Source organism: Blastococcus sp. TF02A-30 (assembly GCF_003319185.1).
Classification (GTDB): Bacteria; Actinomycetota; Actinomycetes; order Mycobacteriales; family Geodermatophilaceae; genus Blastococcus.
Genome location: NZ_QOHJ01000001.1, coordinates 452,678 through 509,841, shown reverse-complemented (window position 1 = coordinate 509,841; position 57,164 = coordinate 452,678). Strand labels below are relative to the sequence as shown.

Below are 57,164 nucleotides of genomic sequence, written 5' to 3'. Positions count from 1 at the left end.
CAGCGCGAGCGTGGCCTCGGTGATGACGCCGAGCGTGCCCTCCGAGCCGACGAACAGCCGGGCCAGGTCGTACCCGGCGACGCCCTTCACGGTGCGGCGCCCGGTGCGGAGCACGCGCCCGTCGGCCAGCACCACCTCGAGGCCGAGCACGTAGTCGGTGGTGACGCCGTACTTGACGCAGCACAGCCCGCCGGAGTTCGTGGACAGGTTGCCGCCGACCGTGCACCAGTCGTAGCTGGAGGGGTCCGGTGGGTAGAACAGGCCGTCGGTGGCCACCGCGTCGCGCAGCGCCTTGTTGACCACGCCGGGCTGGACGACGGCGAGGCGGTCGGCCGGGGAGACCTCGAGGACGGCGTCCATCCGGGTCATCACCAGCGTGATCGCGCCGTCGACGGCGTTGCTCGACCCGGCCAGCCCGGAACCGGCACCGCGCGGGACGACCGGGATGCCGTGCCGGGCGGCCACCCGCATCACGGCGACGACGTCGGCGGTGCTGCGCGGCAGCACCACCGCGGCGGGCATGCCGGCGGGGGCGAGCATCGCCTGGTCGCGGGCGTAGGACGCGGTGACGTCCGGATCGGTGAGCACCTCGGCGTCCCCGAGCGCGGACTGCAGCTCGGCCACCCACGTCGTCGTGGTCGCGGTCACACCCCCACCGTAGGGGGCGCGTCGGTGATCAGGAGACCTGATCCAAACGGGTCCTGGCTCAGGTCCGGACGTGAGCCAGGACCCCCGGTGATCAGGAGACCTGATCACCGGGGAACGTCAGGAGAGGCCGAGGTCCTCGAGGGTGAACGCGGCGCGGTACTCGAACCCGGCCTGCTCGACGGCCTGCCGGCCACCGCGGTCGACGATCACCGCGACCGCGACCACCTCGGCGCCGGTCTCCTGCAGCGCCTCGGCCGCCGCCAGCGGGCTCGAGCCGGTGGTGGACACGTCCTCGACGACGAGCACCGCGCGGCCCGCCACGTCGGGCCCCTCGATCCGCCGCTGCAGACCGTGCGCCTTGCCCGCCTTGCGCACCACGCACGCGTCGAGGAAGCCCTCCCCGGACGCGGCCGCGTGCAGCATCGCCGTCGCCACCGGATCGGCACCGAGGGTCAGCCCGCCGACGACGTCGTAGCGGAGGTCGCCGGTGAGCTGGCGCATCACCCGGCCGACCAGCGGCGCGCCCTCGTGGTGCAGGGTCAGCCGGCGCATGTCGATGTACCAGTCGGCCTCCTGCCCGGAGGACAGCGTCACCTTCCCGTGCACCACGGCCAGCTCGACGATCAGCTCGAGCAGCCGGTCGCGGTCGGGGGTGCTCGACGCCAGGCGGTTCTCCATGCGCCCGACCCTAGTGAGCCGGGCGGACCCGGGCCTCAGCCGGCGGCGACGGGGGCGAGCACCTGGTCGACGAGGTAGACGGTCGCGTTCGCCGTCTGCAGGAACCCGCACACCACGGTGGCGGGGGCCGCGGCGGCCAGCGTCCCGGCGGCCGGCACGCTGAAGCCGGTGCCGGAGCCCTCGATCGTCACCTGGTCGTTGTTCAGCGTGGTGTGCGTCCCGGCCAGCGCCTCCGGGGCCAGCCGGCCCGGGATGACGTGGTGCAGGACGACCGCCGTCGTGCGCGCGGTGTCCAGCGGGTCCAGGCCGCCCGGCGGCACCGCGGCGAAGGCGGCGTCCACGGGGGCGAGCACGGTGACCTCGGGCTGCCCGTTCAGCGGCTCCAGCAGGCTGGCGGTCTGGACCGCGGCGGTCAGCTGGGTGAGCAGGGGGTTGTTGACGACGGCGGTGCCCACCGGGTCGTCGGCCATCCCGACGATGCTGCCCTCGCCCTCGGCCGGCATCTCGGTGCACGCCGGGCCGAACGGCTCCTCCACGGGAGCCGCCCCGGCCTCCGCGGGGGCCGGCGCGGCCGAGGACGGGCTCGCCGACGCCCCGTCCCCGCCGTCGTCGTCGGAGCAGGCGCTCAGGCCCACGAGCAGCGCGGCGGCCACCACGGCGCGGGTGAGCGGGTTCGGAGTCACGGCGTCCCCTCGTCCGGATGTCATCCGGGGCATTGTCGCCCGACCGGGCACGAAGACCCGTGGCACCCCGGCACCGCCGCGCGCGTCTGCCACGCTGGGGGCGTGTCGAAGCCCTCCCCGGACGCGCAGCCCGACCAGCGTCCCGTCATGCCGACCTCGGTGCGGGTCGCGGTCATCGCCATGGCCGTGCTCGCTGGCTTGAACCTGCTGAACGCGGGGCTCACTGCCTTCATCTTCGACGCGTGGGTCGAGGACCTGGCAGACCGCGATGGGTGGACCCGCGACCAGGCGACGCGGACCGTGGTCACGAACCTCGTCGTCTCCGTGACCTTCGGCGTGCTGCTCGCACTGCCGGCCGCGTTCTTGCCCCGCCGGCAGCCGTGGGCCCGCTGGATGGGGCTGGCAGCCAGCGCGGCGCTCGGCCTGCTCACGCTCTTCACGGTTCTGGCTGCGGGTGGCATCACGATCTACTCGCTGTTGACTGTCGTGCTCACCATCGCCGCCGTCACCAGCCTGTCGTCGAGGACGACCAAGGAGTGGGTGCCCTCGCTGCGCGCGGGGGCCTGACCGACGTCAGCGGCGCCGGTTCGCCCGGAGCCAGCCCACCTGGCGGTACCACTCGTTGCTCGGCTGCAGCGCCAGCAGCACGATGCCGACCAGCAGCGCCAGCGTCTGGAAGACCCCGAGCGAGGTGAGGAAGCCGGTCTCGGCCGTCGTCCCGCCCATCGAGGCGAGGCCGGCCACGACGGACAGCCCGCCCAGCACCCACAGGACGATGCGCGCCCAGTTGCGGCCCATCCAGGCCCACCAGATGAACAGCGCGTGCAGCACGACCAGCACCAGCCCGATGACCGCGCCGACCAGGATTGCGGTGCGCAGCACGTCCTCGGTGATCGCGGGGTCGTCGGTCGCCCGGGCCGCCTCCCGCACCAGGTCGTCGATGTCGGCGAACGCGACGATCGAGCCGATCACGCCCAGCACGAAGTTGACGACGAACGCCCCGATGCCGGCTCGCACGGTGACCGGTCGCTCCACCGGCCCGGACGGGGGCGGCGCCGCGTAGGGGTTCTGCCCGCCCCACTGCTGCTCCGGGTGCCACCCGGGAGGTGGCGGCGCGTTCCAGCCCTGCGGGGGCGGTGGCGCGTTCCAGCCCTGGGCAGGCGGCGGGGCGTTCCACCCCTGCGCCGGTGGGGGGTTCCACCCCTGCGGGGGCGGCGGCGGGGCGTTCCCGCCCGGCTGCTGCTGCCCGCCCTGACCGCCCTCCGGCTGCCCCGTCGGCTCGCCGTGCCGGCCGCCCTGGTCGGACGTCATCGCTGCCTCCCCGCGTCGGTGTGCCCACGATCATGACCGACGACGGATGCGGCCTTCCACCGGGCACGCGCAGCGGACGCGGCAGGGGCCCGCCGGACCGGTGCGGTCCGACGGGCCCCGGAGCCGTCGCGCTCAGCCGCGGCTGACGACCAGGCCGCTCCCGGCGTCGGCGTCCTCGGCCGGCCAGTCGACGACGACGTCGTCGCCGTCGCGGATCTCGCCGGCCAGCAGCGCCTTGGCCAGCTGGTCGCCGATCGCCGACTGCACCAGCCGGCGCAGCGGGCGGGCGCCGTAGACCGGGTCGAACCCGTTGAGCGCCAGCCACTCCCGCGCCGCGTCGGTGACCCGCAGCGTGAGCCGCCGGGCCGCGAGCCGCCGGGCCAGGACGCCGATCTGGATGTCGACGATCCCGCTCAGCTCCTCGGTGCCCAGCGCCCGGAACACCACGACGTCGTCCAGGCGGTTGAGGAACTCCGGCTTGAAGTGCGTCCGGACAACCTCCAGCACGGCCGCGCGGCGCCGCTCCTCCGGCACCGACTGGTCGGCGATGATCTGCGACCCCAGGTTCGAGGTCAGGATCAGGATGGTGTTGCGGAAGTCGACCGTCCGGCCCTGGCCGTCGGTGAGCCGGCCGTCGTCGAGGACCTGGAGCAGCACGTCGAAGACGTCGGGGTGGGCCTTCTCCACCTCGTCCAGCAGGACGACCGTGTAGGGCCGCCGCCGCACCGCCTCGGTGAGCTGGCCGCCGGCCTCGTAGCCGACGTAGCCGGGGGGCGCCCCGACCAGGCGGGCCACCGAGTGCTTCTCGGAGTACTCGCTCATGTCGACGCGGACCATCGCCCGCTCGTCGTCGAACAGGAACTCCGCCAGGGCCTTCGCCAGCTCGGTCTTGCCCACGCCGGTCGGGCCCAGGAACAGGAAGGAGCCGGTGGGCCGGTCCGGGTCGGCGACCCCCGAGCGGGCCCGGCGCACCGCGTCGGAGACGGCCCGGACGGCGTCGGGCTGGCCGACGACCCGCCGGCCCAGCTCGTCCTCCATCCGCAGCAGCTTCTGCGTCTCGCCCTCGAGCAGCCGGCCGGCCGGGATGCCGGTCCAGGCCTGCACGACCTCGGCGATGTCGTCGGGGCCGACCTCCTCCTTGAGCATGGAGTTCTGCTCCTCGACCGACGCCTCGGCCTCGGCGAGCGCCTTCTCCAGCTGCGGCAGCCGGCCGTAGCGGAGCTCGGCCACCCGGGCGAGGTCGCCGTCGCGCTCGGCGCGCTCGGCCGCGGTCCGGAGCCGCTCGAACTCCTCCTTGATCTGCTGGATCCGCACGATGGCGTTCTTGTCCTGCTGCCAGCGGGCGGTCAGCTCGGCCAGCTCCTGCCGCTTGTCGGCGAGGTCCTCGCGGAGCGCGGCCAGGCGCTGGAGGGACGACGGGTCGTCCTCCTTGCCCAGGGCCATCTCCTCGATCTCCAGCCGGCGGACGGCGCGCTCGACCTCGTCGACCTCCACCGGGCGGCTGTCGATCTCCATGCGCAGCCGGCTGGCGGCCTCGTCGACCAGGTCGATGGCCTTGTCCGGCAGGAAGCGGGCCGTGACGTACCGGTCCGACAGCGTGGCGGCGGCGACGATCGCGGCGTCGGTGATCCGGACGCCGTGGTGCACCTCGTAGCGCTCCTTGAGGCCGCGCAGGATGCCGATCGTGTCCTCGACGCTCGGTTCGCCCACGAGGACCTGCTGGAAGCGGCGCTCCAGCGCGGGGTCCTTCTCGATGTGCTCGCGGTACTCGTCCAGCGTCGTGGCGCCCACCATGCGCAGCTCGCCGCGGGCCAGCATCGGCTTGATCATGTTGCCGGCGTCCATGGCACCCTCGCCGGTCGCGCCGGCACCGACGATCGTGTGCAGCTCGTCGATGAAGGTGACGATCTCGCCCTCGGCATCGGTGATCTCCTGCAGGACGGCCTTGAGCCGCTCCTCGAACTCACCGCGGTACTTGGCGCCGGCCACCATGGCCCCCAGGTCCAGCGCCATGAGGCGCTTGCCCTTGAGGCTCTCCGGGACGTCGCCGGCGACGATCCGCTGGGCCAGGCCCTCGACGATCGCGGTCTTGCCGACGCCGGGCTCGCCGATCAGCACCGGGTTGTTCTTCGTGCGCCGGGAGAGCACCTGGACGACGCGGCGGATCTCGGTGTCGCGGCCGATGACCGGGTCGATCTTGCCCTCGCGGGCGCGCTCGGTGAGGTCGACCGCGTACTTCTCCAGCGCCTGGAAGGTGCCCTCCGGGTCCGGCGTGGTGACCTTGCGGGTGCCGCGGACCGTGCGGAAGGCGGCGAGCAGGGCGTCACGGGTGGCGCCGACGCTGGTCAGCACCCCGCCCGCGTCGCCCTCGGAGCCGGCCAGGCCGACCAGCAGGTGCTCGGTGGAGATGTACTCGTCGCCGAGGGCCGAGGCCTGCTCCCCGGCGTCGTTGATGACCCGTAGGAACTCCCGGGACGGCGAGGGCGCGGGCACGGTGGCGCCGCTGACGCTGGGCAGCCGGCGCAGCGCGGCGTCGGCCTTGCTGCGCACGTCGGCCGGATCGGCCCCGACTGCCTTGAGCAGCGGGACGGCGACGCCGTCGGTCTGCTCCACCAGGGCGGCCAGCAGGTGCAGGGGCTCCAGCGCGGCCTGCCCACGGCCGACGGCCAGCCGCTGCGCGGCGGCGATGGCCTCCTGGGAACGGGTGGTGAGCTTGCTCTCCATGGTCGTGGGCGCGTCCTCTCGTCTTCTCGCGGGTCAGCGGCCGCGGGCGGGGATCCGCGGCGTCGACCGGTCCAACGACGGCGGAGTTGAGTCTGTTCCGCTCAACCTCGTTGAGTCCAGCAGCCGCACCACCGCGCTCCCCCTCCCGAGCGGGATCCGCCGCGATCCTGGGCCCGTGGTAGTGCGGGTCATAGACTCGGCTGCATGACCGCACTGCCGGCTCCCAGCGTGGCGCTCGACGACCAGCTGTGCTTCGCGCTGTACGCCGCCTCCCGGGCGGTGACGGCGCGCTACCGGCCGATGCTCGACGCCATCGGGCTGACCTATCCGCAGTACCTGGTCATGATGCTGCTCTGGGAGGAGGACCACCAGACGGTGGGCCAGCTCGGCGCCCGCCTCTCCCTCGACAGCGGCACCCTGTCCCCGCTGCTCAAGCGGCTCACCGCCGCCGGTCTCGTCACCCGCCACCGCCGGGTCGAGGACGAGCGCTCCGTCGCCATCGCGCTGACCGACGCCGGCCGGGCGCTGCAGGAGAAGGCGTTCGCGATCTCCGAGGAGATGATCGGCGCGATCGGCTTCGACAACGACGAGTTCGCCGAGCTCAAGGCCCGCCTCCAGCTGCTCATCGACCGGGTCAACAGCGGCGAAGTGGTCTGCTGACGGCGGTTGCGCGCACCCGGGCCGGGTAGGGCCGCCAGCGGCCTGTCATCCGCGGGGCGGCGAGCACAACCGCTCCGCCGTCCCGAGGAGTACCGATGCCCACTCGCACCGCCCGCACCGCCTGGAACGGCACCCTCCAGGAGGGCTCCGGCCAGGTCGAGCTGAGCAGCTCGAAGGTCGGCACGTTCGACGTCTCGTTCCCGAAGCGCACCGCCGAGGAGGCCGGGGGCACCACCAGCCCCGAGGAGCTCATCGCCGCCGCGCACTCCGCGTGCTTCTCGATGGCACTGTCCAGCGAGGTCGCCAAGGCGGGGGGCACCCCTCAGGCCTTCGAGGTCAGCGCCGACGTGACGCTCGACGCCGGCTCGATCACCAGGATCCACCTCACCGTGCGCGGCGAGGTCGAGGGCCTGGACGCCGCCGGCTTCGAGAAGGCCGCCCAGGCGGCGAAGGCCGGCTGCCCGGTGAGCAAGGCGCTGGCCGCCGTCCCGGAGATCACCCTGGACGCCGCGCTGGAGTCCTGACCCCGCACGCACGACGGCGGCCCGCCTCCCCTCGGGGAAGCGGGCCGCCGTCGTCCTGCCGGCTCAGGCGGTCTGGTCCACCCGCTCGCTCTGGAGCCGCTCCTCGCCGCTCTCCGTGCTGAGCGCGATCTCCCGGATCAGCACGATGGCCACCACGGCGACCACCGCGAGGACCGCGGAGATGAGGAAGATCCGGCCGGTGGCGTCACCGTAGGAGGCGGCGATCAGGGTGCGGATGGGCGCCGGCGCCTCGGCGAAGGTGGCCAGGCCGACGTCGCCACCCCCGGCGGCTGCGGCCTCCGCGGCCCCCGGGACCTGCGCCAGGCCCTCGCGGATCAGGTCACCGACCCGGGTCGCCAGCACCGCACCCAGAACCGAGACGCCGATCGTGCCGCCCAGGCTGCGGAAGAACGCGACCGCGGAGCTCGCGGCACCGAGGTCGGTGGCGGCCACGGTGTTCTGCACCGCCAGGACGAGGTTCTGCATGGTCATGCCGATGCCCACGCCGAGGACGAACAGGAAGGCGCTGAGCAGCACCATGTTCGTCTCGTGGTCGATCGTGCCCAGCAGACCGAAGCCGATGACGACCAGGATCGAGCCGGCCACCAGGAAGCGCTTCCACCTGCCGTGCTTGGTGATCAGGATCCCGGAGACGGTCGAGGAGAGCAGCAGGCCGGCGACCATGGGGATGGTCAGCAGGCCGGCCGCGGTCGGCGAGTAGCCGCGCGAGATCTGCAGGTACTGGCCGAGGAAGACCGACGACCCGAACATCGCCACACCGATCGCGATGCTGGCGATGATGGCCAGCGTCGTCGTCCGGTCGCGGAACAGCCGCAGCGGGACGATCGGCTCGCGGGCCTTCAGCTCGGTGACGACGAACGCGACGATCGCCAGGACACCGCCGGTGAGGAAGAGCGCGGTCTCGGGAGAGGCCCAGGCGAAGCTGTCGCCGGCGAGGGTGACCCAGATGAGCAGCGCGGAGACGCCGGCGGTCAGGAAGGCCGCACCGAGGTAGTCGATGCGCACGTCGCGCTTGGTCACCGGCAGGTGCAGCGTCTTCTGCAGCAGCAACAGGGCGACGGCGGCGAACGGGACGCCGACGTAGAAGCACCAGCGCCAGCCCAGCCAGCTGGTGTCCACCAGCAGACCGCCCAGCAGCGGGCCGCCGACGGTGGCCACGGCCATGACGCTGCCGAGCAGACCGGAGTACCGGCCGCGCTCCCGCGGGCTGATCATCGCGGCCATCGCGATCTGCACCAGCGCCTGCAGGCCGCCCAGGCCCAGGCCCTGCAGCACGCGCCAGGCGATGAGCGTGTCCACGGACTGCGAGAGCCCGGCCAGCATCGAGCCGACGATGAAGATGGTGATCGAGAGCTGGATCAGCAGCTTCTTGCTGAACAGGTCGGCGAGCTTGCCCCAGATCGGGGTGGACGCGGTCGAGGCCAGCAGGGTGGCGGTGACCACCCAGGTGTACTGGCTCTGGGTGCCGTGCAGGTCGGTGATGATCGTCGGGAGGGCGTTCGAGACGACGGTCGACGACAGGAACGCCACGAACATCGCCAGCAACATGCCCGACAGCGCCGAGAGCACCTCCCTGTGCGTCATGCGGCCCTGCTGCTCGACGGGTGCGGTCCCGTCGGTGAGGGGTTCGGCGGTGGTGGTCACGGTTCTCCTGGGTGGTGCGGACGGTGGCGGGGAGGTGGGGCGGGGTCAGCCGGGGAGCGCGGCCGCGGACCGGCTCGAGGCCGGCGGCGGGGCGGCGCTGGTCAGGTCGACGACCAGCCGGTCGACCAGATCGGTGAGGAGCTTGGCGTCGGCCTCGTCCCAGGAGGAGAGGGCCGAGAGCGCCCAGTCCGCGCGCAGCGCGCGGGCGGCGCTCAGCGCGTCGGCACCCTGACCGGTGAGGTTGAAGAGGCTGGCGCGGCCGTCCCGGGGGTCGGGGCGGCGGTCCACGAAGCCGGCGCGCGCCAGGGCGCCGAGCTGGCGGCTGGCGACGGAGACGTCGATGCCGGCCCGGGCGGCGAGCTCGCTGCAGCGCTGGTCGCCCTCGCGCTGGAGCGGGACCAGGAGGGCCCACCCGAAGGACGGCAGCTCGCCGTAGAGCTGCGAGGCGGCACGGGCGCCGACGTGGCGACCGGTGCGGATCAGCCGCTCCAGGCTGGTGAGGAGCTGGTCCCGGGTCGCGGGGGTGAGGGGCATGGGGGTCCTGACGTGCGGGAGAACTTGCAGACCGCAACCATACAGACGTTTGGTTGTCGTCTGCAACATTCCGCGCGTCACACCGCCCGGCAACGGCGAACGGCGCCGTCCCGGGCGGGACGGCGCCGTTCGTCAGCGGCCGGGCTCAGTCGCGGGGTGGACCCCCGCGCTCCTCGGCCTCGCGGGCCTCGCCGATCCGGTTGAGCCGGTCGAGCAGTCGGGCCAGCGTGGCGACGTCCTCGGCCGGCCAGTCCTCCAGGTCCCGCTCCCACCGGGCGCGCCGGACGTCGCGGATCGCCGCGAGCCGCTCCGCCCCCTCGGGCGACGGGGTGAGCACCTGGGCGCGGCCGTCGTCGGGGTCCGCGGTCCGCTCGACCAGGCCGAGGGCGACCAGCTGCGACAGCTGCCGGCTCACGGTGCTCTTGTCCAGCGCCAGCCGGGCGACGACGTCGCTGGCGCGCAGAGGGCCGGTGTCCTGGAGCAGCGCCAGCAGGCCGTAGGCGGCGCCGTCGAGGTCCGGGTGCAGCTCGGCGGCCAGCCGGGTCGAGATGGCCCGGCCGCGCCGCAGCAGGAGCCCGATCTCCCGCTCGAGGGCGACGAACGCGTCGTGCGGGTCCACCGGCGCGCTCACCGCTGGCCGCCGGGGCGCCAGACGACGAGCGCCGAGCTCGGCCGCCGCTGCGGCACCAGGTCGGCGCGGTAGGCCGCCGAGACCGCCGCCTCGGCGGCCATCCTCCGGTGCTCGGAGTGCTCCAGCTCGTCGAGCAGCTCGTGCACCCGCGCCTGCAGCGCCTCGACCTGCGACTCGAGCTCGATGATCCGCTTGATCCCGGCCAGGTTGACGCCGTCCTCCTGCGAGAGCCGCTGCACCTCGCGGAGCAGCGCGACGTCGCGCGGGCTGTACCGCCGCCCGCCGCCGGGCGTCCGGCCCGGGCTCACCAGCCCGAGGCGGTCGTACTGGCGCAGGGTCTGCGCGTGCATGCCGGCCAGCTCGGCGGCGACGGAGATGACGAAGACGGGGGCGTCCTCGGCGACGGCGCGCCCGGCCTCCCGGGCGGGGTCGAGCGGGGTGCTCACCGCTCACCTCCCGGCGCCTTCACCGCCGCGGTGATCTGCGGTCGCGGGTCCTCGTCCATCTCCTCCGCCAGGGTCTCGATGACCTTGCGCTGCGCCGCGGTCAGCCGCACCGGGACGGCGACCTCGAGGGTGACCAGCAGGTCGCCGGTGCGGCCCTTGCCGGGCACGCCGCGTCCGCGGACGCGCAGCGTGCGACCGCTCGCCGTCCCGGCCGGCACCTTGAGGGACACCGTGCCGTCCAGGGTGGGCACGGTCAGCGTGGTGCCCAGCGCGGCCTCGGCGAACGTCACCGGCACGGTCAGCGTCAGGTCGTCGTCCTTGCGGCCGAACAGCGGGTGCTCGGCCACGTGCACGACGACGAACAGGTCGCCGGCCGGGCCGCCGCGCCGTCCCGGTGCGCCCTTGCCGGCCAGCCGGATGCGCTGGCCGTCCTTGACGCCGGCCGGGATGCGGACGGTGATCGTGCGGGTCTGGCTGGTGATGCCGCTGCCCGAGCAGGTCGGGCAGGGGTCGTCGACCACCTGGCCGCTGCCACGGCAGTTGCGGCACGGCTCGGAGAACGCGAACGCCCCCTGGCTGCGGCTGGTGACACCCGCGCCCTGGCACACCGGGCAGGTGTGCGGGCTGGTGCCGGGCTTGGCCCCGCTGCCCGAGCAGGTGGGGCAGGTGCCGGGGCTCTGCATGCGCAGCGGCACCGTCACGCCGAGGACGGCCTCCTCGAAGGAGAGCGTCGCCTCGGTCTCGACGTCCTGGCCCCGGGCCGGCCCGGACGCCGCCTGGCTGCGGGCCCGCGCGCCACCGGCGCCCCCGAAGAGGCCGCCGAGGATGTCGCCGATCCCGCCGGCGCCGCGGGGACCGGCTCCGGTCCCGGCCCCCGCGGCGCCGCCGAACAGGTCGCCGAAGTCGAAGGTCTGCCCGCCGCCGGGGCCGGGGAAGCCGCCGGGGAACCCGGCCCGGGCACCGGCACCGCCGGCGCCGAACAACCGCCGGGCCTCGTCGTACTCCCCGCGCCGCTTGGGGTCGGAGAGGACGTCGTAGGCCTCGGAGACGTCCTTGAACCGGGCCTCGGCCGTGGCGTTGCCCGGGTTCTTGTCCGGGTGCAGCTCCTGGGCCAGCTTGCGGTAGGCCTTCTTGATCGCGTTCGCGTCGGCGTCCTGCGGGACGCCCAGCGCGGCGTAGTAGTCCTTCTCGATGAAGTCCCGGGTGCTCATCGGGCGCCCCCTCTCTGGATCAGTCGGACGTGGGGACGCCGGCCTCGTCGGCCGCCGGCTCGGCGGGCGCGGGGTGCTCGGGATCGGTCACGGCGACCATCGCCGTCCGCAGCACCCGCTCGCCACGCCGGAACCCCTGCCGCAGGACCGTGCTGGCCGTCGGCACCTGCACGTCGGCGGAGGTGTCGTGCATGACCGCCTCGTGCAGCGCGGGGTCGAACGCGTCACCGGCCGTGCCGAACGCCTCGACGCCCAGACCGTCCAGCAGGCCCAGGATGCGGTCGGCGACCAGCTTGAACGCGCCGGTGAGGTCACCGTGGTCGCGCGCCCGCTCGATGTCGTCGACGATCGGGAACAGCTGGGCGGCGAACCGCTCGGCGGCCTGGTCGACCACCAGCGACCGGTCGCGGTCGACCCGCCGCCGGTAGTTGGCGTACTCGGCCGTGACCCGCTGCAGGTCCTCGGTGCGCTCGGCCAGCTGCTGGGCCAGGTCTCCCCCGCCCGGCTGCGCCGCGGCCTCCTGCGGCGCCGCGTCCTGCTGCGCGGCCGCCGCGTCGGCCGCCGTCGTCTCCTGCTCGCTCATCTGCTCCCCTGTCGTGGCCGGCGGGGCGCCGGCCGGCTGCTCGCCGGCCGGCGCCCGCACGTCACCGGTGGTCGGGTCGATGCGCCGCTTGTCGCGGATGACGACCCGCGGCTGCTCCTCCCCTGGATTCATCGGCGGTCGGTGTCCTCGTCCACGATCTCGGCGTCGACGACGTCGTCGTCACCGGCGGTGGACCCGGTCGCGCCCTCGGCACCCGGGGTCTCGGCGCCGGGGGCGCCGGCCGCCTCGGCCTGCTGGGCGTACAGCGCCCCGCCGACCTCCTGGGACACGCGGGCCACCTTCTCCTGCGCGGCCTTGATCGCGGCGATGTCGGAGCCGCCCAGGGCGCTGCGCAGCTCGGTCAGCGCCTCGCCGAGCTCGTCCTTCTTCTCGGCCGGGATCTTGTCGCCGTTCTCGGCCAGGAACTTCTCGGTCTGGTACTGCAGCGACTCGGCGAGGTTGCGGGTCTCGGCCTCCTCGCGGCGGCGCTTGTCCTCCTCGGCGTGCGCCTCGGCGTCCTTCATCATCCGCTCGATGTCCTCCTTGGGGAGGGCCGAGCCGCCGGTGATGGTCATCGACTGCTCCTTGCCCGTGCCCAGGTCCTTGGCGGACACGTGCACGATGCCGTTGGCGTCGATGTCGAAGGCGACCTCGATCTGCGGGACGCCGCGCGGCGCCGGGGGCAGACCGGTCAGCTCGAACATGCCGAGCTTCTTGTTGTACATCGCCATCTCGCGCTCGCCCTGGAACACCTGGATCTGCACGGAGGGCTGGTTGTCGTCGGCCGTCGTGAAGATCTCGGAGCGCTTGGTCGGGATCGTGGTGTTGCGCTCGATGAGCTTGGTCATGATCCCGCCCTTGGTCTCGATGCCCAGGGACAGCGGGGTGACGTCGAGGAGCAGGACGTCCTTGACCTCGCCGCGGAGCACACCGGCCTGCAGCGCGGCGCCGACGGCGACGACCTCGTCGGGGTTGACGCCCTTGTTGGGCTCCTTGCCGCCGGTCAGCTCCTTGACCAGGTCGGTGACGGCGGGCATGCGGGTCGAGCCACCCACGAGGACGACGTGGTCGATCTGGCCCACGGAGATGCCGGCGTCGCGGATCGCCTGGTTGAACGGCGCACGGGCGCGGTCGAGCAGGTCCTGGGTCAGCCGCTGGAACTCCGCGCGGGTGATCGTGACGTCGAGGTGCAGCGGCCCCTCGGCGCCGGCGGTGATGTAGGGCAGGTTGACGTTGGTCGACTGGGCGCCCGACAGCTCGATCTTGGCCTTCTCGGCGGCCTCGCGGAGGCGCTGCATGGCCAGCTTGTCCTTGGCCAGGTCGATGCCGTTCGAGGCGTTGAAGGTCTGCACCAGGTGCTTGACCACGCGCTCGTCCCAGTCGTCACCACCGAGGTGGTTGTCACCGGCGGTGGCCTTGACCTCGATGACGCCGTCCCCGATCTCGAGCAGGGAGACGTCGAAGGTGCCGCCACCGAGGTCGAAGACGAGGATCGTCTGCTCGGTCTCGCCCTTGTCCAGGCCGTAGGCCAGCGCGGCCGCGGTCGGCTCGTTGACGATGCGCAGGACGTTGAGGCCCGCGATCTCACCGGCCTCCTTGGTGGCCTGGCGCTGCGCGTCCTCGAAGTAGGCCGGGACGGTGATGACGGCGTCGGTGACCGGCTCGCCCAGGTAGGTCTCGGCGTCCCGCTTCAGCTTCTGCAGGATGCGGGCGGAGATCTCCTGCGGCGTGTACTGCTTGCCGTCGATCTCGCTGGTCTTCCAGTCGGTGCCCATGTGCCGCTTCACCGAGCGGATGGTGCGGTCGACGTTGGTGACCGCCTGGTTCTTCGCCGACTGGCCGACGAGCACCTCGCCGTTCTTGGCGAAGGCGACGACGGACGGGGTGGTGCGCGAGCCCTCGGAGTTCGCGATGACCGTGGGCTCACCGCCCTCGAGGACGGTGACGACGGAGTTGGTGGTGCCGAGGTCGATACCGACCGCTCGAGCCATGGGGATGGCCTCTCTTCCGTGTGCTGGGGTGGTGCTGGTCCGTGTGGGGAGCTGAGTCGCGACCACCTTGCGCGTGGTCCGCTCAACTTTCCTGCCCACCCTAACGGCAGCCGCGCGACGTGTGTTCCCGGGGCGTGACCCGCGCTGCGCCGCGCCCCTGTCGCCGCCCTCGCCGCCCGTCGTCGACCTCGCCCCGTCGGTGCGGGGCTCGCGGTCTACCCCGCGCCTGAGCGCGATACCCCGCGGTCGAGGCAGCACGGCGAGACCGATGCCCGCGCCGTCCACAGGCCCCGCCCGCGAGGACCTCCGCTCGGACCACACTCCGGCCGTGCACCCGCTGCTCCGCGCCCGCGCCGACCGCCAGCTCGGCCTGTTCACCGCGCTCGACGCCCGCACCGCCGGCTACGGGCACGGCGAGATCCGCTCCCTCTGCACGACGGGCGCGTGGGTCCGCGTCCGCCGGGGCGTCTACGCGCTCGCCGACGAGCACGCCGCCGCCCTCGCGGGGGGTCGGGCGCACGCGCTCGCCGCCACCGCCGTCCTGCTGGACCTCGGGCGCCCCGACACGGTGGTCAGCCACTCGTCGGCGTTCCGCCTGCTCGGCCTGCCGGCCCGCCGCGCCCTGCTGCCCGACACCGTGCGCCTGACCCACCCCACCCTGTGGCGTCGCGGGCAGGGCTTCACGGTGAACCGCGCCCCGCTGCCCGTGGACGACGTGCGCCAGCACCCTCCGCTGTGGCTCACGACGCCGGCGCGGACCCTCGTCGACTGCGGGCGGGAGTGGCCGCTCGAGGACGCCGTCATCGGCATGGACGCCGCCCTGCTCGCGGAGAAGCTGAGCCCGGCGCAGCTGCACGAGGCCGTCACCCGGGCCGAGGGGTGGCCGGGCGCACGGCGAGCGGCCCGCGCCGCCGGCCTCGCCGACGGCCGGGCCGAGTCCCCGCTGGAGACCCGGGGGCGGCTCCGGATGATCGGCGCCGGCCTACCGGTCCCCGAGCTCCAGGTCGAGATCCGCGTCCAGGGCCGCCTCCTCGGCGTGGTGGACGCGTGGTTCGAGGAGGCAGCCCTCGCCGTCGAGTTCGACGGCCAGGTGAAGTACACCGACCCGTGGCGCGGCCGGACGGCCGAGCGCGTGCTGTGGGAGGAGAAGAGGCGCGAGGACGCGATGCGGGCGGTCGGCATCCGCTTCGTCCGGGTCGTCGACGCCGACATGGGTGCGGGGTGGCCGGAGGTGGAGACCCGCCTGGCGCAGCTGCTGTCCACGCCCGGTCCTCCGCGACGCACCTTCACCGCGACGCCCCGACCCCGCGGCGTCGTCCGCACCGCATGACGTCGCCCTCGCCGTGCGGGCGCGAGGCGCGCGGTCGACCGCGCGCCTGACCGCGATACCGCGAGGTCGACGGCGCGGCGCCCGCGGCGCGGACGAGTGGCGCGGGGGTGGTGGCCGGATCGTGACCGCGCATCCTGGTTACCGACGAGTAACCTCTCGGGGCGCCAGCTATCGTGCGGTTGCAGTGCGGGCGTCGTCCACGGCTCGCACCCACCACCACCTCGTCGCCGCCGCGCGCCGACGGGAGTACGCCGACGCCGTCAGGCGTCCGGGGAGGAAAAGATGACGGGCCCGCTGCAGGTCGTCCTGGGGACGATCAGCGTCCTGTTCCTGATCGTCGCGTCGGTCATGGCCTACCGCGCCGTCCGCGCGATGGTGCGGATCATCCGCACCGGCCAGCCCGACGGCACCCGGTGGGGTCCGGTCAGGACCCGCCTGAAGACGACGCTCGTCGAGTCGCTGGGCCACACCCGCATGCTCAAGTGGTCGAGCATCGGCATCGCCCACTGGTTCGTCTTCGTGGGCTTCTACGGCCTGTTCCTCACCCTGGTCGAGGCCTTCGGCGAGGTCTGGAACCCTGCGTTCCACCTGCCGCTCATCGGCGAGTGGAGCCTGTGGAACCTGTTCGCCGACATCATCGGCACGGGCACGATCCTCGGGATCGTCTACCTGATCTACCGGCGCCAGAAGGACCACCCGCGCCGGCAGGGCCGCAAGAGCCGCTTCGCCGGGTCGAACGAGGGCCGCGGCTACTTCGTCGAGTTCGTCGTCGCCACCGTCGGCGTCTGCATCCTGCTGATCCGCGCGCTGAAGGTCTCCTCCGACCTGACCGACGCACCGGCGTGGTCGCACCCGATCTCCGGCGCCCTCGGCCAGGTCCTGCCCGACAGCCCCGACCTGCTGACCGTCGTCGCGTTCGTCAAGATCGTCGTCAGCCTCACCTGGCTGGTGGTCATCAGCCGGATCCTGAACATGGGTGTCGCCTGGCACCGGTTCAGCGCCTTCCTCAACATCTACGCCAAGCGCAACGCCGACGGCGCCCCCGCGCTCGGCCCGCTGCTGCCCATGACCAGCAACGGCAAGCCGATCGACTTCGAGGACCCGGGCGAGGACGACGTCTTCGGCCGCGGCAAGATCGAGGACTTCACGTGGAAGGGGATGCTGGACTTCACCACCTGCACCGAGTGCGGGCGGTGCCAGAGCCAGTGCCCGGCGTGGAACACGGGCAAGCCGCTCAGCCCGAAGATGGTGATCATGGACCTCCGCGACCACCTCTACGCGAAGGCCCCCTACCTCCTGGGCGAGAAGACGGCGAGCGAGACGGCGCCGGACTACGACGTCCTCAAGCCCAGCGACGAGCAGGTCTGGGCATCGGGCTACGCCCGCATCGAGGGCACCAACGACGCCCAGGCGCACCGCCCGCTGGTCGGCACCCTCGAGGAGGGCGGGGTCATCGACCCCGACGTCCTGTGGAGCTGCACCAACTGCGGTGCCTGCGTCGAGCAGTGCCCGGTGGACATCGAGCACATCGACCACATCGACGACATGCGCCGCTACCAGGTGCTCATCGAGTCGAACTTCCCGTCCGAGGCCGGCGTGATGCTGCGCAACATCGAGAACCGCGGCAACCCGTGGGGCATGCAGCCGAGCGTCCGCAACGACTGGATCAAGGAGCTCGACTTCGACGTCCGCGTCGCCGACGGCCCGCTGCCGGCCGAGGTCGAGTACCTGTTCTGGGTCGGCTGCGCCGGCGCCATCGACGACCGGGCCAAGAAGGTCACCAAGGCCGTCGCCGAGCTGCTGAACATCGCCGGCGTCGAGTTCGCCGTCCTCGGTGACGGCGAGAGCTGCTCCGGCGACCCCGCCCGCCGCCTGGGCAACGAGTTCGTGTTCCAGATGCAGGCGATGCAGAACATCGAGGTCCTGGACGGCGTCTTCGAGGGCCGGGTCCCCGGCACCCGCAAGATCGTCGCCACCTGCCCGCACTGCTTCAACTCGCTGGGCAAGGAGTACCCGCAGGCCGGCGGCGAGTACGAGGTCATCCACCACACGCAGCTGCTCAACCAGCTCGTGGAGGACGGCCGGCTCACCCCGGTCACGCCGGTCGACCGCAAGGTGACCTACCACGACCCGTGCTTCCTGGGCCGGCACAACAAGGTCTACACGCCCCCCCGCGAGATCCTCGACTCCGTCCAGGGCCTCACCACGCAGGAGATGCACCGCTGCAAGGACCGCGGCTTCTGCTGCGGCGCCGGCGGTGCCCGCATGTGGATGGAGGAGAAGATCGGCAAGCGGATCAACGTCGAGCGCACCGAGGAGGCGCTCGAGCTCGATCCCGACGTCATCTCCACCGCCTGCCCGTTCTGCATCACGATGCTGAGCGACGCCCTCACGTCGAAGAAGCAGAACGGCGAGGCCGGCGAGCACGTCGAGGTCCTCGACGTCAGCCAGATCCTGCTGCGCTCCATGCAGCCGGTCGCGGTCGGCGCCCAGGGCGCCGAGCAGGGCGCCGACGTCGGCACCAAGGACGACGACGTCGTCGGCCTGGACTCGGCCGCGACGGAGCACGACCCCCAGTAACCCCAGCAGCACCGACGACGGCGCGCGTCCCCCACCCGGGGGCGCGCGCCGTCGTCGTCTCGGGTAGGAACGGCGCCCGTGCTGCTGCAGCTGCGGGTCACCGTCCCTCCCGACCGGACCGCGCAGGTGCGGGAGCTCTTCACCGGGGACGCCGGGACCGCCCACCTCGCCGTGCTGCCCGGGGCCTCGGTCCAGCCGGCCGGCGACCTCGTGGTCGCCGACGTGGCCCGCGAGTCGGCCGACGCGCTCATCGGCGAGCTGAAGCGGCTCGGTGTGGACAAGGACGGCGGGATCGTCCTGCAGTCGGTCGACGCGGCGGCCTCCAGCGCCGCCCGACGGGCCGAGGAGCGGGCACCGGGCGACGGGGCCGACGCCGTGGTCTGGGAGCAGGTGGTGCGGACGACCGACGCCGAGTCGTCGCTGTCGGCCTCGTACCTGGCCTTCCTCACCATCGCCACGCTGCTGGCCGCGGCGGCGATCATCAACGACTCGGCCATCCTCGTGATCGGCGCGATGGTGCTGGGGCCGGAGTTCGCGCCGCTGGCCGCGCTGGCCGTCTCCGTGGTCCACCGGCGGCCGTCGATCGCGCGCCGCGCCGCCGTGTCCCTCGTCGTGGGCTTCGCGGCGGCGATCCTGCTGACCGCCCTGGTCGTGCTGGTCGGCCGCGGCCTCGGCTGGTTCGGCACCGAGGTGCTCACGGCGGAGCGCCCGGAGACCGGCTTCATCACCGCCCCCGACCGGTGGTCGGTGGTGGTGGCCGTCCTCGCGGGCATCGCCGGTGTGCTGTCGCTGACCGCGGCCAAGAGCGGCGCGCTGGTCGGCGTCTTCATCTCCGTCACCACCGTGCCGGCCGCCGCCGACATGGCGGTGTCGCTGGCGCTGGGCGGGGGCGCGGAATTCCGGCGGGCCGCGCTGCAGCTCGGCATCAACCTGCTCGGCATCGTCGCCGCCGCCCTGGTGACCCTCACCCTGCAGAAGGCGGTCTGGCACCGGGTCCCGACGACGGTGCCGCGGCTCGAGCGGGTCCGGCGGACCGCCGCCTGACCGCGGATCTCCCCCGCGGCGGCTGTGGCCCAGGCCACGGAGGACCATGGCCGGAGTGACCGGCACCGCCCCCGCCCAGGAAGCCCCCACCGCCCCGGCCAGGCGCGGGCTGGTCCTCATCGGCACCGCGATCGTGCTCACCGGGCTGAACCTGCGGACGGCGGTCAACTCGGTGGGCCCGGTGCTGGAGGAGATCGAGCAGGGACTGGGCCTGTCCAGCGCGCTGGCCGGGCTGCTCACGTCGCTGCCGGTGCTGTGCTTCGCCGCGCTGGGGTTCGCCGGCCCGCCGCTGACCGCCCGCTACCGCGACTCGCACGTGCTGGCCGGAGCGCTCGGCGCCATGGCGGTCGGCCTGGTGGTGCGGTCGCTGGCCGACGCGTTCCCGCTGTTCCTTCTCGGCACCGTCCTCGCGATGACCGGCGGCGCGCTCGGCAACGTGCTGCTGCCGAGCTTGGTCAAGCGCTACTTCCCGCACCGCACCGGGCTCATGGTCGGCGCCTACGGGACCGCGCTGAGCGCCGGCGGGGCGGTCGCGTCGGTGGCCACGCAGCCGATCGCCGAATCGGTGGGTGCCGACGGGTGGCGCTGGGCGCTGGGCGTGTGGACCGTGCTGGCCGCGGTCGGCGCGCTCGTCTGGCTGCTGGTCCCGGCCCGGCCGGGGGCCACCCGCGCCTCGCACACGGCCGTGCGCATGCGGCACCTGGTGCACAGCCGGCTGGCGCTCGCGCTGGCGCTGTTCTTCGGCCTGCAGTCCATGCAGGCCTACGTCATCGTCGGGTGGACCGCCCAGTACCTGCGCGACAGCGGCGTCAGCGCGCACACCGCCGGGCTGCTGCTGGGGCTGAACACGCTGGTGGTCATCCCGGTCAACGCCGTCGTCCCCGCGCTCACCGTGCGCGCGAACCTGCAGCGCCCGCTGCTCGGGTTCTTCCTCGGCTGCTACGCCGTCGGCTGGGTCGGCCTCTGGCAGGCACCGCAGACCGCGCCCTGGCTGTGGGTGACGCTGCTCGGCGTCGGCATGGGCACGTTCTCGATGGTGCTGACCCTGCTCGGGCTGCGGGCCCGCACCCCGGAGACGACGGCGGCGCTGTCCACCGCCGCCCAGGGCTGGGGCTACGTGCTGGCCGCCGGCGGGCCGCTGCTGGTCGGCGTCCTGCGGGGGGCGACCGGCGGCTACACCGGGATGTTCGTGCTGGCGCTGGCCGGCGTCGCCGGGCTGGCCGCGCTCGGCTGGGTGGTGACCCGCGACCGGTACGTGGACGACGAGGTGGAACGGTCCGTCCCGGGCTGGTCACCGGCCGGGCGGTGCACCGAGGTGCTGGAGGCCGCCGGCGCCGAGGCGCCGGTCAGCGCGCACGTCAGGGACGCCGGGTCTCCGCGCGGGTGAAGTTGCGGTAGGACCGCGACGGCGTCGGCCCGCGCTGGTCCTGGTACCGGGAGCCGTACACGGCCGAGCCGTACGGGTGCTCCGCGGCGCTGGTGAGCCGGAACAGGCACAGCTGGCCGATCTTCATGCCGGGCCACAGCGTGATGGGCAGGTTGGCCACGTTGGACAGCTCCAGCGTGATGTGCCCGGAGAAGCCGGGGTCGACGAAGCCGGCCGTGGAGTGGGTGAGCAGGCCCAGCCGGCCCAGGGAGGACTTGCCCTCCAGCCGGGCGGCGAGGTCGTCGGGGATGGACACGACCTCGAGCGTGGAGCCGAGCACGAACTCACCGGGGTGCAGCACGAACGGCTCGTCGCCCTCGGGCTCGACCAGCGTGGTGAGGTCGTCCTGCTGCTGGGCCGGGTCGATGTGGGTGTAGCGCGCGTTGTTGAACACGCGGAAGAACCGGTCGAGCCGGACGTCGATGCTGGAGGGCTGCACCAGCCCCGCGTCGTAGGGCTCGATGGCGAGCCGCCCGTCGGCGATCGAGGCCTTGATGTCGCGGTCGCTGAGCAGCATGGCGCGGAGTCTAGGGAACGGGGGCCGCCCTCCTTCCGGGTGAACCGGGCCAGCCCGGTCTCAACCGCCGTCCGGAAACCGCCGTTGCGAGCGGGAAGACGCCTGCCGGCGGCCCGGACCACGGGCCCACCGGCGCTCCCGGACGGACCGGGGCGGGGGTGTCCGGGGGACCCACCGGATGAAGAGCAAGCGGATCCAGGCGCTCGTCCTGGCATCGGCGGTCGCCGTGGGCTACGGCGGCGCCGCGGCCTGGACGGCGATGGCCACGCCGTCCCTCCCCGTCGTGAGCGACTGGGGCGACGGCGACGGCCTCACGCGTTACGTCGTCTCGGCTTCCACCGGCACCGTCACCGCCGACCTCCTGGCCGGGCTGCAGGACGTCGACGGCGTCGTGAGCGCCCAGCCGCTGAGCGACGGCCGGGCCCTGGTGGCCGCCGACGGGCTGGCGCCGCAGCACCTCACGGCCGTCCCGGGCGTGGCCGCCGCCGAGTTCGACACCACCGTCGAGGTCGCCGGCGCGCTCACCGATCCCTTCGTCCCCCAGTACGGCTGGCACCTGGACAACACCGGGCGCAACGCCTACCAGCAGGCGCAGGTCACGCCGGACGCCGACACCGACGCCCCCGACGGCTGGGACACCACCACCGGCGAGGGCATGGTCGTCGCGGTCATCGACACCGGCTACGACTCCGACCACCCGGACATGGCCGGCGCGCTGTGGACCAACCCGGCCCAGCCCTGCGGCACCGCCGACACCGACGGCAACGGCAAGCCCGGCGACTGCCACGGCTGGAACTGGTACGCCGGCAGCGCCGACATCGACAACGGCGGCTACGGGGAGCACGGCGCATCGGTGTCGGGCACCGTCGGCGCCCGCGCGAACAACGGCCAGGGCCTGGCCGGAGTCGCGCCCGGCGTCCAGATCATGCCGCTGGTCATCGGGGGCGGGCGCAACGTGAGCGTCACCGCCGGCGCGGAGGCGATCCGCTACGCCGTCGACCACGGGGCCGACGCCATCAACGCCTCGTGGGGCGGCGCCTTCTCCGGTCCGGCGCTGGACGTCCTCCGCTCCGCGGTCGCCTACGCCGCCGCGCACGACGTGCTCTTCGTGACCGCGGCCGGCAACGACAGCGGGAACCGCGACACCAGCCCGGTGTACCCGGCCAGCCTGACCGAGTGGAACGTGATCACCGTCGGCTCCTCCACCGCCGCGGACACCGTCAGCGACGTCTCCGGCTACGGCGCCACCTCGGTCGACCTCTTCGCACCGGGCACGCTGATCGCGTCGATCACCAACACCGGCGGCTACGGGCTCTCCAGCGGCACGTCGCTGGCCTCGCCGATGGTGGCCGCGGCCGTGGCGCTCTACAAGGCGGCGAAGCCGACGGCCACCGCGGCGGAGCTGCGCGCGGCCCTGCTGGCCGACGTCGACCCGGTCCCGGCCCTCGCCGGGAAGTCGGTCACCGGTGGCCGGCTGACCCTGGGGCACCTGACCTCCGACCCGTCCCAGACGGTGCAGTACGCCTTCAGCGCCATGACCGCACGCGCGGGGACCGCCTCGCCCGTCGTCGGCACTCACCGACGTGGTGGGCACGGGCGACTACTCCGTCGAGCTCGGCCTCGGCATGGAGTTCGAGGGCGAGATCTGGGCCCTCGCCGACAAGCCGGTGACCCTCGAAGGGACGACGCTGCCCACCGACGACTCCGGGACCGCCGTCTTCGACCTCGGCACGCACGCCGACCTGGACGGCATCGGCCTGTCGCCGTCGATGCCCCTGGGCGACGGCCGCTACGTGCTCACCGTCCAGCTGTACCGCGACGGCCAGCCGGTGGGGCGCACGCACGCGGCGCCGCTCCTCGTGGGCTCCGCGGTCCCGACGCCGGGCTCGTCCGGCGGCACCAGCCCCGGCGGCACCAGCCCCGGCGGGACGGCGCCGGGCGGCACCGCCCCCGGTGGCAGCACCCCCGGGAGCACCGCCCCGGGCGGCACGAGCCCCGGCGGCAGCACCCCTGGCGGGACGACGCCCGGCGGCAGCACCCCTGGCGGGACGACGCCCGGCGGCACGACGCCCGGCGGCACGGCACCGGGCGGGACGGCACCGGGAGGCACCTCCCCCGGTGGCACCACCCCGGGGACGACGGCGCCCAGCACTCCGGGGACGCCGACCGCGCCGGGCGGCACCGCGCCCGGGGGCACCGCGCCCAGCACGCCGGGCGCCACCGCGCCCAGCACGCCGGGGACCACCGCCCCCAGCACCCCCGGGACCACCGCACCCGGGACGCCGGGCACCGGCGGCGGCACGCCCGCACCGACCGGTCCGGGCAACGGCACCACCACGTACCCCTCGGTGGGCGAGTTCCGGATCACGTCGCTGAGCCCGAACACCGTCGACGTCGCCGGCGGCACGCTGGTGACGATCACCGGGACGGCGCTGCCCGCGGGGGCCAAGGTCCGCGTCGGCACCAGCGCCGCGGCCACGGTGGTCAGCGCCAGCAGCACGCAGGTCGTCTTCCGGGCGCCCGCCCGCGTGGCCGGCGGCTACGACGTGACCGTGTTCGCTCCGGACGGGCGGTCGACGGTGCTGAGCAGCGCCCTGACCTACGTCGCCGGCAGCGCCTCACCGGGCGGGACCGCGCCGGGTGGCACCACGCCCGGTGGCACCACGCCCGGTGGGACGGCTCCCGGCGGGGCGACCCCCGGCGGCTCCGCACCGGGCGGGACCTCTCCCGGTGGCAGCACGCCGGGCGGGACCACCCCCGGTGGCGGCTCAGGGGCCGCACCGGCCGCCCCGGTGGAGCGCACCGGCCCCTCGGGCGAGCGGCTGGTGCGATCGGCGCGGTTCGCCGCGCTGGGCTCCATCTGGTCGCTGAGCTGCACGTCGTCCTGCACGGGGCGTCCGATCTGACGCCCCTCCGGCGCCGCTGACGGCGCACCCCGAGGCCACCGCGCCCCGTCCGACTTCCCCGTGCGGACGGGGCGCGGTGTCGTCCGCGACACGGTGCCGTCCGGAACCGCGGCTGCCGATGACTCCCGGAGACACCGTCGTCCCCCAGGAGGAGTTCCGTGCTCGACACCCGGCCGGCAGCCCGCGGCGCCCGCTCGGTCCCCCGACCGACCGGCGTCGAGCGGACCTTCGCCGCCGACGAGCTGATCGTCTCCAAGACCGATCCGCGCGGCGTCATCACCTACGCCAACGACGTCTTCCTGCGGGTCAGCGGCTACGACCTCGACCAGGTCCTCGGGCAGCCGCACAACCTCATCCGGCACCCCGACATGCCGCGCGCGGTGTTCAAGCTGCTGTGGGACACCCTGGCCGCCCGCCAGGAGGTGTTCGCCTACATCGACAACCTGGCCGCCGACGGCGGGCACTACTGGGTGCTCGCGCACGTGACGCCGTCCTACGGGGCCGACGGCGCCGTCGTGGGCTACCACTCCAACCGCCGCCGACCCGCGCGCTCCGCCGTCGAGAGGGTCCGCCCGCTCTACCAGCGGCTGCTGGCCGAGGAGCGCCGGCACCCCAACGCCAGGGCGGCCGTCGAGGCGTCGTCCCGGCTGCTGGGCGAGCTGATCGCCGAGCAGGCGCAGTCCTACGACGACTGGATCTGGTCGATCATCAACGACGAGGAGCACTGAGGTGGGCATCCGCAGGGGCACGGGCGGAGCGCGCTCCGACGCCGAGGAGCTGGCGGTCTACCGGGCGTTCGTCCGGCAGCTGACCCGCACCTGCGAGGCGGCCGCCGCGGGTGACCTCGAGGCGCGCAGCGCCGCGCCGGAGGGTGCCGCCGGCATCCCGGAGCTCGTCGCCCTGCACCACGGCGTCAACCGCGTCCTGGACGTCTCCGACGCCTACGTGCGGGAGTCCTCGGCCGCGCTGACCACCGCCGCCGAGGGCCGCTTCCACCGGCGGCTGCTGCTCACCGGGCTGCGCGGGGCCTTCCGCAAGGGCGCCACCGACATCAACGCGGCCCGCGGGGCCATGCAGGAGACCGCGGGTCGCGTCACCGAGGCGCAGAGCTCGCGGCTGCGGCTGGCCGACGAGTTCGAGTCGGTCGTGCTGGCCATGTCCGAGCAGGTGGCGACGGCGTCCACCGAGATGAGCGCGTCGGCCTCCGGCCTGACCCAGGCGGCGTCCGCGGCCAGCACCGAGGTGGGCACCGCGCGGGACACCATCTCCTCGCTGACCCGCTCGTCGGCCGAGATCAAGGAGATCATCGCCCTGATCGACTCGGTCGCCGCCCAGACCCGCCTCCTGGCCCTCAACGCCACGATCGAAGCAGCGCGCGCGGGCGAGGCGGGCAAGGGCTTCGCCGTCGTCGCCTCCGAGGTCAAGGACCTCGCCGACCAGACCGGCCGCGCCACCGAGCGGGTCACCGCGCAGGTGGAGCAGATCCGCCAGGCGTGCGAGGACGTCGCCGCGGTCATGGCCGGCGTGGGCTCCACGGTCACCGACATGAACGGCCTGGTCGACGGGATCGCCGCGGCGGTCGACGGCTCGGCGTCCCTCGGCGCCGACGGCTCGGACGTCACAGGGCTGTCCCAGATGGCCGAGCGGCTGCGCTCGGAGGCGATCGGCTTCCTGGCCGAGATGCGCCGCTGACCTCGCGCACCGGCCACCATGGTCGGGTGCCGGCCGCCGTCCTCGACCTGCTCCTCGGGCCCGCCGCGGAGCAGCTCTGGACGGGCTTCCTCACCACCCGCGGCGGCCGGCTGCTGCGGCTCCGGCCGGGCGGGGCGGCGCTGCAGCCCGACGGCGGCGCCACCGTCCGGTACGCGGCCGACGTCGCCTGGTCGTACGGCCGCACGACGGCGGAGGTCCTGGTCGCGGCCACGGGCAGCCGGATCCCCGCCGGCGCCACCGTGCGCGAGGCCGCGGGGCCCGGCGGTTCGTCGGTGCCCGTCGCCGTCTGGCGCTGCCCGGACGACCCCGGGCTGCCCGCGCTGGCCTGGGCGGCCCGGCGGAGCGGGGCGCGGGAGCACCTGACGGCCCTGGGGATCACCGCCGAGGTGCGGGCGGTCCGGCTCCGCTCGTACCGGCCGGGACGGCGAGCCGTGGTGGAGGCGGTCACGACGGCGGGCCCGTTCTTCGTCAAGGTCGTCCCGCCGGGCGGCGTCGACCGGCTGGTCGCGGCGCACGCGGTCCTCGCCGGGGCGGTCCCGGTCCCGCCCGTCCTCGCGGCCACCGACGACGGCGCCGTCGTCCTCCCCGCCCTGCCCGGGACGCCGGCGCGGGAGCTCCTCCTCGGCCGCGCCCACGGCCGCCTGCCGGACCCCGCGGCGCTGGACGGGCTCCTCGACGCGCTGCCCCAGGCCACCTGCCGGCTCCCCCGGCGGGGCCGGCGCGCGCCCGGCGACGCGCTGGCGCGCGCGGGGCAGCACGCCGCGGTGCTGCGCGCGGTGCTCCCCGCGCTCGGCCCGCGCCTCGACGCCCTCACCGCCGTGCTCGCGGCGGCGGACCCCGGCGAGCACCCGGTGGTGCCGGTCCACGGGGACCTCTACGAGTCCCAGCTGCTGGTGGACGGCGGCGCGGTGGTCGGGCTGCTCGACGTCGACACCGCAGGCGGGGGGCACCGCATCGACGACTGGGCGACGGTGCTGGCGCACCTGGACCTGCTGGAGTCCCTCGCACCCGCCGCCGGCCCGGTCACCACCTGGCGGGCTCTCGTCGAACGGCACGTCCTCGACCGCTGGCCGGCCGGGCAGCTGCGCCCGCGTGTGGCCGCGGTCCTCCTCGGGCTGGCCACCGGGCCGTTCCGCGTGCAGCAGCCCGGCTGGCCGGAGCGCACCGCGGCTCGGGTCGCGCTGGCGGAGGGCTGGGCACGAGCGACCCGGGCGCTCGCCGCGGACGACGGGCCGTGTACTGTCACCCCGACCGCTCCACCGTCCCCAGGACGCGACCTGAGCGCGAAAGCGCAGGTCAGAGCGGCAACGCGGGTGTAGTTCAATGGTAGAACATCAGCTTCCCAAGCTGACAGTGCGAGTTCGATTCTCGTCACCCGCTCCACGTAAAGCTGCAGGTCAGGCCGCCTATTCAGTCTTCCAATGGATTACTGAAGACCGTCTCGATGACCCGTAGCAGCCCCCTATGACCCTTGGTTTTCCGCCCCGTAGGTCATGGATAGGTCACGCCGAGGGTCTGACCGCGCAGGTGAAAAGCTCGTTTGGCGGCATGACCGAGCCGTGACCAACATCGGTCACACCCCCGGCTCCCGAACCCGACCGCGTTCGCGTTCGCGTTCGCAGTGACGACACCCGTCCCCCATCCCCGCGGGAGCCTCTCCGACTGCACCGGCCGCCGGAAGGGCGCTGCGCGTCCCTGCGGGATGGGCCTCCGGCCCACCCTTCCCCCGGCGCTGCGCAGTCAGAGGAGAGCTGGTTATGGGGAAGCGGGGTGCACAGTGGGCTGATTGTCGACGTCTTGCCGTTGCACTTCCGGGACGGTGAGCCGACCCTGCGCTGACCGGTCTTGGGGAACGGCCTGCCATGCTGGCGCCTCGAATGTCGAGGGGCTCTGGTGAGTAGTACGGCGGTGCTGGCGGCCACGCTATGGGTGATCTTGTGCCAAGTGGTTTCTGCCGGCCGCGGGTACCGACCGCGGTCATGACCAATCGTCGCTCGCCAGGCTGGCGGGCTGCCGTGAGAACGCCGCCGCTGCTCCGCGACACCGTCCGCGCCGGACGCCCCTGCACCGTGGCGCAGCGGGTAGCCGGCGCGCTGCCCACGGTGCTGCAGTGTGGGCTGGCCAGTGCCGTCGCCTGGTGGGTCGCGGAGGCCTTGCTCGGTCATGCCCAGCCGGTCTTCGCCGCCACCTCCGCCGTCGTCTGCCTCGCCGCCGGCACCGGCGGACGCGCTCGGCAGGCGGTCGACCTGCTCGCGGGGGTCCTGGTCGGCGTGCTCGTCGGCCAGGTGGTTCGCGTCGTGCAGGCAGAACCCGGGACGCTGACCACGCTGGTCGCCGTCACCGCCGCTCTGCTGGCCGCCTCACTCCTGGACACCCGCACCCTCGCGCTCATCCAGGCCGGCGCTTCGGCGCTGTTCGTGCTCACCCTTCCGCCGGTCGAGACGCCGTTCGTCCGGTTCCTCGACGCCGCGGTCGGTGGCGCGCTCGGCCTGCTGGCGAGCCAGGTGCTGTTCACTCCGGACCCGGTGCGGCTGGTCCGCGGCCCCGCCCGCGCCGTCCTCGCCGACGTCGCCGCCGCGCTGCGCGCCGCCGACCCCGACCACGCCCGCGAGCATGCCCGGCAGGCGGTCGCCGGCCTCGGCGACCTGGCCACCGCCCGCAGCACGGCTTGGGCGGTCGCCGCGCGCACCGTCCGCGGCCGGCTGCGCGCCGACCGGCTGGCCTGCCTGGACCGCGACCTCACCGACATCGACGTCCTCGGCGCGGCCGCCCTGCTGCACGCTCCGGGCCGGCGCGGCCTGCCTCCCGGGCTCGCCGACGACGTGGCCGCGGCCGCCGACGCGCTCGGCGAACCCGGCGGCCGGGCCGGCGAGCTGCTGCGCCGCGTCGTCGCCGGCCTCACCGGCCCGGACGGTTCGGCGCGCCGAATCCCCGGCTGATCATCCCGGCACGGGGGCGTAGATCGATCGGCCTCAACAGTGAAGACGACGATGATGATGCAGGTCGGCTACAAACTCGCCACCGAGGCTGCCCTCCCGAGGAGATCGTCCGGCTGACGATCCGCTGCGGGACGACGGACGACGGACGGCGTCTCCCCCGGCAGCCTTCGGTGCGTCGGTAGCCGTACTGCTGCGGGACGATGGCCACGCTGAACGTGGTGGTAGGCGAGGGTTGGAGTGTCCGCGTTTGAAGCAGCCCACTGACCGTCGGCCCGAGCGGGTGGAGCGTGCGTGTCGGCGCGCGGGCGTCGTCGGCTCGGCCGGACGACGCAGTCCCGGTCGGTTGCCCTGGGGATCGCCGGGTGTGGTGGCAGGCTGTGGTTCTACGCCAGCCCACCTGAGGGAACCACCGCCGCGGGTCGTCGCATCCCTGCGACACGGTCAGGCGTCCAGCATCACCGCGGCGACGGCGCCCATCACCGGGGCGCGGACGCCGAGCTCGGCCGCGACGACCTCGACGTCGGCCGCCGCGGAGCTCATCGCCTCCTCGTCGAGGGCGCGGCGCAGCGGGTCCAGCAGGAGCGATCCGGCGTCGGCGAGCTCACCGCCGATGACAGCCAGCTGCGGGTCGAGCAGGTCGCAGACGGTGGCGAGGGCACGCCCGATGCCGGTGCCGGCCCGGGTGAGCGCCCGCCGGGCGGCGCCGTCGCCGTCCCGCGCGGCCGCGACGACCGTGGCCAGCGTGGCGTCCGACGGCGCGTCCGGGAGCGCGGCCAGCAGCGCCGGACCGCCGGCGACCGCCTCGAGACAGCCGCGCTTGCCGCACGCGCACCGCGGGCCGTCCGGCTCCACCACCAGGTGGCCGATCTCCCCGGCCGTGCCACCGGTGCCGCCGTGCAGCCGCCCGCCGAGGACGAGGCCGGCACCGATGCCGGTCGACACCAGGACGTGGACGACGTCGGCCCGGCCGCGGGCGGCGCCCCACACCCACTCGCCGAGCGCACCGAGGTTGGCGTCGTTGTCCAGGTGCACCCGGACTCCGGAGGGCAGGCCCAGCGCGTCGGCGACCGCGACGCGGCCGGCCACCGGGATGGTCAGCCAGGCCGGTCGCCCCCGGCCCCCGGGAGCCGGGCGCCGGACCAGCCAGGGCAGACCTACGCCCACCGCGGCCAGCGCGTCCACGCCGATCCCGGCCTTGCTCAGCACCTCCCGCACGACGACCGCAGTGCAGCCGAGGACGTCCCCCGGCGCCAGGCCCGCGGGCAAGACGGCCTCGTGCTCGGCCACCACGGTGTGCGCCGCGTCGACGAGGAGCACGCGGGCGTGGCGCTGGCCGACGTCGACGCCGAGCACGACCCCGGCCGCGCGCGACAGGCTCACCAGCGTGGCCGGGCGCCCTCCGCTCGGCCCGACCGGGGCCGCAGCCCCCTCGACCTCCACGGCCAGCCCGTTGGACAGCAGCTCCGCGACCAGGGCCGACACCGTCGACGGGGCCAGGGACGTGCTCCGCGCCAGCTCGGCGCGCGAGGACGGCCCCCTGCGCCACAGCGCACCGATGACGTGGTCGCGCGCGCTCCGGCGCTCGGGCGACGTCGCCGTGGCAGCGCCGGGTAGGGCGGCCGGAGTGGGCGGCAGCATCCCGCCCACTCCGCCCACCGGCTCGGTCCTCGCCATCCCTCGCCACTCTGCTCCTGCACCCACCGCGACACACCCGCCCCGGCAACGACACACCCGCCCTGGCAACGACACGCCCGTCCGGCTACGACACGCCGAAGTTCCGTCGAAATCGGCGGAAGCAGGTTCAGCGCGGCCCGTCAACGGGCACGGCAGCGTCCAGCCGGCCCTCCCGAGCTCCCAGCACCGGAGCGTCCCTCCGGCGGCCGACCGCGGGACACCCCCGTCCCCGGCCGGCAGGACCCTGCAATGCCGCGGATCCAGCGCATTTCCATCCGTCCAGATCCTGGAGGATCGCATGAGCCAGCCCCAGCAGCAGCAAACCCCGCCCGGCACCACCGGGCAGATGGACCCCAAGCCCGACCACGGCGAGCAGAGTTACCGCGGCTGCGGCCGCCTGACCGGCAAGAAGACGGTCATCACCGGGGCCGACAGTGGCATCGGCAAGGCTGTCGCCATCGCCTACGCCCGTGAGGGCGCCGACGTGCTCATCGCCTACCTGGACGAGCACGAGGACGCGCAGGACACCCAGAAGTGGGTTGAGGAGGCCGGGCAGCAGGCGGTGCTCGTGCCCGGTGACCTGCAGGACCCGAAGCACTGCCGTCAGGTGATCGCCAAGGCGGTCGAGGAATTCGGTCGCATCGATGTTCTGGTGAGCAACGCCGCATTCCAGATGAGCCGGGACACGATCACCGACATCCCGGACGAGGAGTGGGACCGGACGATCGCGACGAACCTGTCGGCGTTCTTCCACCTGACGAAGGCCGCCGTGCCACACATACCGTCGGGTGGTTCGATCATCGGCACCACGTCGGTGAACTCCGACGCCGCGCCGCCGAACCTGCTGCCCTACGACGCGACGAAGGCCGGCATCGCCAACATGTGCGGTGCGCTCGCGCAGATGCTGGCCGGCCAGGGCATCCGGGCCAACAGCATCGCGCCCGGCCCGATCTGGACGCCGCTGATCCCGGCGACCATGACGCCGGAGATGGTGGAGAGCTTCGGCCAGGAGGTGCCGCTCAAACGGCCCGGGCAGCCGGTCGAGGTCGTACCCCCGTTCGTCATGCTCGCCTCCGACGAGGCCAGCTACATCTCCGGTGCCCGCATCCCGGTCACCGGCGGCCACCCGATCCTGTGACGGCGGTGCAGCTGTACCCACTGCGCCTGACCGCACCCGCGAAGCCGCTGGTGTTCGGCGGCCACGCGATCGCCCGCAACCTGGGCAAGACCGGTATCCCCGACTGGGGGATCGGTGAGACCTGGGAGTGCAGCGACGTCGACGGCATGGGCGGCGAGGTAACCAACGGCCCGCTGGCCGGCACGTCGCTGCGCGAGCTGGTGCAGCAGCACCCCGAGGAGCTGATGGGCCGCGGCTGGTCGGGGGAGTACTTCCCCGTCCTCGCCAAGTTCATCGACGCGACCGGCACCCTGCCGGTGCACTTGCACGCCGACGACGAGACCGCTCAGCGACTCGAGGGCCAGGCCAACGGCAAGACCGAGGCCTGGCACATCCTGGCCGCCGCTCCCGGCGCCACCGCCCTGTGCGGCATCCGGGACGGCGTCAGCGCCGAGCAACTGCGCACGGCGCTCGAAGCCCAGAAATTCGACGCGGTGATGCGCCGGCTGCCGGTGCGCGCCGGGGAGACCATCTACGTCCCCGGCGGCACGCTGCACAGCTTCGGCCCCGACACCCTGGTCTACGAGATCGAGCAGACCTCGGACATCCAGCAGCACGCCATGCGCTGGCACATGGAGGACGGCTCCCCGGTCGACGACGAGGAGTTCACCGGCAACCTCGACATGCTGCTTCAGGAGATCAAATTTGATCCGAAGCCGGACTTCGGGCCCGGGGTGTCGGTGCGGGTCGACGACGGCGTGGAGCAGACCTTTCTCTGCACCGGCCCGTACTTCGCCCTGGAGCGGTGGCGGGCCGGGACGGCGGCACCGATCCGGCGCCGGTTCGAGACCGCGCAGATCCTCAGCAATGTCGGCGCACCGGTGACGGTGACCGCGGGGGCCTGGTCCGAGGAGCTCGGCCGCGCCGACTCGCTGCTGCTGCCGGCCTGTCTCGGGACGGTCGAGGTCACCGGCCCGGCCGACGTCCTCTTCGGCTACCTGCCCAACCTCGACCGCGACGTCCGCCATCCCCTAACCGAGGCCGGCTACGGCCCGGCGGTCATCGTCACCCTCGGCGAGGGGCTGGAGACCGCCGCCACCTGACCAGCCCGACCACCCACCACCGGAGGAGTTCCCATGCCCGACCAGTACACGATGCAGGACCCGACCAAGCAGTACCCCGGCCCCAGCGAGGACTGGGCCCAGACCCAGGAGGGCCCGGGCCTGGAGCAGCAGATGCCGACCAAGCCCGACGCCGGCGAGGAGACCTACCGCGGCTCCGGACGGCTGGCCGGGCGCAAGGCGATCGTCACCGGCGGCGACAGCGGCATCGGCCGGGCCACCGCGATCGCGTTCGCCCGCGAGGGCGCCGACGTGCTCATCGTCCACCTGCCCGAGGAGCAGGCCGACGCGCAGGAAGTCGTCGCGCTGATCAAGGACGCCGGGCGCACCGCGGTCAACCTCGCCGGGAACCTGACCGACGAGTCGTTCTGCCAGCAGGTCGTACAGACCGCCGTCGACCAGCTCGGCGGGGTCGACATCCTGGCCAACATCGCCGGCAAGCAGCAGTATGTCGAAGACATCGCCGACCTGACCACCGAGCAATTCGACGAGACCTACAAGACCAACGTCTACGCACTGTTCTGGCTGTGCAAGGCGGCAATCCCACACATGCCTCCCGGTAGCACGATCATCAACACCGCCTCGCTGGAGGCCTATCAGCCGATGCCCATCTTGCTGGACTACGCCTCCACCAAGTGGGCGATCAACGGGTTCACCAAGGCCCTCGCCCAGCAGGTCGTCAAGAAGGGAATCCGGGTCAACGCCGTCGCGCCCGGCCCGGTGTGGACCCCGCTGGAGGTATCCGGCGGCCAGCCGCCGGAGGCGCTCAAAAGCTTCGGCGCCAGCGAGTCGCCGATGGGCCGGCCGGCCCAGCCGGCGGAGATGGCACCGGTGTTCGTGTTCCTGGCCAGCCCGGAGTCCAGCTACGTCAGCGGCGAGACGCTGGCCGCCACGGGCGGCGTGCCCACGCCCTGATGGCGGACGGCGGCCAGCGTGGGGCCTGGATGATCCGTCTAGGCCCTGCACACCGCGACGGAAAGGAAATCTGATGCCCACCGTGACCACGAACGACGGAGTGCAGCTGCACTACGAGGAACGGGGCAGCGGCCGGCCGCTGGTGTTGCTGCACGGCTGGACGTTCAGCGGCCGGTTCTTCAACCGCAACGTCGACGCGCTGGCTGCTGACGCCCGAGTCATCACGGTCGACCTGCGCGGACACGGTGACTCGGCCAAGCCCGAGCACGGATACCGGGTGGCCCGGCTGGCGCGCGACCTGTTCGACGTCCTGGAGTCCCTCGACCTGCGCGAGGCCACCGTGCTCGGCTGGTCGCTGGGCTGCCCGGTGATCTGGAGCTACTACGAGCTGTTCGGCACCCACCGCTTGGCGCAGGCAGTGTTCGTCGAGCAGACCCCGCGGCAGTACATCGGCGTGGACTGGCCGTGGCACCACGCCCAGTCCTTCGACGATGCCGCGCTCGCCGCGATGCAGGCCCAGGTCGCCGCCGACCCGGCCGGCCAGGACCGCCAGCAGCTGCAGACCATCATGCTCGGCGAGCCGACCGACGCCGAGCGGGAGCTGTTCCTGGCCGAGATGGCCAAGTGCCCGCCGCGGGTGCGCAACGCGGTGATGGCCGACCACACCCGCCACGACTGGCGCGACCTGCTGCCCACCCTGGACCTGCCCACGCTGGTGTGCGTCGCCCGCCAGGACCGGGTGTTCGACTGGCGCGGCCCGGCCTGGGTCGGGGAGCACGTGCCCGGCGCACGGACGGAGTTCTTCGAGCAGAGCAGCCACGCGCTGATGCTCGACGAGCCGGACCGGTTCAACGAGGTGGTCGCCGGCTTCCACGCCGAGACCCGGTGACCGGAGCTGGCGGCGTGCGGGAACGCCAGGAGGTGGACTCCTGGAAGCAGGTCCTGGTCTCCGTGGCCGTCGGCGTCGGAGTCGGCGTGCTGGCCGCCCGGTGGTCCCCGCCGGTGCTGTGGCCACTGGTGACCTGGAGCGCGACCGCCGCCGTCTACCTGGTCTGGGTCTGGCACACCAGCTGGCCCTGCGACGCGGAGCGGACCCGCCGGCTGGCCCGCCGCGAGGACCCCTCTCGCAAAGGCACCGACCTCTTTCTCATGGTGGCCTCGGTGATCAGCCTCGGCGCGGTCGCGGTGGCGCTGACGGGGTCCACCAGCGGGCAGATGGGAACCCGTGCGCTCAGCATCGCCTTGGGCCTGCTCACCATCGTGCTGTCCTGGGGCCTGATCAACACGGTCTTCGCCCTCACCTACGCGCGCCAGTACTACGAAGCGGGCGGAGGGATCGACTTCAACACCGAGGACCCCCCTGCCTACAGCGACTTCGCCTACCTGGCGTTCAGCGTGGGCATGGCGACCGGCGTCACCGACACGTCCACCCAGAGCACCGCGATCCGCCGGACGGCCCTGGCCCACCAGCTGCTGTCCTACCTGTTCGGCACCGGCATCCTCGCCGTCGCCGTCAGCCTGGTGCCGAACCTGGCGCCCTGACCGTTCCCGACCGCTCCCACCGCCGAGGAGGCCGTCACCCATGAGCGACCCGCAGACCCTGCCGTTCCCCTACGGCGTCAACCAGTTCACCACCCTGCCCTGGTCCTTCGAGGACGACGTGCGGAACTACGCCCGCCGCGGCGTCCAGGCCATCGAGCTGTGCGAGATCAAGCTCGACGACGCCCGGCGGGACGAGCAGCTCGCGCTGCTGGCCGACTCCGGCCTGACCGTCAGCTCGGTGCAGCCGAAGGTGCGCACCGTCGTCGCCAGCGCCGGGCAGCCCGAGCCGAAGGGCCGGGAGGACCGGCTGACCGACATCGAGCGCAGCATCCGGGAGCTCGCCCCGCACGCCCCGGGTGCGGCCTTCGTCACCAACACCGGCCCGCCGCCCGGCAACGGAAACATCGCCGACGCGATCGCCCAGACCGTTGCCGATCACCGGCGGCTGGCCGCGGTGGCCACCGACTCCGGGGTGCGGATCGCCCTCGAGCCACTCAGCCCGGTCTCGATGAACCAGGAGACCTCCATCTGGACCTTCCGGCAGGCACTGCACGTCGTCTCCGAGGTCGGGCGGGACGAACTCGGCATCTGCGTGGACCTGTGGAACCTGTGGCAGGACGGCGACCTGGTCAGCGACCTGCAGAGCGCGCCCGACCGGGTGTTCCTGCTGCAGGTCAGCGACTGGCGCACCCCCCGCTCGGGGATGGACCGGCGCAGCGTGGGAACCGGCGAGATCCCGACCGGCCGGCTCCTGCACGCCGTGTACGACGCCGGCTACCGCGGACCGTGCGTGGTGGAGATCTTCAGCCAGAACGTGCCGGACTCCCTGTACGACGGCGACCTGGACGCGCTCGTCCGGGACAACCGCACCGCCCTGGAGCAGGCGTGGCGGACCGGGTGAGCAGCGGCGGACGGACGGCTCGGCTACGCGGCGTCGTCCGCGAGGGGGTGGCCGCGCGGGCCGCCGTCGGTGGCTGGCACCCGGTCGAGTGGGGGTGCGAGTTCGCCGGGACGGCGCTGCAGCTCGGTGTCGCCTTCTGGCTGGTGGCCGCGCTGGAGAGCCCGCTGTCCCCGCTCAACTCCGCGATCCCCTGGCCGACGCTGCGGCTCATCCTCATCGGGCTGGGCATCGGGGCGCTGGCCTGGCTGGTGGCGCTCTCACCGCTGGGCCGGCGCAGCGGCGCCCACCTCAACCCGGCCGTCACCGTCGGGTTCTGGGCGCGCGGGGTCACCCACGTCCACGACCTGGCCGGCTTCGTCCTCGCCCAGTTCGCCGGCGCCACCCTCGGCGCGCTGGTCTTCGTGCTCACCGCCGACTCGTGGGCGCAGACCGCGGGATACGCACGCACCGAGCCCGCAGTGGGCCCGTATACGGCACTGGGCATCGAGGTGACGATCTCGTTCCTCCTGGTGCTGGCCATCCTGCTGTCCACGTCCTCGGAACGGATCCACCGCTGGACGCCGGCCGTCGCCACCCTCGCCCTCGCCGTCCTCATCCCGCTGGGCGGCCCACCGACCGGGGCGAGCATGAACCCGGCCCGCACGTTCGGCCCGGACCTGGTCGGCGGCAGCTTCCCCGCACTATGGGTCTACCTGCTCGGGCCGATCGCGGGAGCGCTGCTGGCCGCCACGGCCTTCCCGCTGCTGACCCGCGGACGGCGAGTGCTGACCGGCAAACTGCACCACGACCCGCGCTACCACAGCGTCCACGCCAACGCCCTCGGACCGCCCTGACCGGACAGCCCGTCCCCGAAGCTCGTCCGCAGGCATCGCACCATCGTCGGCCACCGGCAGGTTCACTGCGTGTCCTTTCCGAGCTGCCAGCGTGGCTCCAGTTCGGGTCACGCACGTAAAGGGATAGCTCCATGTGCTGCCGTAGTCACCTTGCTGGCTGCCCCGCAGGAGGAACCTTCAACGGGGAGCATCGCGGGACGACGCATGTGCCCCTCAGCCCCTGTTCCGCAAGACCCACCCGGTGAGCCGCCCCGTACGGGAGGACAACCGGGACAGCGCCTAGCCCGGGAAGCTGCGTCGACCGCCGGCCGCTCGACACACGTATCCGTCACCCACGCAGCCGCTGGTGACGGCGAACGGGTGCCCCCGCGAACCCAACGTCATGATCATCACGAACCGGCCAGACGGCATTTCGGAAGCAATCAATGACTGCCACCGAGAACCAGTAAGCGACTGTTACGACAGACTCCTTCTCGCAATGAATCACGTCCTGCCAAGACACCAAAGTCCTTCACCTAAGAACGGCACGAATGCTACCTTCGGAGGTAGGTCGGGCCCCGCTTCGCGGGGCCCAGTGGCGTTTCTAGGGGTGTCTCGTTGGTCATTGTCGGGTGGTGTTGGAAATGCACGGCGGAATGAAGATCTACGCCGGCGCGCCGGCGGCTGCCCGGCACTACGTGGAGGCCGACCGCGGCCGTGCCGACGACTACTACCTCACCGAGGGCACCGGCCTCGCCCGCCGCTTCACCGCCACCGACGGTCGCGTGGCCGAGCTGGCGACGCTGACCGGCGACACCTACGAGACCTGGGTGGCCGGCCGCGACCCGGAGACGGGCGAGCCGCGTGGGCAGCTGCGCGGCGACGAGCACGCCGTTCGCTTCGCCGAAGTGGTGGTCAACGGCCCGAAGACCTGGTCGCTGGCCGCCGCACTGCACCCGGACATCGCCAAGGCGTACGAGGCCGCGCAGGACCGCGCCGCCGAACAACTCATCACCTGGCTCTCCGAGCACGCCACCACCCGCGTGGGCCCGCGGGGCGGGCAGGTGCAGGTACCGGTGGAGGTGCTGGAGGCGGCGACGGTGCGGCACTACACCTCCCGGGCGAACGACCCGCACTGGCACCTGCACCTGCAGCTGCTCTCCCGGGTGTTCGCCGCGGACAAATGGCGTGGCCTGCACACGGTGGGGATCCGGGATTTCCTGGGCGCGATCAACGGGATCGGGCACGCCGCGATGGCGTGCGACCCGGAATTGAACGCCGCCCTCGCCGCGCACGGCTACCGGAAGGGCGGTACTGGAGAAATACAGGAGCTCGCCGAGTACACGGGGCCGTTCAGTGCCCGGCACGCGCAGATCGCCCGGAATGTGGACCGCTACGAACGGGCATGGACCGCAGCGCACCCCGGCGAATCCCCCGGGCCGGTGCTGCGTCGAGCCTGGGACGCGCGGGCGTGGGCCGACGGCCGCCCGGACAAGGTCGCCCTCCAGCCTGGGGTCGGGCTGGAGGAACGCTGGCGGGCCGATCTGTCCGCCCTCGGCTACCGCGATCCGGGTCGGCCGGTCGACCTGGCTCCCACCTCGGTCGGGGCCCTCGATCGCGACGCGCTGGTGCAGCGTGCGCTGACCCGGCTCGCGGCGGCGCGGTCGGCGTGGAACGCCGCGGATGTCCGCGGTGAGGCCGAGCGGCTGATCGCCGCCGCAGGCGTCGTCGCCGACGCCGCGGTGCGCATCGAGCTGGCCGAGGACCTCACCGCCCGCGCCCTGCAGCGCTGCCTACCGTTGCTGGACCGCGACGGGGTGCCCGAGCACGTCCGCGCCTGGACCTCCCAGCCGGTCCTCGACGTCGAAGCCGACCTGACCACCCGGCTCGCCGCCCGCGCTGTACCTGACACCGGCCCGGCACTCCCGGTCGAGCGCGCGGCCGCCGCCGGCCGGCTGGATGCCGGCCAAGCCGCGGCGGTCACCGCGCTCGCCGGCAACCGGCCACTGGTGGTGGTCGAGGGCGCCGCCGGGGCGGGCAAGACCACCACCCTCGCCGCCACCCGCGACCTGCTCGAGGCGCGGGGCCGCCGGCTCGTGGTGGTCACCCCCACACGCAAGGCCGCCAAGGTGGCCGCCGGCGAGTTGGGTGCGGCCGCCGGGTCCGCGGCGTCCCTGGCCTTCCAGCACGGCTGGCGCTGGAACCACGAAGGGCGTTGGACCCGGCTCACCGTCGGCGAGGACGACCCGGTGACCGGCGGTGTCTACGCCGGGCCGAACGAGGCCGCGCGGCTACGGCCCGGGGATCTGCTGCTGGTGGACGAGGCCGGGATGCTCGACCAGGACACCGCTCGCGCCCTACTGACTGTCGCCGACGAGTACCAGGTCCGGGTGGCGCTGCTCGGCGACCGGCACCAGCTGTCCGCGGTCGGCCGCGGCGGCGTCCTGGACCTCGCCATCGGCCAGGCCGACCCCGCGGCGCACCTGACCCTCGACGGGGTGCACCGCTTCACCCGAACCGACGAGAAGGGCCGCACAACACCCGACGCCGGCTACGCCGAACTGACCCTGGCCATGCGCACCGGCGACGACCCCGGCGCCGTCTTCGACGCCCTCCTCGCCCGCGGCCAGATCCGGCTGACCCCCGACGCCGCCGCGCGGCAGGACACGCTGGCCGCTACCGCCGCCGCCTCATATGCCGACGGCCGCCGGGTGGCCGTGGTGGTGGACACCCGCGACCAGGCCGCCGAACTCAACACCGCCATCCGCGAACGGCTGGCCGCCGCCGGCCGCGTCGATGACCGAACGGTGGCCGTCACCGGCGCCGGCGAGCGGATCGGCGCCGGGGACCGGATCGCCACCCGTCGCAACGACCGCCACCTCGACGTCGCCAACCGCGACACCTGGACCGTCACCGCCGTCGGCCGCCGCGGCGGGCTGCTCGTCACCCCCACCGGTGACGTTCCCGCCGGTGTCACCCCGGCAGGCCCAGGGACCCGGATACTGCCCGCGAACTACGTCACCGAGCACGTCGAACTCGCCTACGCATCCACCGCGTACGGCGTGCAGGGTGACACTGTCACCGCCGCGCATGTGGTGGTCGGCGAGCAGACCGGCGCCTCCTCCTGCTACGTCGGGATGACCCGCGGCCGAACGGCGAACACCGCCCACCTCGTCGCCGCTGACGCCGACGAAGCGCGGGAGCAATGGCTCGCGGTCTTCGCCCGCGACCGCACCGACCTCGGGCCCGCCCACGCCGCCCAGCTCGCCGCCGACGAGGCCGCCCGCTACGCCGCACCCCGCCCGCTGGAGGAGGTGCTGGCCGAGCTGCGCGCGGCGTGGACGACCGAACAACGCTGCCTCAGCCAACTCGCCTACTGGGAGCCGGAGCGCGACACGTTGCGCGGGGTGGTCACGCTCGAAGCTCCCCACGCCGGCACACTCGCCAACCTCCAGGCCGCCCGTGAGCAGACGGCGATCACCGCCGAACAGGCCAAGCAACAGGCCGCAGCCAGCGGCGCGGCCCTCGCCAACCACGCCGACCGGGTCCGCGACACCCTCCTCGCTCGCTGGGACGACGAACGCCCCGCCACACGCGCGGCGGCAAGAACCGTGCTCGACGGCCCAGGCGGGCTCGGGCTCCGGCGGGCCGCGGTGGCCCGCGCCGGCGAGCAGCTCACCGACTGGGCCGACCGCTGGCGCCCCCACGTTCCATCCCTGCCCACCGACCCGACCGACCTCGCGCAGGCCGCCGGCTGGTTCGATCACCGCCCCGACCTGTGGAGATCGCTCGACGCCTCCGCCCGCCAGGCGGCCGAACAGGCCCACCCAGAACACGCCCAGCTCCGCGCCACAGCCGACACCGCCCGGCACGCGGCAGAGCAAGCCCGGCGCACACTGGCCGAGGCCCACCGGCAGCGCGACGAGCGGCTCGACCCGTTCGGGCCCGAGGCCTGGACCCCCGACCCGAACGGACGGCTCGCCGACCTCCAGCGCGACATCGCCACCACCCGCCAGGAGCTCACCGACGCCCGGACGCGCATCGCGACCCTCACCGCCGAACCCGCCCTCCTGGCCCAGCCGCCCGACCGGCTCACCCGGGAACACGAGTCCTGGCGCACACGGCGCTCGGCCGGCCCCGACCAGTCCGGATCGGCGCGCCTGCGGCCAACCGCCCCCGTCCCGGGCGTCCCCCGGCCCGAGGAGGAGCGGCTCGGGCCATCCCTCGCCCGCCGTGGTATCGCACCAGGCGTCGGACGATGAAGGGGCGGCCTCCGCCGACGCCCGCCGCGGGCTCGGCAGGAGAGGTACTGGAGGAAAACAGGAGCCGTCGGAAGAAGCTCGTTGTGAGCTGTCACCAAACGGCTCGAAACAACGCCTTCCACAGGCACAGGCCCACACCAGTCGACCGGATTCGGAGTCCGCCGCCATGCCCGACCGCCCCGCCGGCCATGAGCCCGAACTGCTCACCATCACCGAAGCCGCTGAACTCCTGCGCGCGCCCGTCGCCACGCTGCGGTACTGGCGCCACCTCGGCACCGGTCCACGCAGTTTCCGCCTCGGCCGCCGCGTCCTCTATCGCGCCGACGATCTCCGCAGCTGGATCGACGTTCAGCACGGCCGGGTTGCCAACGACCCGGGGAGCCGGCGGTGAACCCACGCCGCAATCGGCGCACTCACCGGGATGCAGGAGGCGACACCCGCGGAGCGAGCGCACCCCTCAGCGGCACGCTCGGGTCCTACCTGCGGGGCTCGGGCCCCCTCCCGGCAGGCGGTCGCTGAACATGGTTCGAGACAACCGACGGAGGGAAGCGATACCCCAGGCCTCCGCCCACGAGCCCACGCCCCTCGGTGACCCCGGTCAGCTGCTCACCATCGACCAGGCCGCCGAGTACCTGAGCACCGGACAGCGCTTCGTCCGCCGCCTCATCAGCGAACGACGGATCCCCTACGTGAAACTCGGCAAGCACGTGCGCCTCGAACGCTCGGCCCTGGACGGCTTCATCAACGACGGGCGCATACCACGGCAATAGGAAGGGTCGGGCCGCAGAGCGCAGCACGCGTTGTCCACAGGCGACATTGGTAGCTTTCGCAGGTCATGACATGGTTGCCGGATGGCGAAGAGAGCCGCTTTCGGGAGCGTCGACCGTCTGCCCAGCGGCCGGTACCGCGCCCGCTACGTCGGCCCGGATGGACGCCGCCGGTCGAAGGTCTTTGGGACGGCGAAGGCCGACGCCTGGGCATGGCTGGCAACCGCACAGGCTGACCTCGTCCGAAAGGTCTGGCGGGCTCCCGAATCCGGCCAGCGCACCGTCGGTGCCTTCGCGGCGGATTACCTGGCCCGCGACGAACTACGGGAGGGCACCAGGAGCCTCTATGCCGGCCTCTGGCGGCTCCACCTGGCGCCCCAGTGGGAGGACGTGCCGGTCGGCGACGTCACCCCCGCCAAGGTCCGCACTTGGCACACCGCGGCGGCAAAGCGAACCGGCCCCACGGCGCTGGCCCAGGCCTATCGACTCCTTCGCAGCATCCTGGGCGTCGCCGTGGCCGACGAGGTCATCGCGGCCAACCCGTGTCGGCTCCGTGGCGCCAGCACGCCGAGGGCTACCCGGCCCTCCCGAGCGCTGACCGCGGCTGAGGCGCAGACCCTGGCCGACCACGTCGGCCGAGACCGGCGAACGGAGCGCTATCGGGCGTTGGTGCTCGTACTTGCCTTCGGTGGGCTCCGATTCGGCGAGGCCACCGCCCTCCGCAGGTCGGACGTCGTCGACGGCGACAAGCTGCACGTGCATCGCTCTGTTCGCTACGTGGGTGGACGCTGGCTGGTCGGTGACCCGAAGACCGAGGCCGGGCGCCGCACGGTGTCCCTGCCGGCCAGCGTGGCCAGTGCCCTCGCGACCCATCTGGAGCGCTTCGTGTCCGACTCCCCGGATGCGCTGGTCTTCGGCACCGGCGCGGGAACCTTTTTGCACTCGGCCAACTTCGGCCAGACCTTCCGCCGAGCCGTCGAGGCGGTCGGCCTGCCACCGGTCCGACCGCACGAGCTACGGCACACCGGAGCCACCCTGGCCGCGGCGACCGGCGCCACGACCAAGGAGCTCATGCGGCGTCTGGGGCACTCCTCCTCGGCCGCAGCGTTGATGTACCAGCACGCGGCCGATGAACGCGACAGCGAGATCGCCCGGGCACTCGACGCGATGATCGGTGCCGCTTCGGTGGTCCCCTCGTCCGAGTGAGCGCGACGCACCGCCGCGGGCGGCAGGGATGACGTCGACAACATCCTGAGTTAGAGTCGATGCAACACGGCCAGCCCCTCTGATCCCTCGTGATCACGGGCTGGTTTTCTTTTGCTCGGACGCCAGGAGAGGACGTTCTTGCCTGCGCCGTACACCAAGCCTCACCTGGACCTACCGGCCCAGGTGAGGCTGCTGGCCTCGCGCGGACTCGTCATTCCCGACCCACAGCACGCGGAACGCGCCCTGCAAACCGTCGGCTACTACCGGCTCAGCGGCTACTGGTATCCCTACCGCCAGCCCAGCCCGACCGGCGTCGGACGAGCCGACGAGTTCATTTCGGGCACCAGCCTCGACCAGATCATCGGCCTGTACGACTTCGACCGGCGCCTGAAGCTGCACCTGCTCGATGCCTTGGAGCGCATCGAGATCGCGGCCCGCGTACAGGTCGGCCACGTCCTCGGCCGTCGCGGCGCCTACGCCCACCTGGATCCGGTGAACCTGGACGCTCGCTTCGACCAACCGCTCACCTCGGGGAAGCCCAGCCGATACCAGGAGTGGCTCCGCCGCATGCATGACGCGCAGCAGCGCTCCCGTGAGGACTTCGTCGAGCACTTCCGCTCCAAGTACGACGGCCGGCTGCCAGCCTGGGTGGTGACCGAGATTCTGGACTTCGGCGGAGTCTCCACGCTCTACAGCGGCCTCAAGAGCCGCGACCGCGATGAGATCGCCGCCGACTTCGGCGCGCTCGACGTCAGGGGGCGAGGTAACGGCGCAGTCCTCACCAACTGGCTGCGAGTGATCAACTACCTGCGCAACACTTGCGCCCACCACTCGCGGCTGTGGAACCGGAACATGGACGTCCAACTCGCCACGGCTCACCTGCGCTCGATCGGCCCACTGGCACACCTGCGCACCGGGCCGACGGCCCAGGTCTCCCGGGTCTTCGGTCCCCTGTGTCTCATGCTCTTCCTCCTCGCGGAGGTCGTTGACGACGACGCGTGGGAGGGGTGGCGCGACGATCTCGTGGCCCTGCTGACAACAGCTCTGCCGCCCACCGCACGGACCCTGGCCGAGATGGGCTTCCCCCAGGGGTGGCGGACCTCGTCTTTATGGCGTTGAGCGTGACCGTCAACCCCGAGCAGCCCGCACGCATCTGCTGGCAACCGGAGGCGCTAGGTCACGATGAGGTCATGGAACGTCCCCTCAGCGCGTCGACCATGGCTCTGAACAGCGGGTTTGCCCTTAGATCAATCAGCTTCCCAAGCTGACAGTGCGGGTTCGATTCCCGTCACCCGCTCCAGGCACCACGTCGCGCCCCGGTCCGCTGGACCGGGGCGCGACGTGCATCCGGGCTCAGGGAGCGGCCGGCAGCTCCCCGTGGATCGTGCCCACGCGGGCGAGCAGCGCGCCCAGCTCGTCGGCCGGCATCGGACGGGCGAAGTGGTAGCCCTGCGCGATGTCGCAGCCCAGGGCGCGCAGCGCCACCACCTGGTCGGCGTCCTCGACGCCCTCGGCGACCACGGTCAGGCCCAGGTTGTGGCCGAGGTCGATCGCGGTGCGCACCAGGACGGCGTCGTGCGGGGTCGTCGTCATGCCGCCCACGAACGAGCGGTCGATCTTCAGCTCGTCGACCGGCAGCCGGCGCAGGTAGGCCATCGAGCTGTAGCCGGTGCCGAAGTCGTCGATGGACAGCCGCACGCCCAGGTCGTGCAGGCGCTGGAGCACGTCCATGCACCGGGCGGCGTCGCCCATGACCGAGCTCTCCGTCACCTCCAGGCGCAGCAGCGTGGCGGGCACGCCGTGCTCGGCGAGCAGCCGCTGCACCAGGTCCGGCAGCCCCGCGTCGAGCAGGCAGCGGGTGGAGAGGTTGACCGCGACGGGCAGCGCGGCCCCGGCCTCCCGCCACCGGCTCAGCTGCGCCAGCGCCAGGTCGAGCACGCGCTCGGTCAGCTGCAGGATGATCCCGGTGCCCTCGGCCACCGGGATGAAGTCGCCCGGCGGGACCAGCCCCCGGGTGGGGTGCCGCCAGCGGAGCAGCGCTTCCGCGCCCTCGACCCGCTCGCCGTCCAGGGTGAACTTCGGCTGGTAGTGCAGGAACAGCTCGTCGTCGACGTCGAGCGCGCGGCGCAGGTCGCCCAGCACGGTGAGGCTCGGCGGGGCGGCCACGTGCTCCTCCGGCCGGTACACCACGGCGCCGGCCTTGCGCTCCTTGGCCACGTGCATGGCGATGTCGGCGTTGCGCAGGAGCTCCTCGGTGTCGGTCCCGTGCCAGGGCGAGAGCACGATGCCGACGCTCGCCTCGACGTCGAGCACCGCGCCGTTGACGTCGAACGGCTGGTGCAGCGCGGCGCGCAACCGCTCGGCCACCGCCTCGGCCTCCGCGACGCCCTCCACCGACGGGAGCAGGACGGCGAACTCGTCGCCACCGAGGCGGGCGACCGTGTCCCCCTCGCGCAGCAGCGCGTGCAGCCGGGGCCCCACGTGGCGGAGCAGCTCGTCGCCGTAGGAGTGCCCGAGGGAGTCGTTGATCTCCTTGAAGCGGTCCAGGTCGATGAGCAGCATGGCCACCTCGGTGCGCGACCGGGTCGCGGCGGCCAGCGCCTGGTCGAGCCGGTCGCGCATGAGGACCCAGTTGGGCAGGCCGGTGAGCGTGTCGTGCGTGGCGTGGTGCCGGTCGCGAGCGGCGGAGTCGCGCAGCTCCTCGCGCTGCCGCTGCATCCGCCTGGACGCGGAGGCGACGAACCGGAACAGGACGCCGTAGAAGACCGCCAACCCGACCGCGAGCGTGATCGTCAGGGTGCGGATGTCGGCGGCCACCGCGTCGGCCACCGGCGCGTAGGGCAGGTAGACCTCCACGGCCCCCGCCGGCGTCGCCGCGTTCGGCCACTGGACGGGCACGTAGACCTCGAGCAGCCGGCGCTCGCCGTCCTCGCTGCCGTCGCCGTCGTCGGCGGAGTGCGCGAAGCCCGAGATCACGTCACCGGCGAGGGCGCCGTCGAGTTCGTCGGACCCGGAGACCGCGCCGATGCGAGCCGGGTCGTCGGCCCACACCACGACGCGCTCGCCGTTGTAGATCGTGATCGCGACCGGGTCGAGGTCGTCGAACCGCCGGCCACCGCTGCGCAGGTCCTCGGCGGCGAGGCGCACCGCCCGGGCCACCGGCGCCAGGCGGGCGGCGTCGAGGCCCTCCACGAGGTCCACGGGCGTCAGCTGGGGTTGGAGGCCGAGCCGCACCGTGACGGTCGCGGTCCACTCGGCCTGCTCGCGGGCCCGCTCGCTGATCGCGCTGCTCAGGACCGACGACAGCACCACCCCCACCGCGACGGTGAGCAGCAGGCTGACGACCCCGAACCGGGTCAGCAGGCTGAGGCCGCGCAGCCGGCGGACGAGTTCCATGCCAGGCGCATCGGACGGCGGGCCGCCGACCTTGAACCGGGCACCCGGTCTCACCCCTCCGGGGTGAGCCGCGCCCGCCCGCGCATGCGCTGACGGTGCGCGAGGTACCGACCACGGTCGGTCCGGACACGCACCACCCCCTTTCCGGAACGTCGACGGGACGTCGAGAACCCGCGGCGTCCCGGGTCCTTGGGCCCTGGGGGAGACCCGGAGGGCCCGACACGATCCCGGGCATGAGCACCACCCGCTCCTCCGAGGAGACCCAGCGCACGGGCGACGACCCGTCCGACGACGCCGGTACGGGCATCGCGCCGCTGCGCCTGCTGCCCCTGGTCCCGCGGCGCCCCCGACCCTGGATCGTGGTCGAGGTCGAGCCGCACGCCGCCGGTCACCGTCCCCTGGTGTGGGCCCTGCGCGAGGCCGCCCGCCGTGAGGCCACCGTCCTGGCGGTCGGCGTGCTCGACGTCGACGACGACGGCCCGCTGCCGGGCCTGGGCCGCATCTCCCCCGAGGAGCGGGCTGCGGCCGAGGACCTCCTGGAGGCGCAGCTGCTCCGCGCCCGCACCGAGACCGGCGTCGCCGTCACGACCCGGACGGCGGTCCTCGAGCGCCCGCTGCTCGACGCCCTGACCGCCGCGACCCGCGGGGCGGACCTGGTCGTGGTCGGCCCCAACGGCAAGCACCTGCTGCGACCCGCGGTGCCCCGCCCGCCGGCCCGCCGCACCGCCCGGGGGGCATGACCTGCGGCCCCCGTGACCGTTGCCCCGTGACAGCTCCCCCCTCCGCCGCCGCGAACCGCTTCCCGCGCCCGGCCGGACCTCCTACCGTCGGGCCGTGACCCCGCCCGCCGGTCCGGTCCGGCCGTGACCGCCGACCCCTCCGGCGCGCCGCAGCTGGCGGCGTCGGTCCTGGCCGCCGCCTCCGGCAGCCACCTGGAGGCGACGCTGCACGAGGTGGTGCGCGCCGCCGTCCGGCACGTCGACGCCACCTACGGCGCGCTCGGTGTGCTCACGGCCGACGGGCGCGCGCTGGACCGGTTCGTCGTCGTCGGCATGGGCGAGGAGGAGGAGCGGCTCATCGGCCGGCTGCCCGCGGGCGAGGGCCTGCTCGGCCTGCTCGTGGCGGAGCCGGTGACGCTGCGCCTGGACGACATGGCCGCCCACCCGGCGTTCTCCGGGTTCCCGCCCGGGCACCCACCGATGCGGTCGTTCCTCGGCGTCCCGCTGCGGGTGCACGACACGGTCTTCGGCAACCTCTACCTGACCGAGAAGCGGCAGGGCGTCGCGTTCACCGAGGCCGACGTCGAGGTGACCCAGGCGCTGGCCGCGGTCGCCGGGCTGGCCATCGAGAACGCCCGGCTGCTGGAGCGCGCGGAGCGGCACCGGGCGTGGGGGCAGACCGGGATGGACATCGCCACCGCGCTGCTCTCCGGGGCCGACCCCGACGAGGTCCTCCGGTCCGCCGCCTCCCGCGTGAAGGACCTGTCCGGCGCGGAGGCCGCGGGGGTGATGGTGCCCGCCCCGGGGGAGACCGACGTCCTGCGGGTCCACGTCGCGGTGGGACCCGACGCCGCGGACGTGGAGGGCGTCCAGGTCCCGCTGAACGGTGGCCTGCTGTCGGCGGCGCACCGCACCGGCGTCCCCCAGCTGATCGAGGACGTCATGGACCCGGAGCTCCCGGGCTCGCCGGGCGAGCTGGTCGACGAGCTCGGCGCGGACTACGGCCCCATCCTGCTGATCCCGGTCGGCGGCCCACCGGCGCTGGGCACCCTGGCGGCGCTGCGCGGGCGCGGGCGGCCGCCGTTCGACGAGGAGCTGCTGGAGCTGGCCGGCGCGTTCGCCGCGCACGCGACGGTCGCGATGGAGCTCGTCCGCAGCCAGCAGCGGGAGCGCCGGCTGCAGTTGCAGGCCGACCGCGACCGCATCGCCCGCGACCTGCACGACCACGTGGTGCAGCGGATCTACGCCACCGGCCTGGCGCTGGACCGGATCAGCCGCTCCCTGGAGGCCGAGCACCCCGAGGTCGCCGCGCGCATCGCCGAGCGGGTCGACGAGCTGGACGGCACCATCGCGCGCATCCGCACGTCGATCTTCGAGCTGCACGCCATCGACGACCCGGCCGACGGCGGGGTGCGCCGGCGGCTGGCCGAGGTGGTCCGCTCGGTGGTCGACGGGCACGGGCTGCGGCGCGACCTGCGCATCCAGGGCGAGCTGGACAAGCTCCCGGCGGAACTGGTCACCGACGTCGTCGCCGTGGTGCGGGAGCTGGTCACCAACGTCGTCCGGCACGCGCGTGCCCGGCGGGTGGTCGTCGCCGTCACGATCGACGGGGCGGTGCGGGTGCAGGTCACCGATGACGGCCGCGGGCTGCCGCCGGTCGCGGCCCGCAGCGGCCTGGCCAACCTCGCCCACCGCGCGGAGCGGCGGGGTGGCTGCCTGCGCGAGACGTCGGGCCGATCGGGGACGCAGATCGAGTGGGAGGTCCCGCTGCCCTGACCTGCTCAGCCCTCCCGGTCGCGCAGCTGGGTGGCGAGGATGGCGGCCTGGGTGCGCCGCTCCAGGCCCAGCTTGGCCAGCAGGTGGCTGGTGTAGTTCTTCACCGTCTTCTCGGCCAGGCCCATCCGCTCGCCGATCTGCCGGTTGGTCAGCCCCTCGCCGATCAGCCGCAGCACGGTGCGCTCCTGGTCGGTGAGGGTGCCCATCCGGTCGCTCCCGGGGGCCGGTTGCACCACCGGGCGGGGTCCGGTCGCGGGCACCTCGTCCAGCAAGGTGCCGCCCCCGGCCACCGTGCGCACCGCGGACACCAGCGCCGAGCCGCGCACCTGCTTGAGCACGAAGCCCGCGGCACCGGCCTCGACCGCGGCGGTGAAGGCCTCCTTCTCCGCGTAGCTGGTCAGCACCAGGCAGCGGGTCCCGGGCACGGTGTCGCGCAGCCTGCGGCAGAGCTCCGCGCCGTCGCCGTCGGGCAGCCGCATGTCGACGACCACGACGTCGGGACGGACGGCGGGCACCCGGGCCAGGGCCTCGGCGACGGACCCGGCCTCACCGGTGACGACCAGGCCGGGCTCGTCCTCGAGCAGCTCCGCCACCCCGCGGCGGACCACCTCGTGGTCGTCCACGAGGAAGACCCGCACCGTCGGCGTTCCGTCGTCCACGGGCAGCCTCCCCACGCTCCGTGACCGTCGTCACGGAGCGTAGCCCCATCAGGCCGGGAGCAACAGCGCGGCGTAGAGGGTGAGCCCGGGACCGAAGGCCATCGCGACCACCGGGCCGTCGACGTCGGCCATCTCCTGGAGGACGAGCAGCACGGTGGCCGAGGAGCAGTTCCCGTGCTCGGCGAGGACGTGCCGGGAGGCGGCCACCTGCTCCTCGCGCAGCCCCAGCTCGTCGCGGACGACATCGATGATCCGCGGTCCGCCGGGGTGCACCGCCCAGCCCGCGACGTCCTCGACCCGCAGCCCGGCGCCGCGCAGCAGCTCGTCGACGACGTCGCCGACGTGGCGGGACAGCACGTCGGGGACCCGGGGGGACAGCCCCATCCGGAAGCCCAGGTCGGTGACGTCCCAGGTCATGTGGTCGGCGGTCGAGGCGTCGGTGCGGGCCACCACGCCGGCGACCCGGCGTCCGCGGCCGGCCCCGGGCTCCACCACCACGGCAGCCGCGGCGTCGGAGAACAGGGCGTGCGCCACCACCTGCTCGAGGTCGGCCTGGGCCGGCTGGACGTGCAGGCTGGTCAGCTCGCAGCACAGCAGCACCGCCGGCCGGGAACGGGCCGCGACGAAGTCGGAGACCGCGGCCAGCCCCGGGATGGCGGCGTAGCAGCCCATGTGGCCCACGAGCAGCCGCTGCAGCCCCGGCGGCATGCCGAGGTCGCTGGCCAGCCGGATGTCCAGGCCGGGTGTCGCGTAGCCGGTGCAGGTGGCGACGGCGAACAGCCCGACGTCGTCCGGGGCCAGGCCGGCCGCGTCGAGGGCACCGGCGACCGCCTGCTTGCCGAGCGGCAGCGCCTCCTGGACGTAGCGGGCCATCCGGGCGCCGGTGCCCCAGCCGCTGAGGTCCTCGTCCATGGGGTTGGCGACGGCGTGGCGGCGGCGCACCCCCGCCCCGAGGAAGATCCGGCGGGCGGCGCGCACGCCGGCGTAGTGGTCGGCGAAGAATCCGTCCCAGGCCGCCTGCTGCTCCAGCGGCGCGGGGAGGGCCGAACCCAGCCCGGTCACGACGGCGGCGGTCACGAGGCCTCCTCGGCGCACGGGCTCGGCGTCATGGTCCGACGGTACGTGCGCCCGGGCACCGGTGCCCGCTCAGCGCTTGCGGCCGTAGCCGGCGAAGACCACCGCCGTGGACCGGATCGGCTTCATGGTGACACCCTCCCTGCGGCCGAGCTTCCACGCCACCGCCTGCCGCAGCGACGGGCGCAGCCCGACCAGGGTGAGGTCCAGCCCGAGCCGGTCCGCGGCCGCGAGCAGCCGTCCCCGGTCGACGAAGAGCTCCGGGTCGTGGATGCCCGGCGGCGGCCCCCCGGGCAGGCGCTCGCCCACGGTCACCATGAGGAAGCGGCCGATGCGGGTGTCGGCCAGCGCGTCGAGCACCAGCGTCCCGCCGGGCCGCAGCAACCGCGCGCACTCGGCCAGGACGGCGACGTCGTCGTCCACGTGCTCGAGGACCTCACCGGCGACGACGACGTCGGCGCAGCCATCGGCCAGCGGCACCGCCAGCACCGAGCCGCGGACCGGCAGCACCCCGTGGTCCCCGGCCACCCGCAGCCCGCGCTCGCCCAGGTCGACGCCGACGTGCCGGTACCCGAGGCGGGCGACGTGCGGGGCCATCAGCCCGCCACCGCAGGCGAGATCGACCAGCAGCGCCCCGGGCGAGGCCGCGGGCGGGATGTGCTCGGCGCGCGAGGCGGCCAGCCAGTGCAGCGCCGCGAAACCGCCGGCGGGCCGCCACCACTGGTCGGCGAGCTCGTCGTACTGGGCAGGGTCGTTGCGCACGACGGGCACGGCGGTCAGCTGCCCTTCATCGGGTCGTGACCCCAGTTCATCAGCGAGTACCGCCACCGCGACGTCGCGACGTCCTCCTTCGCCGGCCGCTGGGCCAGGTGGCGCCGGACGTAGCCGTGCACCGTGCGCATGTGCGCCAGGTCGTCGTCGGTGAGGTCGTCCTTCCTCGTGCGCAGCAGCTCGACGATCCGCCGTCCCGAGGCGTGCCCGGTGGACTCGTCGTCACCGTCCTTCTGGCCGACCGCCTGCGACTCGTCGGTGGCCAGCCACCGCTCCAGCTCGCCCGCGGTCATGTTCACCGCCGCGCCGAACTCGCGCCGGATCCGGTCGGGGTCCTCGCTCGCCATCGGTCCTCCGCTCGTCGTCCTGCTTGCCCTACCGCGGCGCCGACGGGCGGACACCGCTGTCTGGTACTGCTTGGACCCCGCACCAGCCCCCGGAGGTCCACCGTGTCCGTCACCGTCGTCGGCAGCCTCAACGAGGACGTGCTCGTCGCGGTGGGCCGGCTGCCCGGCCGCGGCGAGACCGTCATCGGCCGCTCCGCCACCCTGGCACCCGGCGGCAAGGGTGCCAACCAGGCGGCCGCCGCCGGCCTGCTCGGGACGGGGGTGCACATGGTCGGCCGGGTCGGCGAGGACCCCGCGGGCGACCGGCAGCTGGCCGCGCTCGCCGGCTCGCGGGTCGACGTCAGCCGGGTGGTGCGCACGCCGGGGGTGCCGACGGGCAGCGCCACCATCCCGGTGGAGCAGGGCAGCGGCGAGAACCTGATCGTCGTCGTGCCCGGCGCCAACGCCGAGCTCACGGCGGAGGACGCCGACGTCGAGCCGGTGCGCCGCGCCGCGGTCCTGCTGCTGCAGCTCGAGGTGCCCCTGGACGCCGTGCGCGCCGCCGCGGCCGCCACCGCCGGCACCGTCGTCCTCACCCCGGCCCCGCCGCAGCCGCTGCCGGCCGAGCTGCTGGCGCGGGTGGACGTCCTGGTCCCCAACGAGCACGAGCTGGTCCAGCTGGCCGGCGCGGCCCCCGGGGAGCGCGCACCGGCGGAGCTCGCCGAGCTGGCCCGGGGCCTGGGCTGCCGGGCGGTGGTGGTCACGCTCGGCGCCCGGGGCGCGCTCGTCGTCCCCGGCGACGGGGGTGGTGCGCTGCTGCAGCCGCCGCCGGCGGTCGACACCGTCGACACCACCGGCGCGGGCGACTGCTTCAGCGGCGCTCTCGCCCAGGGGCTGGCCGGCGGCGCCGACCTGCCCGGTGCCGTCCGGTACGCGGTGACGGCGGCCGCGCTGTCCACGACCGGACCGGGCGCGCGCGGGGCGCTGCCCGGCGACGACGACGTGCGGGCCCTGCTCCCCCGCGTGCCCGCGGCCGCTCCCGTCCGACGGTTGCCGCTCGGAGCGGACGGGCACTGGCCGGGCGACACCCGACCCACCGAGGAGGAGCCATGAGCCAGCCCGACCGCGCACCCGACGTGGACCAGCCCGACGGCGGAGCGCCGTCCCGCGACGCCGAGGGCACCGGCACCACCCCGCACCCCGAGGAGCCGGCTGAGGGCAAGGAGCTCGAGGGCGGGGCCGACACCCCCGGGAGCTGACCGCCGGCCACGGACCCGGGGGCTCCGCGGGCGGCGGCGTCCGCGACACTGCCCGTGAGAACCATTGCCGGCAGGAGTTCCCGTGTCCCGTGCCCCCGTCCAGGCCGCCCTGTCGGCGCTCACCCTCCTCGCCCTCACCGCCTGCGGCGGCGACGGCGCCGCGCCCGACAGCTCCGCGGCGGTGGACCCCGGCGATCCCGCGGCCTGCCCGGGCGAGGTCGTGGACGTCGTCGCGTCGGTCGCGCAGTGGGGCAGCATCGCCCGGCAGCTGGGCGGGGACTGCGCGACCGTGACCACGATCGTCGCGTCGGTGGCGGTCGACCCGCACGCCTTCGAGCCGGTGACCGCGGATCTGGCCGCCTTCGACCGCGCCGACCTCGTGGTCCTCAACGGCGGTCGCTACGACGCGTGGGCGCTCGAGCCTGCCTCCGGGGCCCCGGCCGTGGTCGAGGCGACCGGGCTGACCGCGGACGGGCACGCCGACGACGACCCGCACCTCTGGTACGACCCGGCGGTCGTCACGCAGGTCGCGGACGCCGTCACCCAGCAGCTCACCGAGCTCTCCCCCGACGCCGCCCCCTACTTCGACGCCCAGCGCGCCGCGTTCGCCGCCGAGCTGCAGCCGCTGCTGGACGCGGTGGCCACGCTGCGTGCGGCCTCCGACGGGCGCACCTACGCCGCCACGGAGGGCGTCTTCGACCGGATGGCCGCGGCGGTCGGGCTGGCCGACGCCACGCCCGCGGGCGACCTGGCCGAGCTCGAGTCAGCGCTGCGCGACGGCGAGGTCGACGTCCTGGTGCTCAACCGCCAGACCGGCGGCCGCGTCCCCGAGCGGATCCAGGAGGCCGCGGAGGACGCCGACGTGCCCGTCGTCGAGGTGACGGAATCCCCGCCGGACGACGACGGCTTCTTCGTCGAGTGGCAGCTCGCGCAGCTCGACGAGCTCTCCGACGCCCTCGGCGTGAGCCCGTGACCACCCGCCGTCGTGCCCCGCACCTACCGGGCGAGGGGCACCGGGAGTGAGCCAGATCTCACCCCTCGTGCGGAGGATCACCCGCCCGCGGCTGTTTTCGCACCACCGGCCCGGGGCAGGCTGGCCTCCATGGAGGACACGCAGCACGAGACCCGAGTAGCCCAGAGCCCCGCCGAGCAGTCCGCGGAGAGCGAGCCCGGCGCCGGCGCCACCGCCGTCGCCGCCGCCCGGCTGCTGGCCAATCCGCGCCGGGTCCGCCGGGCCTGAACCCGGCGGCCGGGGGTCGGATCGCCCCGCTGGTGACTCTCCGTCGCCACAGCGACCTCACAGACCCCCGGCGCCACGGCGAGCCCGCTCGCCTCTCGTCACTCAGAGCAACCACCGTCGGCGTGCCGCGAACTGCTCCGTCACGTGCTGGTGCACGATCGCCCCGTGACCGCCGCTCTGCACCTCGCCGCCGCCGACGACGCCTCGGCACCGGTCCGCCGCAGCCGCGCCGAGCGGCAGGCCATCGTCCTCGACACCGCGGAACGGCTGTTCGCCAGCCGTAGCTCGCGCAGCGTCGGCATGGACGAGCTGGTCCGCGAGACCGGCCTGGGCAAGATGACGGTCTACCGGCTCTTCAAGAGCAAGGACGACCTCGTCGGCGCCTACCTCTCGCGCAAGGCCGCGACCGTGCTGGGCTTCATCGACGCCGAGCTGGTCCGCCTGCAGGGCGACCCGCGCGCCGCGCTCCTCTCGGTCGTCGACGCCGTCGAGCGCGACGTGACCCGCACCGGCTTCCGCGGCTGCCCGTTCAACAACGTGAGCAGCGAGTACGACGACCCGCAGCACCCCGCGCGCAGCGCGGCCGCCGACTACAAGTTCGAGCTCTACTCGCGGCTCGAGCGACTGGCGGAGGAGATCATGCCCGGCGGTGGCGAGGACCTCGCCGCGCAGCTGCACCTGATCATCGACGGGATGTACCTGTCCGGCGGGCTGCTCGGGCCGGACGGCCCGGCGGCGCACGGCCGGCAGCTGGCCGAGAAGCTCATCGACCAGGCGATCGCCCGCGCCTGAACGAGCAGGGCCGCCGCCGTCCCCGCACGATGACCGGGTGACTTCCGACCGCACCCGCCCCGACCTCGACGACACCACCGTCGAGGCGCTGGGCAAGCTCTCCGAGGCCCTCGAGACCGTCGACCAGGCGCGCGGCTTCCTGTACGCGTTCCACCAGCTCACCGGCAAGGCCGACCGCCTGCTGCAGGAATCCGTCGAGCTGTTCGAGCAGGCCGGCGCCACCGGGCTGGCCGCCGACCTCGACCGCGACCTGGTCGGCCGCAACGTGATCGCCGACCGGTGGACCTTCCAGATCGTCGAGGACTTCGACGAGAACTACTGGGGCACCTTCCGCGCCTACGACGCGCGGGCCCGCGACGAGCTGGCCGGCGGCGACCGGCACGTGTTCGAGGCCCGGATGAAGCAACGGGAGCGGACGAAGGGCCACCCGCACCACGAGGCAGGTCCCGCGCTCACCGACGGGTGACCCCGGCGGCGGTGATCAGCACGGGCCCGCCGGGGCATCGCGACCTGTCGAGGCCCCGGCGGACCCGACGTGATCACCGGTTTCCACCGGACGGCGCCCGGGCAGAACCGGATCATGACCATGCCGGACGCGAACAACGCAGGATCGGAGCGCGAGGCGCAGCCCCTCGGCGCCGAGAAGGCCCCGGGCGAGGACCGGGAGTCCCTCGGCGCGGTCGAAGGCCCGGCCGACGGCATCGCCGGACCGGCCTACCCGCCGGCGGACACCGAACCGGACGCCCGGTGACCGGCCCGGACCCCCGCCGCGCCGACCCGCTGGACGTCGGCCTCGGCGGCACGCCCCCGCCACCGGCCTCCGCGCCCGGACCGGTCGAGCCCGCAGCCGGGACCACGCCGCGCCGCGAGCGGCACACCGGCCGCACCATCGGCCGGTCGCTGGCGCTGGCACTGCTGCTCTTCGCCACCGTCGTCCTCGTGCTGTTCGTCGTGTTCAACACGCAGACCGTCGACATCAGCCTGGTGTTCGGGAACGTCGACGCACCCCTGGTGGTGGCCCTGCTGATCGCCGCGGCGCTCGGCGCGGCCATCGGCTGGCTGACCAGCCTCGTGCTGCGCGCACGGCGGCGCGGCCGCGGCTGATCCGCTCCACCCCGCCCGCCCGGGCACCCCCTCCGGGGCGTGTCCGGGCCGGGGAGCTTGCTCCGACCTACCCGCCGGTAATAGCTTTGTTACTGGCGAGTAGGAACTTGCCGACCGATCGGCACGGAGCACGGGAGCCTCAGCGCGATGACGCACTACACCGCCAACCTCCGGGACCTCGAGTTCAACCTCTTCGAGTTCCTCGACACCAAGGACCGGTTCGGCACCGGCCCCTTCGAGCAGATGGACGCCGAGACCGCGCGCGGCGTGCTCGCCGAGATCCGCCGCCTGGCCGAGGGCCCCCTGGCCGAGTCCTTCTACGACGCCGACCGCAACCCGCCGGTGTTCGACCCGGCGACGCACTCGGTGACGCTCCCCGAGTCGTTCAAGAAGTCGGTGCAGGCGCTCGCCGACGGCGAGTGGTTCCGCCTCGACCTGCCCGAGGAGATGGGCGGCTTCGGCGCTCCCGTCCCGCTGCGCTGGGCCGCCTACGAGATGATCCTGGGCGCCAACCCGGCCGTGTTCATGTACGGCTCGGGCCCGAGCTTCGCCACCGTCCTCGACGAGCTGGGCACGCCGGAGCAGAAGAAGCTGGCCGCCCTCATGGTCGAGAAGCAGTGGGGCGCCACCATGGTGCTCACCGAGCCCGACGCGGGCTCCGACGTCGGCGCCGGCCGCACCAAGGCGATCCAGCAGCCGGACGGCTCGTGGCACATCGAGGGCGTGAAGCGGTTCATCACCTCGGCCGAGCACGACCTGAGCGACAACATCATCCACCTCGTCCTGGCCCGCCCGGAGGGCGCAAAGGCCGGCACCAAGGGCCTGTCGCTCTTCGTCGTCCCCAAGTTCCACGTCGACGTCGAGACCGGCGAGCTCGGCGAGCGCAACGGCGCCTACGTCACCAACGTCGAGAAGAAGATGGGCCTCAAGGTCTCCACGACCTGCGAGGTCACCTTCGGCGACGGCCCGGTGCCGGCCAAGGGCTGG

54 protein-coding genes, 2 tRNA genes and 1 pseudogene (2 of these 57 running past the window's edge) are annotated in these 57,164 nt (G+C 73.8%); 38 read left to right on the top strand and 19 right to left on the bottom strand.

What is annotated here, in order from left to right:
• From DQ241_RS02400 to DQ241_RS02390, 3 genes are all read right to left on the bottom strand, one after another.
• On the bottom strand, positions 1-648 hold the 5' portion of the coding sequence (locus tag DQ241_RS02400) for an FAD-binding oxidoreductase (RefSeq protein ID WP_113828534.1). The gene continues 750 nt to the left of window position 1, outside the view; the window shows 648 of its 1,398 coding nt (coding positions 1-648); the start codon lies at positions 646-648; its stop codon lies off the left edge, out of view.
• 117 nt (positions 649-765) lie between these two features.
• Positions 766-1,326 (bottom strand): orotate phosphoribosyltransferase, encoded by a 561-nt coding sequence (gene pyrE / locus DQ241_RS02395; protein ID WP_113828533.1) that lies wholly within the window; start codon positions 1,324-1,326, stop codon positions 766-768.
• A 35-nt stretch (positions 1,327-1,361) separates the two neighbouring features.
• Positions 1,362-2,009 (bottom strand): fasciclin domain-containing protein, encoded by a 648-nt coding sequence (locus DQ241_RS02390; protein ID WP_233492164.1) that lies wholly within the window; start codon positions 2,007-2,009, stop codon positions 1,362-1,364.
• 147 nt (positions 2,010-2,156) lie between these two features.
• On the opposite strand from DQ241_RS02390, the gene DQ241_RS02385 reads away from it, so the two are divergent.
• Positions 2,157-2,576 carry a hypothetical protein gene (locus tag DQ241_RS02385; protein WP_113828531.1) on the top strand — a complete coding sequence of 140 codons (420 nt, stop codon included), beginning with the start codon at positions 2,157-2,159 and terminating at the stop codon, positions 2,574-2,576.
• Positions 2,577-2,582: 6 nt separating this feature from the next.
• On the opposite strand, the gene DQ241_RS02380 is transcribed toward DQ241_RS02385, so the two are convergent.
• On the bottom strand, positions 2,583-3,320 hold the full coding sequence (locus tag DQ241_RS02380; RefSeq protein WP_113828530.1) for a hypothetical protein: 738 nt from the start codon (positions 3,318-3,320) through the stop codon (positions 2,583-2,585).
• A gap of 132 nt (positions 3,321-3,452) precedes the next feature.
• Complete coding sequence (clpB, locus tag DQ241_RS02375) at positions 3,453-6,044, bottom strand: ATP-dependent chaperone ClpB (protein WP_113828529.1); 2,592 nt, start codon at positions 6,042-6,044, stop codon at positions 3,453-3,455.
• A gap of 204 nt (positions 6,045-6,248) precedes the next feature.
• Between clpB and DQ241_RS02370 the strand changes: the two genes are divergently transcribed.
• Both DQ241_RS02370 and DQ241_RS02365 read left to right on the top strand, forming a co-directional pair.
• Entirely contained in the window at positions 6,249-6,704 is a 456-nt protein-coding gene (locus DQ241_RS02370; protein ID WP_113828528.1) for a MarR family winged helix-turn-helix transcriptional regulator, read from the top strand.
• A 95-nt stretch (positions 6,705-6,799) separates the two neighbouring features.
• Positions 6,800-7,228, top strand: coding sequence for an OsmC family peroxiredoxin (locus DQ241_RS02365; protein WP_113828527.1), 429 nt, complete (start codon positions 6,800-6,802; stop codon positions 7,226-7,228).
• Positions 7,229-7,291: 63 nt separating this feature from the next.
• On the opposite strand, the gene DQ241_RS02360 is transcribed toward DQ241_RS02365, so the two are convergent.
• The 7 genes from DQ241_RS02360 to dnaK form a co-directional block, all read right to left on the bottom strand.
• Positions 7,292-8,893, bottom strand: a complete 1,602-nt coding sequence (locus tag DQ241_RS02360) for a DHA2 family efflux MFS transporter permease subunit (RefSeq protein WP_233492163.1) — start codon at positions 8,891-8,893, stop codon at positions 7,292-7,294.
• 45 nt (positions 8,894-8,938) lie between these two features.
• Positions 8,939-9,427, bottom strand: coding sequence for a MarR family winged helix-turn-helix transcriptional regulator (locus DQ241_RS02355; RefSeq protein WP_113828526.1), 489 nt, complete (start codon positions 9,425-9,427; stop codon positions 8,939-8,941).
• Positions 9,428-9,572: 145 nt separating this feature from the next.
• Positions 9,573-10,046 carry a MarR family winged helix-turn-helix transcriptional regulator gene (locus DQ241_RS02350; RefSeq protein ID WP_113828525.1) on the bottom strand — a complete coding sequence of 158 codons (474 nt, stop codon included), beginning with the start codon at positions 10,044-10,046 and terminating at the stop codon, positions 9,573-9,575.
• 8 nt (positions 10,047-10,054) lie between these two features.
• On the bottom strand, positions 10,055-10,504 hold the full coding sequence (locus tag DQ241_RS02345) for a heat shock protein transcriptional repressor HspR (RefSeq protein WP_113828524.1): 450 nt from the start codon (positions 10,502-10,504) through the stop codon (positions 10,055-10,057).
• Complete coding sequence (gene dnaJ / locus DQ241_RS02340; protein WP_113828523.1) at positions 10,501-11,715, bottom strand: molecular chaperone DnaJ; 1,215 nt, start codon at positions 11,713-11,715, stop codon at positions 10,501-10,503. The genes DQ241_RS02345 and dnaJ overlap by 4 nt, the downstream gene beginning before the upstream one ends.
• Before the next feature lie 19 nt (positions 11,716-11,734).
• The gene (gene grpE / locus DQ241_RS02335) at positions 11,735-12,430 is read right to left on the bottom strand and encodes a nucleotide exchange factor GrpE (RefSeq protein WP_113828522.1); all 696 of its coding nucleotides are present in this window, start codon (positions 12,428-12,430) and stop codon (positions 11,735-11,737) included.
• Positions 12,427-14,289 (bottom strand): molecular chaperone DnaK, encoded by a 1,863-nt coding sequence (dnaK, locus tag DQ241_RS02330; RefSeq protein WP_113828521.1) that lies wholly within the window; start codon positions 14,287-14,289, stop codon positions 12,427-12,429. Before dnaK ends, grpE begins: the two co-directional genes overlap by 4 nt.
• A gap of 328 nt (positions 14,290-14,617) precedes the next feature.
• Here dnaK and DQ241_RS02325 point away from each other — a divergent pair, with 328 nt between their 5' ends.
• The 4 genes from DQ241_RS02325 to DQ241_RS02310 all read left to right on the top strand — a co-directional run bounded on the left by DQ241_RS02325 (position 14,618) and on the right by DQ241_RS02310 (position 20,630).
• Entirely contained in the window at positions 14,618-15,619 is a 1,002-nt protein-coding gene (locus tag DQ241_RS02325; RefSeq protein WP_113828520.1) for a type IV toxin-antitoxin system AbiEi family antitoxin domain-containing protein, read from the top strand.
• 282 nt (positions 15,620-15,901) lie between these two features.
• Positions 15,902-18,199, top strand: coding sequence for a (Fe-S)-binding protein (locus DQ241_RS02320; RefSeq protein ID WP_113828519.1), 2,298 nt, complete (start codon positions 15,902-15,904; stop codon positions 18,197-18,199).
• A gap of 78 nt (positions 18,200-18,277) precedes the next feature.
• Positions 18,278-19,243, top strand: a complete 966-nt coding sequence (locus tag DQ241_RS02315; RefSeq protein WP_199583989.1) for a DUF389 domain-containing protein — start codon at positions 18,278-18,280, stop codon at positions 19,241-19,243.
• Between the two features lie 46 nt (positions 19,244-19,289).
• Entirely contained in the window at positions 19,290-20,630 is a 1,341-nt protein-coding gene (locus tag DQ241_RS02310) for an MFS transporter (protein ID WP_113828518.1), read from the top strand.
• Here DQ241_RS02310 and dcd read toward each other — a convergent pair.
• Positions 20,602-21,186, bottom strand: coding sequence for a dCTP deaminase (dcd, locus tag DQ241_RS02305; RefSeq protein WP_113828517.1), 585 nt, complete (start codon positions 21,184-21,186; stop codon positions 20,602-20,604). The two genes, DQ241_RS02310 and dcd, sit on opposite strands and share 29 nt — an antisense overlap.
• Before the next feature lie 178 nt (positions 21,187-21,364).
• On the opposite strand from dcd, the pseudogene DQ241_RS21425 reads away from it, so the two are divergent.
• The 7 genes and pseudogenes from DQ241_RS21425 to DQ241_RS02265 form a co-directional block, all read left to right on the top strand.
• A pseudogene (locus tag DQ241_RS21425) lies at positions 21,365-22,597 on the top strand (S8 family serine peptidase); the annotation flags it as partial.
• Between the two features lie 214 nt (positions 22,598-22,811).
• On the top strand, positions 22,812-24,092 hold the full coding sequence (locus tag DQ241_RS21420) for an IPT/TIG domain-containing protein (protein ID WP_370444369.1): 1,281 nt from the start codon (positions 22,812-22,814) through the stop codon (positions 24,090-24,092).
• Positions 24,093-24,250: 158 nt separating this feature from the next.
• Positions 24,251-24,820: a PAS domain-containing protein gene (locus DQ241_RS02285; protein WP_113828514.1), complete on the top strand. Its 570-nt coding sequence runs from the start codon at positions 24,251-24,253 to the stop codon at positions 24,818-24,820.
• A 1-nt stretch (position 24,821) separates the two neighbouring features.
• Positions 24,822-25,784, top strand: a complete 963-nt coding sequence (locus tag DQ241_RS21010) for a methyl-accepting chemotaxis protein (RefSeq protein ID WP_233492162.1) — start codon at positions 24,822-24,824, stop codon at positions 25,782-25,784.
• Between the two features lie 26 nt (positions 25,785-25,810).
• Positions 25,811-27,124 (top strand): aminoglycoside phosphotransferase family protein, encoded by a 1,314-nt coding sequence (locus tag DQ241_RS02275; protein ID WP_113828513.1) that lies wholly within the window; start codon positions 25,811-25,813, stop codon positions 27,122-27,124.
• Positions 27,115-27,188, top strand: a tRNA-Gly gene (locus tag DQ241_RS02270). The genes DQ241_RS02275 and DQ241_RS02270 overlap by 10 nt, the downstream gene beginning before the upstream one ends.
• A 632-nt stretch (positions 27,189-27,820) precedes the next feature.
• Positions 27,821-28,744 (top strand): FUSC family protein, encoded by a 924-nt coding sequence (locus tag DQ241_RS02265; RefSeq protein WP_158545858.1) that lies wholly within the window; start codon positions 27,821-27,823, stop codon positions 28,742-28,744.
• Positions 28,745-29,185: 441 nt separating this feature from the next.
• On the opposite strand, the gene DQ241_RS02260 is transcribed toward DQ241_RS02265, so the two are convergent.
• Positions 29,186-30,418 (bottom strand): ROK family transcriptional regulator, encoded by a 1,233-nt coding sequence (locus DQ241_RS02260; protein WP_158545857.1) that lies wholly within the window; start codon positions 30,416-30,418, stop codon positions 29,186-29,188.
• Between the two features lie 298 nt (positions 30,419-30,716).
• Here DQ241_RS02260 and DQ241_RS02255 point away from each other — a divergent pair, with 298 nt between their 5' ends.
• The 13 genes from DQ241_RS02255 to DQ241_RS02195 all read left to right on the top strand — a co-directional run bounded on the left by DQ241_RS02255 (position 30,717) and on the right by DQ241_RS02195 (position 44,361).
• A complete protein-coding gene (locus DQ241_RS02255) occupies positions 30,717-31,556 on the top strand; it encodes an SDR family oxidoreductase (RefSeq protein ID WP_113828510.1) in 840 nt (279 codons plus the stop codon).
• Positions 31,557-31,561: 5 nt separating this feature from the next.
• Positions 31,562-32,638 carry a class I mannose-6-phosphate isomerase gene (locus DQ241_RS02250; protein WP_113828918.1) on the top strand — a complete coding sequence of 359 codons (1,077 nt, stop codon included), beginning with the start codon at positions 31,562-31,564 and terminating at the stop codon, positions 32,636-32,638.
• A 33-nt stretch (positions 32,639-32,671) separates the two neighbouring features.
• Positions 32,672-33,571, top strand: a complete 900-nt coding sequence (locus DQ241_RS02245; RefSeq protein WP_113828509.1) for an SDR family oxidoreductase — start codon at positions 32,672-32,674, stop codon at positions 33,569-33,571.
• Positions 33,572-33,644: 73 nt separating this feature from the next.
• Entirely contained in the window at positions 33,645-34,460 is an 816-nt protein-coding gene (locus tag DQ241_RS02240) for an alpha/beta fold hydrolase (protein ID WP_113828508.1), read from the top strand.
• Positions 34,461-34,474: 14 nt separating this feature from the next.
• Positions 34,475-35,113 carry a DUF1345 domain-containing protein gene (locus tag DQ241_RS02235; protein WP_199583988.1) on the top strand — a complete coding sequence of 213 codons (639 nt, stop codon included), beginning with the start codon at positions 34,475-34,477 and terminating at the stop codon, positions 35,111-35,113.
• Positions 35,114-35,153: 40 nt separating this feature from the next.
• Positions 35,154-36,014 (top strand): sugar phosphate isomerase/epimerase, encoded by an 861-nt coding sequence (locus tag DQ241_RS02230; protein ID WP_113828507.1) that lies wholly within the window; start codon positions 35,154-35,156, stop codon positions 36,012-36,014.
• The gene (locus tag DQ241_RS02225; RefSeq protein WP_113828506.1) at positions 35,999-36,847 is read left to right on the top strand and encodes an MIP/aquaporin family protein; all 849 of its coding nucleotides are present in this window, start codon (positions 35,999-36,001) and stop codon (positions 36,845-36,847) included. Before DQ241_RS02230 ends, DQ241_RS02225 begins: the two co-directional genes overlap by 16 nt.
• A gap of 635 nt (positions 36,848-37,482) precedes the next feature.
• The gene (gene mobF / locus DQ241_RS02220) at positions 37,483-41,088 is read left to right on the top strand and encodes a MobF family relaxase (protein ID WP_113828505.1); all 3,606 of its coding nucleotides are present in this window, start codon (positions 37,483-37,485) and stop codon (positions 41,086-41,088) included.
• A gap of 166 nt (positions 41,089-41,254) precedes the next feature.
• Positions 41,255-41,479, top strand: a complete 225-nt coding sequence (locus DQ241_RS02215; RefSeq protein WP_113828504.1) for an AlpA family transcriptional regulator — start codon at positions 41,255-41,257, stop codon at positions 41,477-41,479.
• Between the two features lie 130 nt (positions 41,480-41,609).
• Positions 41,610-41,858 (top strand): helix-turn-helix domain-containing protein, encoded by a 249-nt coding sequence (locus DQ241_RS02210; RefSeq protein WP_113828503.1) that lies wholly within the window; start codon positions 41,610-41,612, stop codon positions 41,856-41,858.
• Positions 41,859-41,939: 81 nt separating this feature from the next.
• A complete protein-coding gene (locus tag DQ241_RS02205; protein WP_113828502.1) occupies positions 41,940-43,061 on the top strand; it encodes a site-specific integrase in 1,122 nt (373 codons plus the stop codon).
• Between the two features lie 183 nt (positions 43,062-43,244).
• The gene (locus DQ241_RS02200; protein ID WP_158545856.1) at positions 43,245-44,180 is read left to right on the top strand and encodes an Abi family protein; all 936 of its coding nucleotides are present in this window, start codon (positions 43,245-43,247) and stop codon (positions 44,178-44,180) included.
• 111 nt (positions 44,181-44,291) lie between these two features.
• Positions 44,292-44,361: transfer RNA gene (locus DQ241_RS02195), tRNA-Ser, on the top strand.
• 53 nt (positions 44,362-44,414) lie between these two features.
• On the opposite strand, the gene DQ241_RS02190 is transcribed toward DQ241_RS02195, so the two are convergent.
• A complete protein-coding gene (locus DQ241_RS02190; protein WP_113828500.1) occupies positions 44,415-46,457 on the bottom strand; it encodes a bifunctional diguanylate cyclase/phosphodiesterase in 2,043 nt (680 codons plus the stop codon).
• A 233-nt stretch (positions 46,458-46,690) separates the two neighbouring features.
• Between DQ241_RS02190 and DQ241_RS02185 the strand changes: the two genes are divergently transcribed.
• Positions 46,691-47,197, top strand: coding sequence for a universal stress protein (locus tag DQ241_RS02185; RefSeq protein WP_113828499.1), 507 nt, complete (start codon positions 46,691-46,693; stop codon positions 47,195-47,197).
• Between the two features lie 123 nt (positions 47,198-47,320).
• Positions 47,321-48,952 (top strand): GAF domain-containing protein, encoded by a 1,632-nt coding sequence (locus tag DQ241_RS02180; protein WP_233492161.1) that lies wholly within the window; start codon positions 47,321-47,323, stop codon positions 48,950-48,952.
• 5 nt (positions 48,953-48,957) lie between these two features.
• On the opposite strand, the gene DQ241_RS02175 is transcribed toward DQ241_RS02180, so the two are convergent.
• From DQ241_RS02175 to DQ241_RS02160, 4 genes are all read right to left on the bottom strand, one after another.
• The gene (locus DQ241_RS02175; protein WP_113828498.1) at positions 48,958-49,611 is read right to left on the bottom strand and encodes a response regulator transcription factor; all 654 of its coding nucleotides are present in this window, start codon (positions 49,609-49,611) and stop codon (positions 48,958-48,960) included.
• Positions 49,612-49,659: 48 nt separating this feature from the next.
• Complete coding sequence (locus tag DQ241_RS02170) at positions 49,660-50,688, bottom strand: type III polyketide synthase (protein WP_113828497.1); 1,029 nt, start codon at positions 50,686-50,688, stop codon at positions 49,660-49,662.
• A gap of 69 nt (positions 50,689-50,757) precedes the next feature.
• Positions 50,758-51,456, bottom strand: a complete 699-nt coding sequence (locus DQ241_RS02165) for a methyltransferase domain-containing protein (protein WP_113828496.1) — start codon at positions 51,454-51,456, stop codon at positions 50,758-50,760.
• Between the two features lie 5 nt (positions 51,457-51,461).
• Complete coding sequence (locus DQ241_RS02160) at positions 51,462-51,803, bottom strand: DUF3140 domain-containing protein (RefSeq protein WP_113828495.1); 342 nt, start codon at positions 51,801-51,803, stop codon at positions 51,462-51,464.
• Between the two features lie 102 nt (positions 51,804-51,905).
• Here DQ241_RS02160 and DQ241_RS02155 point away from each other — a divergent pair, with 102 nt between their 5' ends.
• The 9 genes from DQ241_RS02155 to DQ241_RS02125 all read left to right on the top strand — a co-directional run.
• The gene (locus DQ241_RS02155; RefSeq protein WP_113828494.1) at positions 51,906-52,895 is read left to right on the top strand and encodes a ribokinase; all 990 of its coding nucleotides are present in this window, start codon (positions 51,906-51,908) and stop codon (positions 52,893-52,895) included.
• Entirely contained in the window at positions 52,892-53,041 is a 150-nt protein-coding gene (locus tag DQ241_RS20475) for a hypothetical protein (RefSeq protein ID WP_158545855.1), read from the top strand. The genes DQ241_RS02155 and DQ241_RS20475 overlap by 4 nt, the downstream gene beginning before the upstream one ends.
• An 82-nt stretch (positions 53,042-53,123) precedes the next feature.
• Positions 53,124-54,014, top strand: coding sequence for a metal ABC transporter solute-binding protein, Zn/Mn family (locus DQ241_RS02150; RefSeq protein WP_199583985.1), 891 nt, complete (start codon positions 53,124-53,126; stop codon positions 54,012-54,014).
• A 129-nt stretch (positions 54,015-54,143) separates the two neighbouring features.
• Positions 54,144-54,281, top strand: coding sequence for a hypothetical protein (locus DQ241_RS20470; RefSeq protein WP_158545854.1), 138 nt, complete (start codon positions 54,144-54,146; stop codon positions 54,279-54,281).
• A gap of 165 nt (positions 54,282-54,446) precedes the next feature.
• Positions 54,447-55,073 (top strand): TetR/AcrR family transcriptional regulator, encoded by a 627-nt coding sequence (locus DQ241_RS02145; RefSeq protein ID WP_113828493.1) that lies wholly within the window; start codon positions 54,447-54,449, stop codon positions 55,071-55,073.
• 37 nt (positions 55,074-55,110) lie between these two features.
• Complete coding sequence (locus DQ241_RS02140; protein WP_113828492.1) at positions 55,111-55,539, top strand: hypothetical protein; 429 nt, start codon at positions 55,111-55,113, stop codon at positions 55,537-55,539.
• 69 nt (positions 55,540-55,608) lie between these two features.
• Positions 55,609-55,824, top strand: coding sequence for a hypothetical protein (locus DQ241_RS02135; RefSeq protein ID WP_113828491.1), 216 nt, complete (start codon positions 55,609-55,611; stop codon positions 55,822-55,824).
• Positions 55,821-56,177: a lipopolysaccharide assembly protein LapA domain-containing protein gene (locus DQ241_RS02130; protein ID WP_113828490.1), complete on the top strand. Its 357-nt coding sequence runs from the start codon at positions 55,821-55,823 to the stop codon at positions 56,175-56,177. Before DQ241_RS02135 ends, DQ241_RS02130 begins: the two co-directional genes overlap by 4 nt.
• 147 nt (positions 56,178-56,324) lie before the next feature.
• A protein-coding gene (locus DQ241_RS02125; protein ID WP_113828489.1) for an acyl-CoA dehydrogenase crosses the window boundary here: on the top strand, positions 56,325-57,164 show its 5' portion. 1,005 nt of this gene lie beyond the right edge of the window; 840 of the gene's 1,845 nt are visible here — the first part of the coding sequence; its start codon is at positions 56,325-56,327; its stop codon lies off the right edge, out of view.

Coding starts and splice junctions, on each gene's coding strand:
- dnaJ (WP_113828523.1), bottom strand. CDS start 11,715: ATGAGCACCCGGGACTTCATCGAGAAGGACTACTACGCCGCGCTGGGC.
- dnaK (WP_113828521.1), bottom strand. CDS start 14,289: ATGGCTCGAGCGGTCGGTATCGACCTCGGCACCACCAACTCCGTCGTC.
- DQ241_RS02205 (WP_113828502.1), top strand. CDS start 41,940: ATGGCGAAGAGAGCCGCTTTCGGGAGCGTCGACCGTCTGCCCAGCGGC.
- DQ241_RS02355 (WP_113828526.1), bottom strand. CDS start 9,427: ATGCCCCTCACCCCCGCGACCCGGGACCAGCTCCTCACCAGCCTGGAG.
- DQ241_RS20475 (WP_158545855.1), top strand. CDS start 52,892: ATGAGCCAGCCCGACCGCGCACCCGACGTGGACCAGCCCGACGGCGGA.
- DQ241_RS20470 (WP_158545854.1), top strand. CDS start 54,144: ATGGAGGACACGCAGCACGAGACCCGAGTAGCCCAGAGCCCCGCCGAG.
- DQ241_RS21420 (WP_370444369.1), top strand. CDS start 22,812: ATGGAGTTCGAGGGCGAGATCTGGGCCCTCGCCGACAAGCCGGTGACC.
- DQ241_RS02245 (WP_113828509.1), top strand. CDS start 32,672: ATGCCCGACCAGTACACGATGCAGGACCCGACCAAGCAGTACCCCGGC.
- DQ241_RS02160 (WP_113828495.1), bottom strand. CDS start 51,803: ATGGCGAGCGAGGACCCCGACCGGATCCGGCGCGAGTTCGGCGCGGCG.
- DQ241_RS02210 (WP_113828503.1), top strand. CDS start 41,610: ATGGTTCGAGACAACCGACGGAGGGAAGCGATACCCCAGGCCTCCGCC.
- DQ241_RS02190 (WP_113828500.1), bottom strand. CDS start 46,457: ATGGAACTCGTCCGCCGGCTGCGCGGCCTCAGCCTGCTGACCCGGTTC.
- DQ241_RS02380 (WP_113828530.1), bottom strand. CDS start 3,320: ATGACGTCCGACCAGGGCGGCCGGCACGGCGAGCCGACGGGGCAGCCG.
- grpE (WP_113828522.1), bottom strand. CDS start 12,430: ATGAATCCAGGGGAGGAGCAGCCGCGGGTCGTCATCCGCGACAAGCGG.
- DQ241_RS02310 (WP_113828518.1), top strand. CDS start 19,290: ATGGCCGGAGTGACCGGCACCGCCCCCGCCCAGGAAGCCCCCACCGCC.
- DQ241_RS02230 (WP_113828507.1), top strand. CDS start 35,154: ATGAGCGACCCGCAGACCCTGCCGTTCCCCTACGGCGTCAACCAGTTC.
- DQ241_RS02240 (WP_113828508.1), top strand. CDS start 33,645: ATGCCCACCGTGACCACGAACGACGGAGTGCAGCTGCACTACGAGGAA.
- pyrE (WP_113828533.1), bottom strand. CDS start 1,326: ATGGAGAACCGCCTGGCGTCGAGCACCCCCGACCGCGACCGGCTGCTC.
- mobF (WP_113828505.1), top strand. CDS start 37,483: ATGAAGATCTACGCCGGCGCGCCGGCGGCTGCCCGGCACTACGTGGAG.
- DQ241_RS02215 (WP_113828504.1), top strand. CDS start 41,255: ATGCCCGACCGCCCCGCCGGCCATGAGCCCGAACTGCTCACCATCACC.
- clpB (WP_113828529.1), bottom strand. CDS start 6,044: ATGGAGAGCAAGCTCACCACCCGTTCCCAGGAGGCCATCGCCGCCGCG.
- DQ241_RS02370 (WP_113828528.1), top strand. CDS start 6,249: ATGACCGCACTGCCGGCTCCCAGCGTGGCGCTCGACGACCAGCTGTGC.
- DQ241_RS02185 (WP_113828499.1), top strand. CDS start 46,691: ATGAGCACCACCCGCTCCTCCGAGGAGACCCAGCGCACGGGCGACGAC.
- DQ241_RS02255 (WP_113828510.1), top strand. CDS start 30,717: ATGAGCCAGCCCCAGCAGCAGCAAACCCCGCCCGGCACCACCGGGCAG.
- dcd (WP_113828517.1), bottom strand. CDS start 21,186: ATGCTGCTCAGCGACCGCGACATCAAGGCCTCGATCGCCGACGGGCGG.
- DQ241_RS02260 (WP_158545857.1), bottom strand. CDS start 30,418: ATGGCGAGGACCGAGCCGGTGGGCGGAGTGGGCGGGATGCTGCCGCCC.
- DQ241_RS02385 (WP_113828531.1), top strand. CDS start 2,157: ATGCCGACCTCGGTGCGGGTCGCGGTCATCGCCATGGCCGTGCTCGCT.
- DQ241_RS02320 (WP_113828519.1), top strand. CDS start 15,902: ATGACGGGCCCGCTGCAGGTCGTCCTGGGGACGATCAGCGTCCTGTTC.
- DQ241_RS02365 (WP_113828527.1), top strand. CDS start 6,800: ATGCCCACTCGCACCGCCCGCACCGCCTGGAACGGCACCCTCCAGGAG.